This is a genomic window from Pseudanabaena sp. FACHB-1998 (assembly GCF_014696355.1).
GTDB lineage: Bacteria > Cyanobacteriota > Cyanobacteriia > Pseudanabaenales > Pseudanabaenaceae > Pseudanabaena.
In genome coordinates, this window is record NZ_JACJQA010000029.1 from 1 (window position 1) to 54,085 (window position 54,085).

Annotated in this window: 44 protein-coding genes; 28 read left to right on the forward strand and 16 right to left on the reverse strand. The window is 43.6% G+C overall.

Features of this window, described 5'->3' with window-relative positions:
* The first annotated feature begins 326 nt into the window (after positions 1-326).
* From H6F42_RS12985 to H6F42_RS12995, 3 genes are read left to right on the forward strand one after another with little or no spacing between them, the layout of a single operon-like run.
* Positions 327-662, forward strand: coding sequence for a DUF433 domain-containing protein (locus H6F42_RS12985; RefSeq protein WP_190399793.1), 336 nt, complete (start codon positions 327-329; stop codon positions 660-662).
* A complete protein-coding gene (locus H6F42_RS12990) occupies positions 659-1,006 on the forward strand; it encodes a DUF5615 family PIN-like protein (protein ID WP_190399794.1) in 348 nt (115 codons plus the stop codon). The genes H6F42_RS12985 and H6F42_RS12990 overlap by 4 nt, the downstream gene beginning before the upstream one ends.
* Before the next feature lie 46 nt (positions 1,007-1,052).
* Positions 1,053-1,637: a Uma2 family endonuclease gene (locus H6F42_RS12995; protein ID WP_190399795.1), complete on the forward strand. Its 585-nt coding sequence runs from the start codon at positions 1,053-1,055 to the stop codon at positions 1,635-1,637.
* A 254-nt stretch (positions 1,638-1,891) separates the two neighbouring features.
* Here the strand turns inward: H6F42_RS12995 and H6F42_RS13000 are convergent, their stop codons facing one another.
* The gene (locus H6F42_RS13000) at positions 1,892-2,080 is read right to left on the reverse strand and encodes a hypothetical protein (protein WP_190399796.1); all 189 of its coding nucleotides are present in this window, start codon (positions 2,078-2,080) and stop codon (positions 1,892-1,894) included.
* Positions 2,081-2,259: 179 nt separating this feature from the next.
* Positions 2,260-3,609: a cytochrome P450 gene (locus tag H6F42_RS13005; RefSeq protein ID WP_190399797.1), complete on the reverse strand. Its 1,350-nt coding sequence runs from the start codon at positions 3,607-3,609 to the stop codon at positions 2,260-2,262.
* 286 nt (positions 3,610-3,895) lie between these two features.
* Here H6F42_RS13005 and H6F42_RS13010 point away from each other — a divergent pair, with 286 nt between their 5' ends.
* Positions 3,896-4,819: a CbiQ family ECF transporter T component gene (locus H6F42_RS13010; RefSeq protein WP_190399834.1), complete on the forward strand. Its 924-nt coding sequence runs from the start codon at positions 3,896-3,898 to the stop codon at positions 4,817-4,819.
* Between the two features lie 48 nt (positions 4,820-4,867).
* Here H6F42_RS13010 and era read toward each other — a convergent pair whose 3' ends face one another.
* Positions 4,868-5,776 (reverse strand): GTPase Era, encoded by a 909-nt coding sequence (gene era / locus H6F42_RS13015; RefSeq protein ID WP_190399798.1) that lies wholly within the window; start codon positions 5,774-5,776, stop codon positions 4,868-4,870.
* Between the two features lie 360 nt (positions 5,777-6,136).
* Between era and H6F42_RS13020 the strand changes: the two genes are divergently transcribed.
* On the forward strand, positions 6,137-7,849 hold the full coding sequence (locus H6F42_RS13020) for an NAD(P)H-quinone oxidoreductase subunit 4 (RefSeq protein ID WP_190399799.1): 1,713 nt from the start codon (positions 6,137-6,139) through the stop codon (positions 7,847-7,849).
* Between the two features lie 109 nt (positions 7,850-7,958).
* Here H6F42_RS13020 and H6F42_RS13025 read toward each other — a convergent pair whose 3' ends face one another.
* A complete protein-coding gene (locus H6F42_RS13025; protein WP_190399800.1) occupies positions 7,959-8,852 on the reverse strand; it encodes a tetratricopeptide repeat protein in 894 nt (297 codons plus the stop codon).
* 404 nt (positions 8,853-9,256) lie between these two features.
* Between H6F42_RS13025 and H6F42_RS13030 the strand changes: the two genes are divergently transcribed.
* Complete coding sequence (locus H6F42_RS13030) at positions 9,257-9,388, forward strand: photosystem II reaction center protein Ycf12 (RefSeq protein ID WP_190399801.1); 132 nt, start codon at positions 9,257-9,259, stop codon at positions 9,386-9,388.
* 125 nt (positions 9,389-9,513) lie between these two features.
* On the opposite strand, the gene H6F42_RS13035 is transcribed toward H6F42_RS13030, so the two are convergent.
* Positions 9,514-11,103 carry a DUF697 domain-containing protein gene (locus H6F42_RS13035; RefSeq protein ID WP_190399802.1) on the reverse strand — a complete coding sequence of 530 codons (1,590 nt, stop codon included), beginning with the start codon at positions 11,101-11,103 and terminating at the stop codon, positions 9,514-9,516.
* A 314-nt stretch (positions 11,104-11,417) separates the two neighbouring features.
* Here H6F42_RS13035 and H6F42_RS13040 point away from each other — a divergent pair, with 314 nt between their 5' ends.
* From H6F42_RS13040 to H6F42_RS13050, 3 genes are all read left to right on the forward strand, one after another.
* Positions 11,418-11,966 (forward strand): shikimate kinase, encoded by a 549-nt coding sequence (locus tag H6F42_RS13040; RefSeq protein ID WP_190399803.1) that lies wholly within the window; start codon positions 11,418-11,420, stop codon positions 11,964-11,966.
* A gap of 236 nt (positions 11,967-12,202) precedes the next feature.
* Positions 12,203-14,845 (forward strand): adenylate/guanylate cyclase domain-containing protein, encoded by a 2,643-nt coding sequence (locus H6F42_RS13045; RefSeq protein WP_190399804.1) that lies wholly within the window; start codon positions 12,203-12,205, stop codon positions 14,843-14,845.
* A gap of 140 nt (positions 14,846-14,985) precedes the next feature.
* Positions 14,986-16,050, forward strand: coding sequence for a D-alanine--D-alanine ligase family protein (locus H6F42_RS13050; RefSeq protein ID WP_190399805.1), 1,065 nt, complete (start codon positions 14,986-14,988; stop codon positions 16,048-16,050).
* Between the two features lie 36 nt (positions 16,051-16,086).
* Here the strand turns inward: H6F42_RS13050 and H6F42_RS13055 are convergent, their stop codons facing one another.
* The 3 genes from H6F42_RS13055 to H6F42_RS13065 all read right to left on the reverse strand — a co-directional run bounded on the left by H6F42_RS13055 (position 16,087) and on the right by H6F42_RS13065 (position 19,059).
* Positions 16,087-17,178: a RuBisCO accumulation factor 1 gene (locus tag H6F42_RS13055; protein ID WP_190399806.1), complete on the reverse strand. Its 1,092-nt coding sequence runs from the start codon at positions 17,176-17,178 to the stop codon at positions 16,087-16,089.
* A 63-nt stretch (positions 17,179-17,241) separates the two neighbouring features.
* Positions 17,242-18,402 carry a glutamine-hydrolyzing carbamoyl-phosphate synthase small subunit gene (carA, locus tag H6F42_RS13060; protein WP_190399807.1) on the reverse strand — a complete coding sequence of 387 codons (1,161 nt, stop codon included), beginning with the start codon at positions 18,400-18,402 and terminating at the stop codon, positions 17,242-17,244.
* Between the two features lie 138 nt (positions 18,403-18,540).
* Complete coding sequence (locus H6F42_RS13065) at positions 18,541-19,059, reverse strand: glyoxalase-like domain protein (RefSeq protein WP_190399808.1); 519 nt, start codon at positions 19,057-19,059, stop codon at positions 18,541-18,543.
* Positions 19,060-19,392: 333 nt separating this feature from the next.
* On the opposite strand from H6F42_RS13065, the gene rpoB reads away from it, so the two are divergent.
* The 6 genes from rpoB to sixA all read left to right on the forward strand — a co-directional run bounded on the left by rpoB (position 19,393) and on the right by sixA (position 30,524).
* On the forward strand, positions 19,393-22,695 hold the full coding sequence (gene rpoB / locus H6F42_RS13070; protein WP_190399809.1) for a DNA-directed RNA polymerase subunit beta: 3,303 nt from the start codon (positions 19,393-19,395) through the stop codon (positions 22,693-22,695).
* Between the two features lie 108 nt (positions 22,696-22,803).
* A complete protein-coding gene (gene rpoC1 / locus H6F42_RS13075) occupies positions 22,804-24,840 on the forward strand; it encodes a DNA-directed RNA polymerase subunit gamma (protein WP_190399810.1) in 2,037 nt (678 codons plus the stop codon).
* 86 nt (positions 24,841-24,926) lie between these two features.
* Positions 24,927-28,907, forward strand: a complete 3,981-nt coding sequence (locus tag H6F42_RS13080) for a DNA-directed RNA polymerase subunit beta' (RefSeq protein ID WP_190399811.1) — start codon at positions 24,927-24,929, stop codon at positions 28,905-28,907.
* Positions 28,908-29,053: 146 nt separating this feature from the next.
* Complete coding sequence (purS, locus tag H6F42_RS13085) at positions 29,054-29,305, forward strand: phosphoribosylformylglycinamidine synthase subunit PurS (protein ID WP_190399812.1); 252 nt, start codon at positions 29,054-29,056, stop codon at positions 29,303-29,305.
* A 24-nt stretch (positions 29,306-29,329) separates the two neighbouring features.
* Positions 29,330-30,028, forward strand: a complete 699-nt coding sequence (gene purQ / locus H6F42_RS13090; protein WP_190399813.1) for a phosphoribosylformylglycinamidine synthase subunit PurQ — start codon at positions 29,330-29,332, stop codon at positions 30,026-30,028.
* Positions 30,021-30,524, forward strand: a complete 504-nt coding sequence (gene sixA, locus H6F42_RS13095; RefSeq protein ID WP_190399814.1) for a phosphohistidine phosphatase SixA — start codon at positions 30,021-30,023, stop codon at positions 30,522-30,524. The genes purQ and sixA overlap by 8 nt, the downstream gene beginning before the upstream one ends.
* 54 nt (positions 30,525-30,578) lie before the next feature.
* On the opposite strand, the gene H6F42_RS13100 is transcribed toward sixA, so the two are convergent.
* Together H6F42_RS13100 and ruvC are read right to left on the reverse strand one after the other, a co-directional pair.
* Positions 30,579-30,767, reverse strand: coding sequence for a CPXCG motif-containing cysteine-rich protein (locus H6F42_RS13100; RefSeq protein WP_190399835.1), 189 nt, complete (start codon positions 30,765-30,767; stop codon positions 30,579-30,581).
* A gap of 51 nt (positions 30,768-30,818) precedes the next feature.
* Positions 30,819-31,286, reverse strand: a complete 468-nt coding sequence (ruvC, locus tag H6F42_RS13105) for a crossover junction endodeoxyribonuclease RuvC (RefSeq protein ID WP_190399815.1) — start codon at positions 31,284-31,286, stop codon at positions 30,819-30,821.
* Between the two features lie 366 nt (positions 31,287-31,652).
* Here ruvC and H6F42_RS13110 point away from each other — a divergent pair, with 366 nt between their 5' ends.
* From H6F42_RS13110 to H6F42_RS13125, 4 genes are all read left to right on the forward strand, one after another.
* The gene (locus H6F42_RS13110; protein ID WP_190399816.1) at positions 31,653-32,009 is read left to right on the forward strand and encodes a DUF4189 domain-containing protein; all 357 of its coding nucleotides are present in this window, start codon (positions 31,653-31,655) and stop codon (positions 32,007-32,009) included.
* 523 nt (positions 32,010-32,532) lie between these two features.
* A complete protein-coding gene (gyrB, locus tag H6F42_RS13115; protein WP_190399817.1) occupies positions 32,533-34,473 on the forward strand; it encodes a DNA topoisomerase (ATP-hydrolyzing) subunit B in 1,941 nt (646 codons plus the stop codon).
* Between the two features lie 381 nt (positions 34,474-34,854).
* A complete protein-coding gene (locus H6F42_RS13120; RefSeq protein ID WP_190399818.1) occupies positions 34,855-35,376 on the forward strand; it encodes a methyltransferase domain-containing protein in 522 nt (173 codons plus the stop codon).
* Positions 35,376-36,833, forward strand: a complete 1,458-nt coding sequence (locus tag H6F42_RS13125; protein WP_190399819.1) for an O-antigen ligase domain-containing protein — start codon at positions 35,376-35,378, stop codon at positions 36,831-36,833. The genes H6F42_RS13120 and H6F42_RS13125 overlap by 1 nt, the downstream gene beginning before the upstream one ends.
* Here the strand turns inward: H6F42_RS13125 and H6F42_RS13130 are convergent.
* The gene (locus H6F42_RS13130) at positions 36,826-39,396 is read right to left on the reverse strand and encodes an O-antigen ligase family protein (protein ID WP_190399820.1); all 2,571 of its coding nucleotides are present in this window, start codon (positions 39,394-39,396) and stop codon (positions 36,826-36,828) included. The genes H6F42_RS13125 and H6F42_RS13130 overlap by 8 nt on opposite strands.
* Before the next feature lie 191 nt (positions 39,397-39,587).
* On the opposite strand from H6F42_RS13130, the gene H6F42_RS13135 reads away from it, so the two are divergent.
* Complete coding sequence (locus H6F42_RS13135; RefSeq protein ID WP_190399821.1) at positions 39,588-40,751, forward strand: GAF domain-containing protein; 1,164 nt, start codon at positions 39,588-39,590, stop codon at positions 40,749-40,751.
* Positions 40,752-40,789: 38 nt separating this feature from the next.
* On the opposite strand, the gene grxC is transcribed toward H6F42_RS13135, so the two are convergent.
* A complete protein-coding gene (grxC, locus tag H6F42_RS13140) occupies positions 40,790-41,050 on the reverse strand; it encodes a glutaredoxin 3 (protein ID WP_190399822.1) in 261 nt (86 codons plus the stop codon).
* Positions 41,051-41,185: 135 nt separating this feature from the next.
* Positions 41,186-42,403 carry a lipid-A-disaccharide synthase-related protein gene (locus H6F42_RS13145; protein ID WP_190399823.1) on the reverse strand — a complete coding sequence of 406 codons (1,218 nt, stop codon included), beginning with the start codon at positions 42,401-42,403 and terminating at the stop codon, positions 41,186-41,188.
* Positions 42,404-42,626: 223 nt separating this feature from the next.
* On the opposite strand from H6F42_RS13145, the gene H6F42_RS13150 reads away from it, so the two are divergent.
* Positions 42,627-44,384, forward strand: coding sequence for a SulP family inorganic anion transporter (locus H6F42_RS13150; RefSeq protein WP_190399824.1), 1,758 nt, complete (start codon positions 42,627-42,629; stop codon positions 44,382-44,384).
* A 54-nt stretch (positions 44,385-44,438) separates the two neighbouring features.
* On the opposite strand, the gene H6F42_RS13155 is transcribed toward H6F42_RS13150, so the two are convergent.
* Positions 44,439-44,645, reverse strand: a complete 207-nt coding sequence (locus tag H6F42_RS13155; protein ID WP_190399825.1) for a hypothetical protein — start codon at positions 44,643-44,645, stop codon at positions 44,439-44,441.
* 569 nt (positions 44,646-45,214) lie between these two features.
* On the opposite strand from H6F42_RS13155, the gene coaD reads away from it, so the two are divergent.
* Positions 45,215-45,694, forward strand: coding sequence for a pantetheine-phosphate adenylyltransferase (coaD, locus tag H6F42_RS13160; protein WP_190399836.1), 480 nt, complete (start codon positions 45,215-45,217; stop codon positions 45,692-45,694).
* 59 nt (positions 45,695-45,753) lie between these two features.
* Positions 45,754-46,128 carry a hypothetical protein gene (locus H6F42_RS13165; RefSeq protein ID WP_190399826.1) on the forward strand — a complete coding sequence of 125 codons (375 nt, stop codon included), beginning with the start codon at positions 45,754-45,756 and terminating at the stop codon, positions 46,126-46,128.
* Positions 46,129-46,309: 181 nt separating this feature from the next.
* Here the strand turns inward: H6F42_RS13165 and H6F42_RS13170 are convergent, their stop codons facing one another.
* Both H6F42_RS13170 and H6F42_RS13175 read right to left on the reverse strand, forming a co-directional pair.
* A complete protein-coding gene (locus tag H6F42_RS13170; RefSeq protein WP_190399827.1) occupies positions 46,310-47,059 on the reverse strand; it encodes a peptidylprolyl isomerase in 750 nt (249 codons plus the stop codon).
* Positions 47,060-47,062: 3 nt separating this feature from the next.
* Entirely contained in the window at positions 47,063-47,620 is a 558-nt protein-coding gene (locus tag H6F42_RS13175) for a photosystem I assembly protein Ycf4 (protein ID WP_190399828.1), read from the reverse strand.
* Between the two features lie 350 nt (positions 47,621-47,970).
* Here H6F42_RS13175 and H6F42_RS13180 point away from each other — a divergent pair, with 350 nt between their 5' ends.
* The 5 genes from H6F42_RS13180 (at position 47,971) to H6F42_RS13200 (ending at position 53,915) form a co-directional block, all read left to right on the forward strand.
* Entirely contained in the window at positions 47,971-48,543 is a 573-nt protein-coding gene (locus H6F42_RS13180; protein WP_190399829.1) for a hypothetical protein, read from the forward strand.
* A gap of 163 nt (positions 48,544-48,706) precedes the next feature.
* Positions 48,707-49,489 carry a RibD family protein gene (locus H6F42_RS13185; protein ID WP_190399830.1) on the forward strand — a complete coding sequence of 261 codons (783 nt, stop codon included), beginning with the start codon at positions 48,707-48,709 and terminating at the stop codon, positions 49,487-49,489.
* Between the two features lie 104 nt (positions 49,490-49,593).
* Complete coding sequence (locus H6F42_RS13190; RefSeq protein WP_190399831.1) at positions 49,594-51,105, forward strand: glycosyltransferase family 39 protein; 1,512 nt, start codon at positions 49,594-49,596, stop codon at positions 51,103-51,105.
* A 122-nt stretch (positions 51,106-51,227) separates the two neighbouring features.
* Complete coding sequence (locus tag H6F42_RS13195; RefSeq protein ID WP_190399832.1) at positions 51,228-52,499, forward strand: glycosyltransferase; 1,272 nt, start codon at positions 51,228-51,230, stop codon at positions 52,497-52,499.
* Between the two features lie 141 nt (positions 52,500-52,640).
* On the forward strand, positions 52,641-53,915 hold the full coding sequence (locus H6F42_RS13200) for an alpha-1,2-fucosyltransferase (protein ID WP_190399833.1): 1,275 nt from the start codon (positions 52,641-52,643) through the stop codon (positions 53,913-53,915).
* Positions 53,916-54,085: the final 170 nt, after the last annotated feature.

Consider the following 54,085-nt stretch of genomic DNA (forward strand, 5'->3'; position numbering starts at 1 on the left):
GGGGATTACCATTGGCTCAGGCTCGGTTGAATCGACAATTAAGCAGATTGGTCGTCGGGTCAATATTTCAGGCGCTCAGTGGAACCAAAAAAATGTCTCTCAAGTTTTGAAACATCGTTGCGCTTATCTCAATGGCTATTTCTATTCTCCTAAGTATATTTTCTCACTGCCTAATTGAGATGCTCCCTTGAGAGATTCACTATTATAGGCAATACGGATAGTAGCAATCTAGTTTTTTTGTGCAACATAAAACTAAACGCAAACATTAAATTTTGAGATTACAATAAATTTTTGAGATACAAATACTAGTAAGCCCTAAAAGTATTATGACATTAATAATTACTGATGAACCAGTTCCACTCAAAACCGACACCGATGGCGTAGTGCGCGTTGGCAAAACCCGCGTCACCCTTGATATAGTCATCAAAACCTTTCAGAATGGCGCAACGGCTGAAGAAATTGTTTATCGTTATCCATCCCTAAAACTAGCCGATGTCTATACCATAATTAGCTTTTACCTCAATCATCAGCAAGAAGTCGAAACATATTTACAGCAAAGGCAAAATCAAGCGCAAACCATCCGCAAAATGAACGAAACAAGGTTTGATCCTCAAGGATTGCGCGATCGATTAATTGCGCGTCAGGTAGACCAAGCTTCATGAAGTTCCTAGCTGATGAAAACTTCGATAACACAATTATCAGAGGGTTGCTCCGCCGTAAGCCAGATGTTGACGTAGTTAGTGTTCGAGATATTGGCTTAGCAGGAGAGGATGATCCGACCGTACTAGAGTGGGCAGCCCAAGAAAATCGTATACTTTTAAGTCATGATGTTGCGACGATAACCCGCTATGCCTATGAGCGCATTGCCGCAGGTCAACCCATGACGGGAGTTATTGAAGTTACGTTTGATGCTCCTATTGGACGAGTAATTGAAGATCTTTTAGTCATTTTGGATTGTAGTCTCGAAGGGGAATTGGAAGGACAAATCTACTATCTTCCTTTATGATTAGCGAAATTTACGCAAAATACATTTAAGCAATCAGGAGTTTTATATGTCCCCGATCGCACTTTCAACTCCAACAACAACTAAAAAAATCTGGACAGATGCTGAACTAATGGCATTAACAGATGGGAAATGTTATGAGCTTGTTAATGGAGAACTAATTGACATGGGAAATTCAGGAGCCTTACATGGATATACTTGTAGTCTTCTCGTTATGGCTCTGATGAATTACATCTTACCTAGAGAACTGGGAATTATTCTCGACTCTAGCACAGCCTTCACGATGAAAAATGGTAACAAGCGATCGCCTGATATTTCCTTTGTATCTAGAGACAAGTTAAAAGGCTTAACTGAATTGCCTGATGGCTTTCTAGATGGCTCACCTGACTTAGCGATTGAGGTTCTCTCACCCAACAACACGATCGCTGAAATCGATCAAAAAATTGTGGAATATTTCGAGAATGGCTCACGCTTAGTTTGGGTGATCAATCTGAAATTGCGTTATGTTTTAGTCTATCGCTCAGCCCAAGAACCCGATCGCCTACTCAAGCAATCCGATTCTTTAGATGGTGAAGATGTTATTGCTGGTTTTGCAATGCCATTGTCGGAACTATTTCAAAAGCTATCATTTTGAATATGATGCAATCCTAGATCGGTAAGAGTGGAGTGTTGTTTAGAAAGCGATCGCTGGTACGTCATGGGTTGGAGACGACCAATAAGCTATGACAGGCGATCTTCCAACGCTTTACGCTCAATCTCAAGCTAAGAAATCTTTTGAAAAACTTGCAAAGCAAGTTTTTCAAAAGATTTCTTGTAGTTCGTCTGATCGGTAATTGCTGTAAGAAGGCTAAGCTCACAGTATTTCCTAAAAAGAAGCATTCTCTAAACTTAATTACGAGTTACCACTGCTTCTACATGGGCAGTTTTGATAGATCGATCATCACCCTTATTCTCTACCGAGGCGATCGCCCAACGTAATGGTTCTCCCTGTTTAGCTAGTTCTTGTTCGACAGTTTTAGCGATCGCTTCTTGATTCTCGTTAATCTCAATTTCCGCAGTAATAAAGTGGGTGGTCATAGTATTTAGGTTGTAATTTTCTGTAATTGTATAGCAAAAGTTTACCTAGAAGAGAATAGCGGTGCTTCGCACCGCTATTCTCTTCTAGGTAAACTTTTGCTATCGATCCTTGCAATCGCTTTGCCAAACGACGATTACACTTTGGAGTTTGTTTAGAAGTGCCACGGTCACATCCGCCCTTAAGCAAAAGACATTTTGATGCCTCCCGCAGGGGCTAGGGTTACACCTCGACGCTTGGGTTTGACAGGCTTTGTCTCCGATAGTTCCAGATTATAGTGGGAAAGAATGGTAGCGAGAATTATTTTCATTTCAAATTGGGCGAGGGCTTCGCCAACACAGCGCCTCACACCGCCGCCAAAGGGCATAAACTCATAGGGAGAAAATTGTCGTTCTAAAAATCGTTCGGGTCGAAATTGGTGCGGATTAGGATATAAATCTTCCCGTTGATGTAAGAGATAAATACAACCAATTACAATTGTTTTAGGATCGATGGGATATCCCAATATTTCTACAGGCTCCTCAACCATTCGCGGAAAAGTCAACATCGCCACAGGATGAATGCGTAGACTCTCATTACAAACTGCGGTCAGATAAGGTAATCGGAAAATGCTCATCCAATCCGTAGAATCACTTACAGATTTTAATTCTTGTAATAACTTCTCTTTGACTTCAGGGGAGCGATAAATCCAGTATAAAGCCCAAGTAACTGCTGTAGCTGTAGTTTCATGCCCTGCAATCAATAAAGCCATTAATTCATCATGAAGTTCTTGGTCAGACATGCCTTTTCCTTCTTCATCAACCGATGAGAGCAGCATTGACAGAATATCCGTTTGCTCAGGATTGTGATTAGCGCGGCGTTCGGCAATTTCGGTATAGATGATCTCATCAATCTGATTTCTCAACCTCACAAATTTTCCCCAAGGACTCCAAGAGCCGAGATCTTTTTGTAATGCAGGAAAAAATAGAGCAATAGAAGTTAATGGCGAGGTGAACAGCTCGGTCATTTCAGATAAAAGGCTACTCAATTTAGAAAAGCGAGCGCCTTCATGTAAGCCGAATACCGTCTGTAAAATAACCTGCAAAGATACATTCTGCATCACAGAGCGAACGATAAAATCTCCATTGCTACTACTTGCCTTGAGATTATCTAAAGCTTTGATCGTGAGGTCAAATATTAGCTGTCCATAGTTCTGCATTCGCGAGCCATGAAAGGCGGGCATTACCATCTGTCTCCGTTTTTTGTGGCGATCGCCTTCGATGGTAAATATCGATGAATTGCCGACAAATGGTCTTAATATTCCATTTAGTTCCCCGGGGGCGCTAAATTGTTTGCGATCGCTGGTTAAAATCTGTTGAATTGATTGGGAATCATTCACAAATATGAGTGAAGTCCCAAAACCAACAATGCTAGCCGTAAAAATATCTGGATATTGCCGAGCCGCACTTTGCATATAACCTACAGGGTCAAATACCCATCTAACTTGCTGCAAAAGGGAATAGGAATTGATGGGGTTGATTGCTTGATGCATATTGTCTGGCTAACGGCTATACAAATATTGTAATTGCTCAATCTCGGAAAATTGATAAAAAGGGAAAGCAGCACTATAAAAAAGGGCTGCCCTTCGCGGTGCCCTTTTTTATAGTGCAAGATGTGGCGTGGGCTTTGCCCGCGCCACATCTACCCAATTAACTAAACTTACTAAGAATGAAAAATCAACTAATTCTTCATTCTTAGTTGCCCATCGAGTGTGTTTTCTTTGTATATTGGAAACTGCGTTAACCAAATTCTCAAAAACATTAAAATATCAGAATATAGTGGATATACTGCGATCGCTGCCTATCGGACTTTATCTCGAACAGCCAATTACTTGGTTGCATCGCCTTGATCCACGCATCAAATTGTTTGGATTACTCACGTTTTTATTAACGCCAATCCAAGCTAACTATATCTGGCGGATCGCGATCGCTGTTTTTCTGATAGTGTTGACCCTTATTTCTAAAATCCCGATGCGGGTCTGGAAGCAACAAATGGGGATTTTGTTGTTACTCGCTTTTATGACCCTCGCGATCGCTACGATCTCTCCCGACGGATTTAATGCGACTGTGCAGCCACGTCGCCCCATTCCTGAAATAAATGTTGCCCCAGATAAAGTGCAGGTGACCCCACCGCTTACAATCAAGCTGCCCCAGCCAACTACCTATAGCTATGTAATTTGGAAAGCAGGAAGCATTACCGTTACCCGCCGTTCCGTTGATCTAGGAATACGAGTCTGCACCTTAATTTTCACCTATCTCTATGCGCCCACTCTATTTCTATTAGTAACGGCTCCTGAAGAAATTACCGCCGCGATCGCCTCCGTATTTTCGCCTTTAAAACTCCTCAAAGTTCCTGTTGTGGAAATTGTCTTAACTCTGACTTTAGCGTTGCGCTTTGTCCCGCTAGTTCTCGAAGAAGTGCAAAATCTGGTTAGAGCCATGCGTACCCGTTCTATTAATTGGAAGAAATTAGGCTTTAAACGCACTACCCAAATTTGGCTAATTCTAGCAGAGCGATTAATCGACAATCTATTTATTCGTGCCGAACAAACTGCTAGCGCGATGCAAGTACGTGGTTTCACTACTCCCAATACCCATCTTGTGATTTGGAACCCCCTTAAATTATTTCCTCGCGATATTATTTTTTTAATTCTCTTAGTGGGGCTATGGGGTGTAAGAATTTGGCTCGGCAATGAAGTGTAATATCAAAACAGAAAATGGCTACGACATTTTCTGTTTTGATATAAATTCTTATTCCACGCGATAGCCAAGATCGGATAGTTGAAAACGGGACGATCGCCATTTAGGTTGTACTTTTACAAAGATTTCTAAATGGACAGAACCCATAATTAATTTCTGCATTTGCTGCCTTGCTTGAGTGCCAATCTCTTTGAGCATTTGCCCCTTCTTGCCAATCAAAATCCCCTTTTGCGAATCTCTTTCTACATGGACAGTTGCCATGACTCTAGTGATTTTCGGCTGCTCATCCACTTGATCAATACTGACTGCAACCGAGTGGGGGATTTCTTCACGGGTCAGTAAGAGAATCTGCTCACGAATTAATTCGCCCATAATAAATCGCTCAGGCTGATCGGTAACCAGATCGGGAGGGTAATAGTAGGGGCCAAGAGGCAGGCGATCGCACATCATTGCTTGTAAAGCTTCTAAGCCTTCGCTCGTGACAGAGGAAAATTGAGCCGCTTGCCATCCATGTTCTGTGGCAAAGCTTTCGTAGCTGGCGATGATATTTTCGGCATTTTCGCCCAGCATATCAATTTTATTGATACCCAGAATTGTCGGAACCTTGCTCTGTAAAATGGTTTCCGCCACAAAGCGATCGCCTGTCCCCATCGGTACACTACCATCGACTACTAAAACTGTGGCATCGACGGAAGAAATTGCGCCAATCGCATTTCTGACAATGGTTTGCCCCAGTAAATGATGAGGCTTATGAATACCAGGAGTATCTACTAAGACGATTTGGGCTTCGGGTAAAGTCAAAATACCCCGTAATCGGTTGCGGGTAGTCTGCGCGACGGGCGAGGTAATCGCTATTTTTTGACCAATGAGAGCATTGAGCAAAGTTGACTTACCCACATTAGGTCGTCCGACTAGAGCCACAAAGCCCGATTTAAAACCTTCGCCCGATGCTGGAATCATGATTATTGGAGAGCATTTTATTGAGATAGGAAATAATTATACCCTGCAATAAATTGAGACACTCCAACGCTTATTTTGGATGGTTTCGCTTATCTATAGCGGTTGTCATTTTTGTTAGAGCCCAAAACCAGAAGACGAGTTGCGCCGCAACTCGTCTTCTGGTTTTGGGCTCTAATCTCCCTAAGGATTTGTGCGCCGCTTCGCACCGCACAAATCCTTGGAGGGAAGTGAGTAAACGGTATAACGCCTACTTTTGGTCAGAGGCGTTATGCTATGCATAAGAAAGAATCTTGCTTAAAACTTTATAAAGTTTAGTACAATACTTAACATTCTCCTTGGTAAGTATTTAGACTCATTGACATGACATTAGACCAATTTCCTTGGCTTACCGCGATTGTCCTGCTCCCACTCATAGCTTCCTTACTAATCCCCATATTGCCAGACAAAGAAGGCAAAACTGTGCGTTGGTATGCATTAGGTGTAGGCATCGCTGATTTTATTTTGATGTGCTACGCCTTCTGGAAAAACTATGATCCGAGCAGTGCAACCTTCCAACTCGCGGAAAAGTACACATGGATACCCCAGTTAGGTCTCAGTTGGGCGGTCTCGGTCGATGGCATCTCTGCACCCTTAGTACTACTTGCAGGACTTGTTACAACGCTCTCCATCTTCGCTGCGTGGCAGGTTAATATCAAACCCCGCTTGTTCTACTTCCTCATGTTGGTGCTGTACTCTGCACAGATCGGCGTATTTGTTTCCCAAGATCTCCTGATGTTTTTCATCATGTGGGAGGTAGAACTGATTCCTGTATATCTGCTCGTCTCAATTTGGGGTGGACAAAAACGCCAGTACGCAGCCACAAAATTCTTACTTTATACTGCCGCCGCTTCGATTTTTATCTTGGTTGCAGGCTTAGCCATGGCGCTCTATGGCGGCGATAGCCCTACCTTTGATATTGCGGAGCTAGCCCTTAAGGAATTTCCTCTTGCCCTAGAGCTTCCGCTTTATGCAGGTTTGTTAATTGCTTTTGGTGTTAAGTTGGCAATTTTTCCGTTGCATACTTGGCTGCCCGATGCCCACGGTGAAGCATCTTCACCTGTTTCGATGATTTTAGCTGGGGTGCTACTTAAAATGGGCGGATATGGATTAATCCGCTTGAATATGGGATTGCTGGAACATGCTCATGTTTACTTCGCACCCGTATTAGCAATGTTAGGTGTAGTCAATATTGTTTACGGGGCTGTGAATTCCTTTGCCCAAACCAATATGAAACGCCGCCTTGCATTCTCGTCGGTTTCCCATATGGGCTTTGTCCTGATTGGGATTGCATCCTTCACGGACTTGGGAATCAGTGGGGCAATGCTACAAATGATTTCGCACGGCTTGATTGCCTCCGTTTTGTTCTTCCTCGCGGGTGTTACCTACGATCGCACCCATACAATGTTGTTGAACGAGATGGGCTATATCGGTAAGGTCATGCCTAAGGTATTCGCCCTATTTACGGTGGGAGCTTTAGCATCCCTTGCTCTTCCCGGAATGAGTGGTTTTGCTAGTGAAATCGCTGTCTTTGTGGGGCTTACCTCTAGCGATGTCTATAGCTCTACCTTCCGCACGGTAACTGTATTTCTTGCCGCCGTGGGTGTAATTCTTACGCCGATTTATTTGCTCTCGATGTTGCGTCAGATTTTCTACGCCTGTGAGGGCAATCCTACCTGTGATATCAATCCTTCCTGCGATATTTCCGATATCAGCCTCAAGTCTCAAGGCAATCAAGATGTAGTTTGTTTCGGTACAAGTTGCGTTTTGCCTAGTGAAGCTGATTTTAGTGATGCGCGACCTCGCGAAGTATTTATTGCCGTTTGCTTTTTAGTACCAATCATTGCGATCGGTGCTTATCCGAAGATGGCGACCAATATTTATGATGCGACGACTGTGGCGATTAATACGCAGATGCGGCTTGCCCATAATCAATTTGCCGAATCTAAAAATTCGCCACTTCTTGCAAAGAAGGCTCAAAAATCCCCTTTGCTATCTGAAGTAAAGGGAAATATGGTTTTAGCAAATAAGCTCTAAAAATTTAAGCTTTGCTGAGTGCATAAACTCTAAAAAATAAGTGGCGGCGCTTCGCGCCGCCACTTATTTTTTAGAGTTTGGAAGCGCACTAAGGTGCGCTTTTTTTGTCTTAATTGCGGCGAACTCTCGGTACTTGGCGCGTTGATAGATCGCTCTCATCGAGGATTTGTTTGACTTGAGGCAGGGCTAAAACTACCTGCACATCCGCAACTAAGCGATCGCCCCAGAGATTTTCTACTAGGTAGGAAATTTTGCCATAACGAGGATCGATTTTCATGGCTTTAACGGCTAGTTCCAGACCCTTTTCGCGATCGCCTTTACGATAAAAAGCAGTTGCTAAGGCGAGGGTCGGCTCGGCGGCAAGGAACTCAATTTTTTCAGCTTGCTTAAGAGAATTTTGCCACTTAGCGATCGCCTGATCGACATTGCCCCGTTCATACTCCACCAGCCCAATGTTATTTGTAGCTGCCCAAAACTTGTTGTCTAGAGTCAGCACATCATTAAAAATATTCACAGCCTCCTCGTAACGCTTTGTCAAAAAGTAGGCATTGCCTAAATCAAACAGTGCAGTTGCCGCCTTCGGCTCGATGCTTAACCCCTTTTTGAGATTGTTAATCGCTTCAGGATAGTTTTTGTTACGAAGATAAGCCGCCCCGAGGCTAAATAAAATCGTCGGCTCATCTTTTTTTAGATTGAGCGCAAGTTGGAGAGAAGCGATCGCTTCAGGATATTTTTCTTTGCGGAGGTAAATACTGCCGAGAATGCCCTGAGTTTGAAATGCTCTGGGTGCTAGCTGGGCAGCTAGTCGCGCACGCGGCAAGGCTAAATCATACTGCTCAAATTGAGCAAGCTGGGCTGCTTCTCTAGCCAAGTTGAGCGCTTGCTCTTCTAAATTGCCAAAATTAATTCTTGTGGTGTGGGGTAGAAGAGCTTGAGCGCGTAATGGAGAGGCTCCAACGCTGACAGAAGCGAGAATTGCAAGCAACCAAATTCGATGACGCACAGGTCTAACTCTTACCAATTGTGAATGTAGTGTGATTGTATTTCAAATGATAGCGCTTCTTTATCAAATCCGACTTACTCCCAAAACTAAAAATAGCGTAGCTATTTTTAGTTTTAAAAAACCTTACTGGGTTTAATTTTTAATTCACGAAAGTGTGATACTCCTTTCCCAGCCTAAAAATAGACCTTAAAACCCAAGGCTGAGCTGTGCGGCGCAAAGCACCGCACAGCTCAGCCTTGGGAAGGGAGTATCACTTTCGTGAATTGGTATTAGAAGCCCAAAAAGTTGAATGGGGCTTAGTCCCATTCAACTTTTTGGGCTTTTCAGCGTTTTTGAGTAGCGATGATTGCTAGAATAACGCTAGAATTTTGTTTGATTAATTAATCATATTTAAGAAAACAGCTATGGACTTTGTAACTTCTGCTTTTTCGAGCATTAACTTTCAGTTAATTTTTCAATTGACCTGCTTAGCTTTGATCGTTATTTCTGGCCCCGTTATCATCTTTTTACTATCGGCTGGTGGCGGAGATATGTAATCTCTCAAGTCCAAAAAACAAAAAGAGAGCGCATTGCGCTCTCTTTTTGTTTTTTGGACTTGAGAGATTTATTGCTGTGGTCACTTACCCAAGAAGCGCCGCCACTCGCTTCTTGGGTTTTGGGATTAAGCAGTGGCGATGCGGTTGTATATGTTGCTAACGAAATCTAAAAAGAAGCGATCGCCTTGGAGCGCCTTGAAGGTTTTTTGACAAAGATTTTGGATGGCGTTGACTGTGGCAGGATTATTACTGATTGCGCCTTGAGGTTGCTGTTCTAGGTATTCCACAAAGCTAGTGCCGCCAATATGGGTGAGGTAGGCAGCCGTGATGGCTTGCATGGAACCACCGATCGCGTAGGTGAGGGCATTGACCTTAAAGAAAGAGGCGATCGCCGAGGTGGCAATTTCGATGCAACCTAGTTGTAGTAATTGTTGAGCAATGATCAGGGCTAATTGTTGCGCTTGCTTAAAATTGAGGGGGCGATCATAGACCTTGGCAAGATCGATCAACATTTGCGTATTAATGGCGGCTCCCGCTAGCACATCAAGGGCAGGAATCGGATTGGCAAACACCGTAGAAGCGGCTAGTAATTGGTAACGATTAATAATTGTGGCAGCATCTTGGCGGCGTTCTTGATTAATCGTGCCATTAATTTCCTGTAATAGTCTCTCAATCTGAAGCTGGGTATTGCGAATCAGCAGATCCTCCCACTCGTTCGATAGGATATTTTCGATGCGCTCTTTTAAAGCAGAAATATCAGACGGTAGTTCTTCCCACCATTCTTGAACTGCGGCTTTATTGTCAGTGCTATCGGCATTGGCATATTGACGGACTTTGATCGGACTAGGCTGGGCGGCGATCGCCACAATATCGGCTTCAGCGAGAAATGTCTCGGTACGCTCTTTGAGCTTTTGCAATACCTGTGCGTGATCGCTTGGCAAATACAAATCCGTCTTATTAAAGGCTAAAATTACGCGCTTACCCAATCCCGCAAGGCGATCGAGTTCGCGATATTCCGTATTAGTCAAATCTCCTGCCGTTACAAAGATCATCAGGTCAGAGTTTTGGGCTAACGCGATCGCCTCTAGTTCCCGTTGCTGACCGAGCGCTCCCATTTCTTGGGTTCCAGAGCTATCTAATAGCGAGATCTGTCGCTTGATTTTTAGGGCTTGATTTTTATCTAAATTTTCACCTCCCTGAATGGGATTAATTCCCACGGGCGAAAAATCAATACCTTGGAAATCATATTCCTGCTGAGATGTAGTTGTGCCGATGGTCGCCGCAGTTTTCCCCACCCTGCGCCCCAATAAAGCGTTAACTACGGATGTCTTGCCTGCGGAGCCAGTGCCGAAAATGACAATCCGAAAATGATTTTTTTGTAAATTGCTGGTAATTTGTTCGGCTTGAGTGCTTAAGGATTGACGTTTGCTTGGCTCGGCAATTTTGGCGATCGCTTTTTGAGCTTTTTGTAATTCTTTAAAGAGGTAGCTGCGATCAATTACTTCAGGTTGATCGATTACTGTGGCAAAACTCTGACGCACGTTGCTAAATAGCAAAGTCCCCCCAACCATTAGCGTTGTTAAGCTCAGCACATGCCAATCATGTTCTAAGGAAAACAGCGCATTAGCGATCGCCGCAACCCCGACAACCCCTAAGCCTAAAAATAAATTTTTGGGCAAATGTTTGCTAGATAAGACTGAGCGCGAGTTAAGCATTCACAAGGTACTCTTAAAAATTTAATATCGAACATTTTAAACTGTCAGCATTCACTATAGCCATATAGCCATGCTAAATGGTGTGAAGAATCCCCACCTATTTTGGGTGGGGATTCTTCACACCATTTAGAGGAAAGCCTATAAATAGTTCAAATAAATTAAAAAAAGCTGGCTTCGCAAGCTTTTTTTAATTTATTTGGGTTTTAAGAATGTGCAAAGTGCTGGATGCCATGCTGAAAACCTCAAATTCACCTTCATAATGAGATCTGTAGATTCTCAATGCTAGTTTTATATCTAGTTTCATATCAAGGCAAATGCTAAACGGAACGAATATTTTTTTGATAGGGATGATGGGGGCTGGCAAAAGTACTGTCGGCAAAACGATCGCTCAAAAAATTAGCTACAACTTTGTGGATACCGATCCCTTGATTGAGAAATGTGCAGGCAAATCAATTTCTGATATTTTTGCCGACGATGGTGAAGAATCCTTTCGTAATCTTGAACAGCAAGTACTTTCTCAGGTTTCGGCATATACCCGTTTAGTGGTAGCCACTGGCGGCGGGATCGTGTTGCGATCGCTAAATTGGTCGCATTTACACGATGGCATTGTGGTGTGGATCGATGTTCCTGTCGAGATTTTATACGATCGCCTCAAAACTGAATCCGACCATCGCCCCCTTCTCCAAACCGAAAATCCTTTACAGCGCGTCCGCGATCTCTACGACCAAAGGCGCGATCGCTATGCCCAAGCTGACCTGTCGATCGTAGTTAATGCTAACGAAACTCCTACGCAAGTAAGCGATCGGCTGCTAGAGATGCTCCAGACCCGTATTGAGCTTGATCGCCTTAAAAAAGAACCCTAAGAGATTTTTAGAAAATGTTGGTTTGCAACACTTTCTAAAAATCTCTTGTTATAGGTTTAAGTGCAAAGCTTTGTAAGTTTGCGATCGGAAACTTAGGAATGCTAAGATACCACTTTCAGATTGACTGAAAGTGGCTTCGCATAAGCTTATTAAAAACTGTGCAAGTGGAACAAGAGTGCTTTGATCGACATCAAGACTCCTAAAAGTTGGGACTAACCGAAAATCTTAGTGCTGATATGACACAATCACCCCCTTCTCGCATACCATCCATAGACACCCACGCTACGATTGATGTGATTGCAGAGAGTGAATTTCCATCTGCCAAGCACAGCAACCCAGCTCCCGCTTCGTCTTTTTCGGCTAAATCTGAGGTTAGTTCTAGCGCCCTAGCCGTAACTTCAGGCGGAAACTTTGCCTCCGTGCTAGCCCCATTAACACCTGAAAAATTTAGCCAAGTTGTTAATGATGTTGAGCAAAGACTGCGGATCGTCAATCAAACCCTCGGTATGCTCAACACCGATTTTGATGTCATCCTCGATGAAATGCTCCAAGCAATTCGGGGCAAGATTGGCGAACTCCTATCGGCTGATCGCACCACGATTTTTTTATTAGATGCCGATAAAAATCAACTCTGGACAAATGTACCCAGCGAAGACGGCAAAAACATTGAAATTCGGATTTCTACTGAGCCGACCAGCATTGCAGGTGAAGTCGCCACCTACGGGCGCACCGTCAATATTCCCTACGATTTTTTTGATGATCCGCGATCGTCACAGGCAAAAAAGCAATTTGAGCGCACAGGCTATCGCACCTACACCATGCTCGCTATGCCCCTATTGAACGACAACGATCAACTAGTGGCGGTAGTTCAACTGATTAATAAATTACGGATTAACGATAATTCCTTACCTCTCGAAGATCGGGTTGACAATATCGGCTTTACCGAAGAAGACCAAGCCCTATTTGCTCAGTTTGCCCCTTCGATGCGGCTAATTTTAGAAAGCTCACAGGCTTTTTATTCGGCAGCCCAAAAGCAACGCGCTGCCGATGCCTTGATGAAAGCTGCCATGTCCCTCGGACAAAGTTTGGATCTCGAAACTACCTTAAAGAAGGTAATGGAAGAAGCCAAACTATTAATGAATGCCGATCGCAGTACGTTGTGGTTAATTGATCGCGATCGCAATGATCTCTGGACACAAATTGTTAATCACGATGGCACAACTAAAGAATTGCGCGTACCAATGGGCGTGGGCTTTGCGGGGCGTGTAGCCATCACAGGCGAAGTCTTGAATATTCCCTTTGACCTGTACGATCATCCCGATGCCGATAACTCCAAAAAATTCGATCAGGCGAATGGCTATCGCACCTGTAGCCTTCTCTGTATGCCCATTTACAACTCCAACAAAGAACTAATTGGCGTAACCCAACTAGTCAACAAAGTTCAGCGTGGGGAGTTTCCTGAATACGATCCGATGACTTGGCCGACCGCCCCTAATCGCTTCAAAGCAAGCTTTAATAGCAATGATGAAGAATTCATGAAAGTCTTCAACGTGCAAGCAGGGGTGGCTCTAGAAAATGCCAAACTGTTCGCCAAGGTGAAGCAAGAACAGCAGATGCAGAAGGATATCTTGCGAAGCCTATCCGATGGCGTAATCTCCACCGATAAGCATGGCAAGATTATCGCCGCTAATGAACGCGCCTATGACCTGCTAGGAGTTGGTGAATCACTCTTAGAAGGGCAATCGGTCTATGAACTGATTAATATAGAAACTGCAAATTTCTCCAAATGGTTTGACACGAGTTTGGATGGAAATGATGATAAAAGTCGCAAGCAATATTATCCCGACCAAACTTTGCGTTCTACCGATGGAGCGCAACATAGTATCAATATTTCCATTAACACCATGTCCGAAGGCGATGAGGGTGAGGGTGTGCGGGGTGCACTGGTAGTAATGGAAGATATCAGCCAAGAGAAACGCCTCAAGAGTACGATGTATCGCTACATGACCCAAGAGCTTGCAGAGCAGCTTTTAGCGGGCGGTGATGCCAAAATGGGTGGCGATCGCAAAGAAGTTTCGGTTCTCTTTTCCGATATTCGGAGCTACACCACACTGACCGAATCCCTTGCGGCGGAAGATGTGGTAATGATGCTCAACGAATACTTTGAAACGATGGTAGAGGCAGTTTTTAATTATAAAGGTACTCTCGATAAGTATATCGGTGATGCCATTATGGCGGTGTTCGGCTCACCCTTACCCATTCCCGATCATGCATGGATGGCAGTACAAACTGCTCTGGATATGCGTCATCGTCTCAGGGAATTTAATGTCAAGCGACTCGAAAAGCTTAAGCCCGTTACCCAAAAAGAGATTGATATGGCAACAATCAAAATTGGAATTGGGATTAATTCGGATACGGTGATTAGTGGCAATATTGGTTCTACTCGGCGCATGGAATTTACGGCGATCGGTGATGGAGTAAACCTTGGCTCCCGCCTCGAGGGTGCGAGTAAGCAATATGGGACGGACGCGATTATTAGCGAAACGACCTACAAACTTTGTGGCGATCGCCTTTGGGTGAGGGAGCTTGATCGGATTCAAGTTAAGGGCAAAAATCAACCCGTCAGTGTCTATGAGCTGATCGGCTTGCAGTCTGAAAAACTAGATAGCACCCAAGCCAAAATCATTGAGCATTACCATACTGGACGGGAGCATTATCTCACTCGCCGCTTTAGTAAAGCCGTCGCCGAGTTTGCGGAAGTCCTAGAAATCGATAGCCATAACAAGGCTGCCAATATTCATATCACCCGTTGTCAGCACTTCCTTCTCAATCCTCCCGAAGATGATTGGGATGGTGTCTGGAGAATGACCGAAAAATAAAGTAATGGGCGGCGCTTCGCGCCGCCCAGCCTAACCATATAATAAATACTTTCTAGGACTACCTCGCTAACTGAGTGATAACTTTAAGGTAAAGTAGTCAATACTTAAATTTAACGTCAGTTTGACGAGGGTGTCAGGTAATGACAGGTGTGATCGATCTGAAGGCAAAATCTTCCCTTAATGTCGGTTTGTTATTTGGTGGACAGTCGGGCGAGCATGATGTCTCCATTACATCGGCAAAAGCGATCGCCTCAGCGCTCTATCAAAACCCTCGTTATCAAGTCCAACCCTTTTACATTCAGCGAGATGGTACATGGCGGAGTCCCGATGTATCGAAGCAGGTTTTAGACTCTGGCAAAGCTTTGCCAGATGCAGAGTTACTAAATAAGGCTGCCTTTTTCCTGCCAACAGAAGTACAGCAAATAGATTTATGGTTTCCCGTTCTGCACGGCCCCAACGGTGAAGATGGCACTGTGCAAGGACTATTGCAACTCATGCATAAACCCTATGTGGGAAATGGGGTACTTGCCTCATCGGTGGGTATGGATAAGATCGCCATGAAAGCGATTTTTGCTAATGCTGGGCTGCCGCAGGTTAAATATGTGGCGCTCAATCGCTGGCAATGGCAACAGGATGAACTGGAGTGGAGTGAGCATATTGAAGCCACCCTTGGTTACCCTTGCTTTGTCAAGCCGTCTAATCTCGGTTCATCGGTGGGGATTTCTAAGGTTCGCGATCGCCAACAGTTAAAAGAGGCGATCGCTAGCGCTACTAGCTACGATCCACGCATCATCATCGAGCAAGGCGTAACTGCTCGCGAAATTGAATGTGCGGTTCTCGGTAACGAGCAGCCCCAAGCCTCAGCGATCGGTGAAATTACTTTCACTAGCGATTTCTACGATTATGAAACTAAGTACACAGCAGGTAAGGCGGATCTGATTATTCCCAGCCTGTTACCTGATCATGTAACCCAAGCCGTGAAATCAATGGCGGTAAAAGCTTTTCAAACTGTAGCGGGTTCTGGTTTAGCAAGAGTCGATTTCTTCTATGTCGAAGCAACAGGAACAGTATTAATCAATGAGATTAATACTTTCCCCGGATTTACCGCGTTGAGTATGTATCCCAAGCTCTGGGAATATTCAGGAATTCCTTTCACAGAACTCTGCGATCAACTGGTGGAGTTAGCGTTAGAACGATATAGCTGAATATTATAGAGAGACTGCAATTCTATTACGGTTTTTCTATTCCTCAAATTGCCAGCGATCTTTAGATGCATCTTCGTCGAAGAAACGCTTAGGGCGTAGAGTTAACGTCACTTTGCCGAGAATTTGGACATTGGGTTGCGCTTCAAACCACGCAAACTGGAGATTACCATCTTCCCCAGCGATCGCATAGTAGCTATTTTCATCCCAATCACGTTCGGCGCGATCGACTAATACTAAAACATCCTCAGCGCGATCGCGAAGGGAGCTAAGTACCTCTTGATTGATGGTCTGCTGCAAAGTATCGGTAGTGCAAGCCACAATCACGCCATCTTCGGCTTGATGCACAACAAACCACCCCGGCAGAGTTGCCCAAGTAGCCTCACTAGTGGAATGAACTATCCCAAAAGGAGCAAGTTCCGCTAATTGGGGAACTGCTAGAAACTGCTCAACCGATAAGGGCAAATTCCCTGCTACAGGCAAAATGCGCGGAATATTATCTTCACCGTCATAGCGGAAATTAGGAAGACTCGGCGCTTTTTTCTTAGCTGGGGATGCCATATTCATCAGCAGTTGCTCGATCGCTATTCTGGCTTTTTCGCTATGGGCAAAACGCAAACCTCTCGCAATCAATCTCGTGCGTTCTTGGGGTTCCAATTTACCTTGAGAGGCTTTGAGAATTTGCAACACCACTGCGTCTCCCGGATGGCGAGTAAATCCTTCGGGCAAATTTGCTGCCAACGAAGCTTCTTTAAGCGCTTTAACGACATCCTTTGTTTCTAATACATCAAGATTCTTTTCAAGGGCAAAGGTTGCCATAGTCACTCGTTCGGATTGATTAAGTACGCGCAACTCATTGAGAATATCACTACCCTTTTGCTCAAAGTGAGCTAACACAATATCTGTAGCTTTTCCTGCTTGGAGACTGGCATAGACTTGAGAGGCAACCACAATCTGATTTTGTTGAATTGGTTCAAAGCCAGTATTTTCAAAAATTGCAAGGGAATTCTCTCCCATTTTTTGCAGCATTTGACAAGCAATTCCCCATTGAACCCAAGTTCCTTCCTTATGGCGTAAGAGTCTCAATAATCCTTCAGAGTCAGTGGGAAGTGTTTCTACAGGGATTGGCATAGTTGTTATAAATTTAATTAAAATAAAAAGTTAAATAGAGAGTGCTCAGCACTCTCTATTTAACTAAGCAGCGACTTTTTTATGTTCGCGCATGGAGTTTACAAAACGTTCAAATAGATAATCAGCATCGTGAGGTCCAGGGCTAGCTTCGGGGTGATATTGCACCGAGAAGATTGGTAGAGTTTTATGCTCCAAGCCTGCAACAGTACGATCATTAAGATTAATGTGAGTCAACATGGCGGGAGAAGTTTCAAAGGATTCGCCTGTGAGGGCAAAGCCATGATTTTGACTGGTGATTTCCACACGGCGATCGGCATTCTCAGCTTGGTTTTGGGCGGGTTGATTAAGTCCACGATGACCAAACTTAAGTTTGAAGGTATCACCACCCATTGATAAGCCCAGAATCTGATGCCCTAAGCAAATACCAAACATGGGCTTATCAGAAGCTAACAAAGCCTTAGCAGTGTCGATACCTTGAGTAACAGCCGCAGGATCTCCCGGCCCGTTAGAAAGGAAGATGCCATCGGGGTTGTAGGAAAGGATTTTTTCGGCAGGAGTGTCGGCAGGTACAACGATGACGCGGCAGCCATAGCTGGCAAGACGACGTAAAATATTCCGCTTTACGCCAAAGTCGATCGCTACAACGGTCAGTGCTTCACCTGTTAATTGGGCTGGTTCCACAAATTCCCATTCTGAAATGGTTTTTTCCGTCCATTCATAGATGCGATCGGTGGATGCTTCTTGTGCTAGGTTTTGACCTTGCATCGAGGGAGCCGCCTTAACCTTCGCAAGCAGGACTTCAGGATCGAGAATTTCCGTAGAAATGCCACCATTCATGGCTCCAAGCGATCGCAATTTGCGAGTCAAAGCGCGAGTATCAATCCCTGCAATGCCCACGACATTATGTGCCTTGAGATAGTCGGGTAAGGACTGACGCGATCGCCAGTTGCTAGGTAAAGCCGTAATGTTACGGGCAATTACGCCGCGCACCTGTGGGCGATCAGACTCATCATCTTCAGGAGTTACGCCTGTATTACCAAGTTCGGGACAGGTGAAAGTAACAATTTGACCTCGGTAGCTGGGATCGGTCATTACCTCTTGGTAGCCAGTCATACCCGTATTAAATACCACTTCGCCGATCGCGGTTCCAGACGCGCCAAAGGCATAGCCTCGGTAACAAGTACCATCCGCCAAGACCAAAATCGCTGCTTGCTTTGTTGCCATATCTTCAAATATTCGTGCGTTAGATATCCATTGTGGACACTAGCGATCATTCTAAACGTTATCTAGGTAACAAGATCAAAAAGAAGGCTCGCGTTGCGAGCCTTCTTTTTGATCTTGTTACTTGCATGATTGTGGAGATTAACTGACTACTTCAGCAATTTCAATTACTTGACCATCGGGATCTTTAACTAAAAAGTTAAGGGGCTTTTCACTACGAACTTTGTGCTTGATGCCCTTGATCTGAATCTGTAGGAGCAGTTGTTCCACACAATCACGGTTAAAGCAAATATGTCGCCCTCGGTTACTATCGGTGGCGTTTGCCCCGGGAACTATGTGTAGTTGTACATTTTTCTTTAGCTGATACCATGCACCTTCCATGTCTGCGGAATATTTGGATTTAGCAGTTCGTGCCGTAGCAGGAATATAAATCGGATCAGCAGGTGCGCCCATGCCGTATTCATAGCCATAGTAGTAATGTAGCGGCACATCGGCGATCGGCAGTTTTAATTCGCCTTCATAAAAATATCGCGCTTGATCGAGGTTAGAAACCATGATCGTATGTACTTTTGGTGCGCTGGTGAGGAACATCCACATCGCAACAGCATATGCACCAAGCAACATAACCATGATGCCTTGAGTAGAAAACAGTGACTCCATCGTAAAGCAACTACATATTTAAGAGACTTAGCTTTTTAGTTTAACGCAAGTGTCATAGCTTTAAGTGACAAACTACACGATCTCCGAGATTCTCGTTACGCAAATAGTTTTTTAAAAGTTCGCCTACGGCGAACTTTTAAAAAACTATTTGCGTAGTTTCTAGAATAAGGGTGCTGGAAGCACCAAAATTGTTTTCATAGTGAGAATTGTGGATTCAGACAATTATTAACTACCCCTTGACATTTAAAGCTCATATACGTTAGAGTTATGTGCTTATGTCTAGAATTAAAGATAGACATATACTCCGCCCACTAAAACTGCAGTCATTAGTGCATGAATAAGCCTACTCTTGTTACTCCTGCCTTCGTTCTACCAGATCTTGTAGAAATCCAGCGGGAGAGTTTTCGATGGTTCCTAGAAGAAGGACTTATTGAAGAGCTTGAGAGTTTCTCACCGATTACAGATTATACGGGCAAAATGGAACTCCATTTCATTGCCAAAGATTATAAGCTCAAGCGTCCAAAATATAGTGTTGATGAGTCCAAACGTCGGGATGCCACCTATGCCGTACAGATGTACGTTCCCACAAGGCTCATTAATAAAGAAACAGGAGAAATAAAAGAACAAGAAGTTTTCATTGGCGATCTGCCTCTGATGACAGATCGTGGAACCTTTATTATCAACGGCGCTGAGCGAGTCATCGTCAATCAGATTGTCCGTAGTCCTGGGGTTTATTATAAACAAGAAATCGATAAGAATGGTCGTCGTACCTACAACGCCAGCCTCATTCCTAACCGAGGCGCGTGGCTGAAGTTTGAAACTGACAAGAATGATCTTGTATGGGTACGCATTGACAAAACTCGTAAACTTTCCGCACAGGTACTGCTCAAAGCGATCGGCTTAAGTGATGCCGAAATTCTGGATGCGCTCACTCACCGTGAGTACTTCCAAAAAACCATTGATAAAGAAGGTCAATTTGACGAAGATGAAGCACTCAAAGAGCTTTATCGTAAGCTGCGTCCAGGCGAGCCACCCACAGAGTCGGGTGGGCGTGAACTATTGCGATCGCGCTTTTTTGATCCCAAACGTTATGACCTCGGTAAAGTAGGACGTTACAAGCTCAACAAAAAGTTGCGTTTGAACACACCTGATACCACCAGAGTATTAACCGAAAAAGATATTCTCACTGCGATTAACTACTTGATCAACCTCAAGTTTGACATAGGTGAAATCGATGATATTGACCACTTAGGCAACCGTCGCGTGCGTTCCGTCGGCGAATTGCTGCAAAACCAAGTCCGTGTTGGGCTGAACCGTCTGGAAAGAATCATTCGTGAACGGATGACAGTTTCGGATGTAGATGCTCTCACTCCTGCCTCTTTGGTCAACCCTAAGCCGTTAGTTGCCGCAATCAAGGAATTCTTTGGTTCCAGCCAACTGTCGCAGTTTATGGATCAAACCAATCCTCTGGCTGAGTTAACTCACAAACGTCGTCTTAGCGCCCTTGGTCCAGGGGGGCTGACTCGTGAACGCGCAGGCTTCGCAGTGCGTGATATTCACCCTAGTCACTACGGTCGCATCTGCCCCATCGAAACACCTGAAGGACCTAACGCTGGTCTGATTGGTTCTTTGGCAACCCACGCTCGTGTAAATCAATACGGCTTCATCGAAACTCCTTATTACGCCGTCGAAAATGGCAAGGTTCTTAAGAACGAAGAACCTGTCTACATGACCGCCGATGAAGAAGATGAATTCCGCGTAGCTCCTGGTGACGTAGCCACTAACGATGAAGGCTATATTTTTAGCGAAATTGTCCCAATTCGTTATCGTCAAGAATGGGGTACGGCTTCTCCTGAAGAAATCGATTATGTCGCGGTTTCACCCGTACAGATCATCTCCGTAGCAACATCGCTGATTCCTTTCCTTGAGCATGATGATGCTAACCGCGCCCTGATGGGATCGAACATGCAACGTCAAGCCGTTCCTCTCTTGCGTCCTGAGCGGCCTCTCGTTGGTACTGGACTGGAAGCTCAAGCTGCACGGGACTCAGGGATGGTAATCGTCTCGCGAGTTACAGGCGAAGTTTCCTATGTATCCGCCGATGAAATTCGCGTCAAGGCTGATGATACAGGTCTAGAAAGCATCTACCGTCTGCAAAAGTATCAGCGTTCCAACCAAGACACCTGCTTAAATCAGCGTCCTCTGGTATGGGTTGGCGATACTGTCGTAGCGGGACAAGTGCTTGCTGATGGTTCAGCGACTGAAGGTGGTGAAATTGCCCTTGGTCAGAACATTCTGGTCGCTTATATGCCTTGGGAAGGCTACAACTATGAAGACGCAATTCTGATTAATGAGCGTCTGGTAATTGATGATGTTTACACTTCGATTCACGTTGAGAAATACGAAATTGAAGCTAGACAAACCAAACTTGGTCCCGAAGAAATCACTCGCGAAATTCCTAACGTTGGTGAAGATTCTCTGCGGAACCTTGATGAACAAGGCATTATCCGCATTGGTGCTTGGGTAAGTTCTGGAGAAATTCTTGTTGGAAAGGTTACTCCTAAGGGTGAATCCGATCAACCTCCTGAAGAAAAACTCCTCAGAGCAATCTTTGGTGAAAAGGCGCGTGATGTACGAGATAACTCTTTGCGCGTACCTAACGGTGAAAAAGGTCGAGTCGTTGATGTGCGCGTATTTACTCGCGAACAAGGCGATGAGTTACCTCCTGGGGCAAACATGGTCGTCCGTGTCTATGTTGCTCAAAAGCGCAAGATTCAAGTCGGCGACAAGATGGCAGGTCGTCACGGAAATAAGGGCATTATTTCGCGAATTTTGCCGAAGGAAGATATGCCTTTCTTGCCCGACGGCACTCCCCTTGACATCGTCTTGAATCCTCTAGGTGTACCTTCTCGGATGAATGTCGGACAGGTATTTGAATGCTTGCTCGGTTGGGCTGCCGAAAACTTGAATGCTCGCTTTAAGATTGTACCTTTCGATGAAATGTACGGTGAAGAAGCGTCTCGAGAATTGGTACATGGTCAGCTAGAACACGCTCGCAAACATACTGGCAAGGATTGGATCTTCAACGATGGATTCCCCGGTAAATTGACCGTCTATGACGGACGCACTGGTGAACCCTTTGATCAACCTGTAACCGTTGGTAAGGCATACATGCTGAAACTAGTTCACCTTGTTGATGACAAAATCCATGCGCGATCAACGGGTCCTTACTCTCTGGTTACGCAGCAGCCCCTCGGTGGTAAAGCCCAGCAAGGTGGTCAGCGATTCGGAGAAATGGAAGTATGGGCTTTAGAAGCCTTCGGTGCTGCCTATATTCTCCAAGAACTTCTCACAGTCAAGTCTGATGATATGACAGGACGTAATGAGGCTCTGAATGCGATCGTTAAAGGTCATGCCATTCCTCGCCCTGGTACGCCTGAATCCTTTAAGGTATTGGTACGCGAACTACAATCTCTCTGCTTGGATGTGTCAGTACACAAGCTCTCTGAGGATGGTAGCAACCAAGATACCGAAGTTGATCTAATGGTGGATGTTGGCTCTCGCCGCACCCCTAGTCGTCCAACCTACGAGTCTATTTATAGAGGCGACATTAACTTTGATGAGGATGATGACTAATCCCTAAGATGAGCGTCGCTAAGCGACGCTCATCTTCATCTCTGAAATTTTTATCGATTAAGTAAGCAATCAATTAGCACGCATTCAAAATTAAGGACGTTGTAACGTATGGCGAAAGTGGAACAGCGATTTGACTATGTCAAGATTGGCTTGGCATCACCCGATCGCATTCGTAAATGGGGCGAACGTGTTCTACCAAATGGCAGTTTGGTTGGTGAAGTCACAAAACCTGAAACAATTAATTACCGCACACTCAAGCCAGAAATGGATGGCTTATTTTGTGAGCGGATTTTTGGTCCTGCAAAGGATTGGGAATGCCATTGTGGTAAATATAAGCGTGTGCGTCATCGTGGTATTGTTTGCGAACGCTGCGGTGTAGAAGTTACGGAGTCGCGAGTACGCCGTCATCGCATGGGCTTTATTAAGCTCGCCGCTTCAGTTACCCATGTGTGGTATCTCAAGGGTATTCCTAGCTATATGGCGACCCTCCTTGATATGCCTTTACGTGATGTGGAGCAAATTGTCTACTTTAATGCCTACGTTGTCCTCAATCCTGGAATTGAAACTGAGGTAGATGGGGTTGTTGTATCCGTCAATAGCCGTGAAATTCGGATTCGGGGCATTGATGGCGTAGAACGCGCTCACTTGCTGCATCCAAAGCATTTACCATCGGTTCAGGAGAATCAAGTGGTTGAAGCTGGGGAGGCGATCGCTACGGCTTACAATCTCTCTTACAAACAGCTATTGACTGAAGATCAATGGATTGATCTTGAAGATCAAATCTATGCTGAAGATCCTGTCTTAGATGGTATTGAAGTTGGTATTGGCGCTGAAGCGATTAAGCAGTTATTACAAAATATTAATCTTGAGAAAGAAGCTGAGCGTCTTCGTACCGATATTGAGAATTCCAAGGGTCAAAAACGCGCCAAATTAATCAAGCGTTTACGCGTGGTTGATAATTTTGTGGCGACTGGTTCTAAGCCGGACTGGATGGTACTAGATGTCATTCCTGTGATTCCGCCTGACTTGCGCCCAATGGTGCAGTTAGATGGTGGTCGTTTTGCCACCAGCGACTTGAATGATCTTTATCGTCGCGTGATCAATCGTAATAACCGTCTGGCACGTTTACAAGAAATTCTCGCTCCTGAAATTATCGTCCGTAATGAAAAACGGATGTTGCAAGAGGCTGTTGATGCGTTGATCGATAACGGTCGCCGTGGTCGGACAGTGGTGGGCGCAAATAATCGTCCCCTCAAGTCTCTCTCCGATATTATCGAAGGTAAGCAAGGTCGTTTCCGTCAAAACTTGCTCGGTAAACGGGTTGACTATTCGGGACGTTCGGTTATCGTCGTTGGTCCCAATCTCAAGATTCACCAATGTGGTTTGCCTAAGGAAATGGCGATCGAGCTATTCCAGCCCTTTGTAATTCATCGCCTGATCAAAACAGGTTTGGTGAATAACATCAAAGCTGCCAAGAAGCTGATTCAGCGTAATGATCCAGCCGTTTGGGACGTACTAGAGGATGTGATCCGCGAACACCCCGTCATGCTGAACCGCGCTCCGACGCTTCACCGTTTAGGTATTCAAGCCTTTGAACCCTTGCTAGTTAGTGGTCGTGCCATTCAATTACATCCCCTTGTTTGTCCTGCCTTTAACGCCGACTTTGACGGTGACCAAATGGCGGTTCACGTTCCGCTATCCATTGAGGCTCAGGCGGAGGCACGTCTGTTGATGTTGGCTTCTAACAACATCCTTTCCCCTGCCACAGGTCGTCCGATTGTCACACCTAGCCAAGATATGGTTTTAGGCTGTTACTATCTCACTACCGAAAATCCCTATACCCAAAGGGGTGAAGGACGTTACTTCGCCAATTTCAATGATGTGGTGATGGCTTACGAACAGAAGGAAATTGATATCCATTCCAGTGTATGGGTTCGTTTTGAGGGTCTCATTGAAGGTCAGGGCGAAGAGAAGGACAGCGAAGAACCTAAGGTTACGGTTTTAGAGGATGGTACTAAAGTTAAAGAATTTCCATTCCGCCGTATTCGCGAAGATGCTGAAGGTGGCTTGATTTCGCAGTATGTCAAAACTACTCCTGGGCGCGTAATTTTCAATCAGGCAATTTACGCATCACTGGCTAGCTAAATGTTATGAAAAACAGTGCTTGGCACTGTTTTTCATACAGCATAAAAATTTGAACTAATTACAAGATTATTTAATAGCTTAATACCATGGCAGATTTCACGATTAGCAACACGGATTCGCCTGAAGAAAAGAAGCCTCAACGCTTTATTAATCGCACCATTGACAAAGGACAATTAAAAAAGCTGATTGCTTGGGCTTTTACTCATTATGGAACTACTAGCGCTGCCAATGTTGCTGACCAACTGAAGGCGCTAGGTTTTCGCTATGCAACTCAGGCTGGGATATCAATTAGTATTGATGACTTGCAAGTACCTGCTAGTAAGAAAGCATTGCTAGCGGCGGCGGAACAAGAGATTGAAGAAACCGCTAACCGTTATGTCCGAGGCGAGATTACAGAAGTAGAACGGTTCCAAAAGGTAATTGATACATGGAACGTGGCTAACGAAAATCTCAAGGATGAGGTGGTGAAAAACTTTAAGAGTAATAACCCTCTTAACTCCGTCTACATGATGGCGTTCTCGGGAGCGCGGGGTAACATTTCGCAGGTGCGTCAGCTAGTCGGTATGCGTGGTTTGATGGCAGATCCTCAAGGGGAAATCATCGATTTACCTATTAAAACTAACTTCCGTGAAGGTCTGACTGTTACCGAGTACATCATTTCCTCTTACGGTGCGCGGAAAGGACTAGTAGATACGGCGCTCAGAACGGCTGACTCTGGATACCTCACCCGTCGTCTGGTAGACGTATCGCAGGATGTGATCGTTCGGGAAAATGATTGCGGTACTACTCGCGGCATTAGACTCAAGGCGATGCGTGATGGCGAAAAGACTTTAATTAAGCTGTCCGATCGCCTATTTGGTCGTGTCGCTGCTGAAGATATTGTCGATCCGAAAACGGGCGAAGTGATCGTCATGCGTAACCAAGAGATTTCGGAAGATCTTTCCTTGGCGGCGCAAAAAGCTGGCGTTGAAGAAGTCTGTGTTCGTTCCGCCTTTACCTGTGAATCGACGCGATCAGTTTGTCAGATGTGCTATGGCTGGAGCTTGGCTCATGCTGAATTAGTAGACATTGGTGAAGCCGTCGGAATTATTGCCGCGCAGTCCATTGGTGAACCTGGTACACAGCTAACCATGCGTACCTTCCACACGGGTGGTGTATTTACAGGAGAAGTTGCTGAACAACAACGCGCCCCCCATGATGGTGTGGTTAAGTACAGCAAGAAGCTGAAAGTTCGCCCTATGCGTACTCGTCATGGTGAAGATGCGTTCATCGTCGAATCTAATGGTGATTTCACCCTTGAAAGTTCTGAAGGTAAGCGCGTTTATGCCGTTACCCAAGGTTCGACTTTATTGGTAAGTGATGGACAGAAGGTCACTCCAAATCAATTAATGGCTGAGGTGTCGGTCACAGGTAAGACTTCCCGTAAGACTACGGAGAAAGCAACCAAGGCGCTCAATACTGGGTTGGCTGGTGAAGTTCTTTTCTCGGATCTAGCGATCGAAGAGAAGAAAGACCGTCAAGGAAACACTAGTTATGTCGCTCGTGGTGAAAAAGGTCGGGTTTGGGTCTTAGCGGGTGAAGTGTATAACTTGCCCCCTGGTGCTGAGCCAACTGTGAAGAATGAATCTCAAGTCCATGAAGGTGATGTTTTAGCGGAAACCCGTTTGATCACTGAGCATGGTGGTGTGGTGCGTCTGAGTGAAGAAGATAGTCGCCATAACCGTGAAGTGGAAATTATTACCGCTTCTGTGGTTCTTGATCAGGCGATCGTTAAGGAAGAGAGCTATCAAGGACGCGAGCATTATGTTCTCGAAACCCAAGGTGGTCAAAGCTTCTCCCTCAAGGCTTCCCCCGGAACTAAGCTGACGAATAATCAGGTGGTTGCGGAACTAATTGACGATACTTATCACACGAAGAGTGGCGGTATCATCAAGTTTGCGGGTGTGGAAGTTGCTAAGCGCAGTAAAGGCAAACAGGGCTATGAGGTCGTCAAGGGCGGTACTTTGCTCTGGGTTCCTGAAGAAACCCATGAAGTCAACAAGGATGCTTCGTTGTTAATGGTGGAAGAAAACCAGTTCATCGAAGCTGGTACTGAAGTTGTTAAGGATATCTTCAGCCAAACGGCAGGCGTTGTGGAAGTATTCCAAAAGAACGATATTTTGCGCGAAATCGTGATCAAACCAGGGGATTTACACTTGGTGGATGATCCTCAAACGGCGATGCAAAAGAATGGTTCTTTGGCTTACCCTGGCACAGAAATCATGCCCGGTTTGACCTCGCCTGAGTTGCGTTATGTGGAATATCTAGACTCGACTGAAGGTCCCGCGTTGCTGTTGCGTCCTGTGGAAGAGTACCAAGTCCCTGATGTGCCTACGGTTCCTAGCCAAGAGTCGGTTAACCAAGAAGGTCGTTCCATTGGTTTACGCGCTGTGCAACGGATTCCTTATAAGGATGGCGATCGCGTTAAAGCGATTGATAGCGTTGAGCTACTCAAAACCCAATTGTTGTTAGAAGTTGATACCGACGCGCCCCAATTGGCCGCCGATATCGAGTTTATTCCCAACGACAAAGACCCCGGTAGCTTGCGTTTACAACTGGTAATTCTGGAATCCCTTGTGATTCGTCAAGACACCTCTGGCGATCCTGCCCATAGCAACTCGCGGACTCGTCTGCTGGTAAACGATGGCGATCGCATTGACCCTGGTGCAGTTGTGGCTCGTACCGAAATCCTGTGTAAACGTGCAGGACAAATTCGTGGTATTCGCCAAGGCTCGGAAGTAGTCCGCCGCTTACTCGTAGTCACTGAAGCCGATTGCATCACTACCGATTGTCCAAATCCTAGTGTGAAATCTGGCGATCTTTTAAGAGCAGGTGACGAAATTGGGGCAGGCGTAATTACGGAAGAATCAGGTCAAGTCCTCAAAGTGGAAGATGGCAAGGTCGTTTTCCGTATTGGTCGTCCTTACCTCGTCTCTCCTGGAGCCTTGCTGCAAATCCATGATGCTGACCTTGTACAACGGGGTGACAACATCGCGCTACTAGTATTTGAGCGTGCAAAAACAGGAGACATTATCCAAGGGCTACCTCGGATTGAAGAACTTCTTGAAGCCCGTAAGCCCAAGGAAATGTGCGTCCTTGCCCGTACCTCAGGTACTGCCCAAGTTACCTATGACTCTGACGATAATCCTGAAGTTAAGATTCTTGGTGATGATGGCACATTGGATGATGACTATTCCTTCAATGCTGGTCAGAGTGTGATCATCTCCGATGGTCAAAAGGTCTTGGCAGGTGAAGCGATTACCGATGGACCCGCGAATCCCCACGACATTCTCGACATTTACTTCCATGCTTATAAGGAATCCCTTGGCGTTCGTCAAGCGGCGCTCATCGGCTTGCAGAAGGTACAAGAGTTCTTGATGAACGAAGTCCAATCGGTATACCAATCTCAAGGGGTTGATATTTCCGATAAGCACATTGAAGTAATCGTCAAGCAGATGACCTCCAAGGTACGCATTGAGGATGGTGGCGACACCACTCGTTTACCTGGTGAACTGGTGGAACTCCATCAAGTTGAGCAAATCAACGAAGCGATGGATATTACAGGCGGAGCACCTGCGGACTATACGCCTGTGTTGATGGGTATTACCAAGGCTAGTTTGAATACCGATAGCTTTATCTCGGCGGCGAGTTTCCAAGAAACCACTCGTGTTCTTACAGAAGCAGCGATCGAAGGTAAATCTGACTGGTTGCGTGGTCTGAAGGAAAACGTAATTATCGGTCGTCTGATTCCTGCGGGTACTGGCTTCAATGCTTACGATACGCCAATCGTCGATGTGGAGACTGGCTATGAGCCAGACCTTGGCTATGACGAAGAGGCGGATGATGTGATCATTGATGACAATACTGCTCGTAATTATCAAATCATTGAACCTCGAGTTGAGCCAATCCGTGTCATTGATAAGCCTCGCAGTCGTCGCAGCTTTGACGATGAGCTAGTGGATGATGATGTGGAATTTGATGATGATGACGAAGAAGAAGATGACGATGATTTCGAGGATGAGGATTAATTGACTAAAAGAGGGTTCGCCGACGCGAACCCTCTTTTATGAGGAAAAATTTGAAAGTGTTGCAAAGCAACACTTTCAAATTTTTCTTAGTTCGCCTTTGAGCGCAGAGCGCTGTAAAATTAGACCTAATTACGATCGCAGCAAGCATGAAGTACCAAGCCCGTATATTTGTTACCCTCCGTCCATCAGTACTCGATCCCGCAGGCACGGCTGTTCAGTCCGCCCTCAAGCAAATGGACTATCACGTTGACTCAGTTCGTATCGGTAAGTATGTAGAAATCATTCTTGATGCAGATAACGAAACCGAAGCATCTCAGAAACTGGATGAAGCTGCGGATAAGCTATTGGCAAATCCTGTCATCGAAAATTACCGCGTTGAATTAACCCCGATCGCCTAGGAATTAAACATAGGAATTGACAATATGAAATTTGGTATTCTCGTATTCCCCGGTTCCAACTGCGATCGCGATGTTGCCACGGTTACTAGTGGAATTCTGCAACAACCCACTAGATTGATCTGGCATAGTGACACCGATATTAGCGATTGCGATGTAATTGTTGTACCAGGGGGATTTAGCTACGGTGATTATCTACGCTGTGGGGCGATCGCCAGATTTGCACCTGTAATGAAATCTTTGCAAGAACACGCCGCCAAAGGTAAATATGTACTGGGCATTTGTAATGGATTCCAGATTTTAACTGAATCAGGCTTATTACAAGGCGCATTAGTTAGAAATCGCGATTTACACTTTATTTGCGATCGCGCACCGTTGCGAGTTGAGCGCAATGATTTAGCTTTTACCAAGAAATATCAAAAGCAACAGGTAATTTCTCTACCAATCGCTCATGGAGAAGGTTGCTATTTTGCGGATCCGGATACTCTTAAAGAACTTGAAGACAATCATCAAGTTGTATTCCGTTATAGCGATGCGATCGGCAATATCAACGATGCCGCTAATCCTAATGGCTCAATATCCAACATTGCAGGGATTTGCAATAAACAGGGTAACGTTCTGGGAATGATGCCCCATCCTGAACGTGCTGCTGAAGGGATTTTGGGCGGTACTGATGGTAAGGCTTTATTTGAAGGACTGCTGGAAGGGTTGTTAGTCAATGCCTAGCCTTTATTTGATCCGTCATGGCATTGCTGAAGATCGGGAGAATTATGAGGATGATACTCTGCGTCCTTTAACCGATGAGGGGCGAAAAAAAACCAAACAAGTTGCCAAGCGTCTTTATGATTTAGGCTTGCGCTTTGACCTATTGCAAACTAGCCCCTTAGTTCGCGCTCAACAGACCGCCGAGATATTTACGAATGTCTTTAGTAGTCCTGTGCAGCAATCCTCGGAACTTGCGCCCGAAGGTAACTTTGAAACATGGCTCCAGTGGGCTACAGAATGGATTTCTCAGCATCCCCAACCTGCTAGAGCATCTTTAGGGATAATCGGTCATGAACCCGACCTAACTACTTGGGCGGAAATACTGATATGGGGAGAGTCTAAGGGAGCCTTAGTACTAAAGAAAGCTGGCATTATTGGTTTAGTCTTGCCTGAAACTCAACCTTGGAAAAGCAATGGAATTTTGTTTCTATCGATTCCACCCAAGCTACTTATTTGAGGCAAGAAACCCCACAGAGAGAAACAGAGCTTCGCTCTGTTTCTCTCTGTGGGGTTAGCTTTCTGGTTCACTATTAATTTCAATATCTAGAGTATCTTCGTCAATCTGGACATACAGCACGTTAGGCTGACAGCAAACTTGACAATCCTCGACATAGGACTGCTGTGATCCTGCACTTATATCAATAAATGTTGTGTTGGTCTCTCCACAGAAAGCACAGGTATAGTCGGCAGTATCTTGCATATTTTCAGAAATCAGGAGCCTTGATAGTATAGCCATATTTGCTTTTTCTAATCAGGCAATTAACCAACAAGTTAGCGCCGCCGCGATCGCATCTGCCGCATCATCGGGACGAGGAACCGCATCAAGTCCAAGTTCCCGCTTAACGGCTTCCTGCACATCACTTTTATCCGCATTCCCATGCCCCGTTAAAGCTTGCTTAATCTGCGGTGGTGAGAATTCAATTGGTTCGATTTTGTGCTGATTTAAGACTAAGACAATTACCCCCCTTGCCTGCGCCACATTCACCAAATTTCCCATCCGATAAAAAAACAGTTTTTCCATTCCTACCACTTGGGGCTGAAACTGCTCGATTAAGGTATGCATATCTTCGTAAATAGTTTTGAGGCGATCGCCAATGGGTGTTTGTTTTGGGGTGACGATTGTGCCGAATTCCAATAACTTGGGCGAAGCAGGCTTTTCAACTTCGATTAATCCAAATCCGACAATTGCTAAGCCTGGATCTATTCCTAAAATTTTCATGTAAATAATCTTATCAGAATTTGCTGCGTAGTAATTAAGTCTTTGCCGTAAAAAATTTAGATAGTGCGCGGCGATGCCGCGCACTATCTAAATTTTTTACGGCAAAGACTTAATTATTAGGAGGATGCTTTATGACAACGTAACGCATCAATTATTAATTACTTAAAAATGGTGGTTTACGCGCTCACTAACCCATTTATCAACATTAAGTTAAGAGTTTTATTATTAAGTAAAAAAATTTATAAAAAATATTAGGATTTAGACTCAAGGAAGATAAATGAAACATCGCGCACAAACCTCAAGACAGAAAATGTCTAATCTCAATTGACGAAAAATGTATACCGAAAAGCGTAATTAGGAGAACCTATGAAAAAGTATTTAGGATTTGTTGTTGCCACTTTTCTTTTAGTTGAAGGCTTTGGGGTTGGCTCCGCGATCGCGGGAGACAAGTATGGCGCAGTCGCAACTGGTCCAGATGGAGCCTATGGCTATGCTTACAATTACAATAGTCAAGACGAAGCGGAGGCAAGAGCGCTTTATGAGTGCGGTAGTACCTGCTCTGTAAAAGTTTGGTTTGCCAATGCTTGCGGTGCTGTGGCTAAAGGCGGCGGTTATTTGGGATGGGCTTGGAATGCTGATGAAACAGCCGCAAAAGCGAATGCTCTAGCTCAATGTGGTAATTCTAGTTGTGAAATTGCAGTTTGGGCATGTACCGATCGCTAATCCGCCTAATAATCACTAAAACATTACCTGTTTAGTCTTTGGTTGGTACAGAAAAATTTTGAAAAAGCTGGTTTAGCCAGCTTTTTCAAAATTTTTCTGGGTTTGAAAGAAATCGCAAAACTTTACATCTTCTCGAAAAATGACAATTATAGCTGTTGCCATTCTTGTGAGGACACAAACCCAGAAGGGAGTTGCGGCGCGAAGCGCCGCAACTCCCTTCTGGGTTTGTGATTTGTCTTAATACAAGTGACCCCAGCTATAAAACTATAAAAAGGGAGTAGGCAGTTTGTGTCCGCTCCCTTTTTATGGTTTTATACGATTGCATCAGGCATATAAAAACTTAGTCTGAGATGCTTTTGGGATATCTGTAAGGCTTTTAAGCTATAATGGCAAAGTGTTTTTAGATATTTAATCAAAACACATCCTAAAGCATCATCAAGAGCGCTATCAACAAATCAAAATGACTTTCTTTGATTTGTTGCCGCAATCTTAACGCTACATATTTCTGGAGTTGTTTACCTTCATGCCTGAGATCGTTACAGAAACTTACAATGCCAATCAGATCCAAGTATTAGAGGGTCTAGAAGCAGTTCGTAAACGACCTGGGATGTACATCGGGTCAACTGGGCCTAAAGGATTACATCACTTAGTTTTTGAAGTTGTTGACAACAGCGTAGACGAAGCTCTAGCAGGACACTGCGATCGCATCTTAGTCGAACTGCTTCCCGATGGATCGGTTTGTGTTTCCGACAATGGTCGGGGTATCCCCATCGATACTCACCCCAAAACTGGCAAATCTGCCCTTGAAACCGTTCTCACCGTTCTCCATGCAGGCGGTAAATTTGGGGATGGTGGCTACAAAGTTTCAGGGGGATTGCACGGTGTCGGTATTTCCGTGGTGAATGCCCTTTCGGAATGGGTGGAAGTATCAGTTTGGAGGTTGGATAAAGTCCACAACCAAAGATATGAAAGGGGATTTCCCGTCACAGAGCTAATAGCTAGTAAGAGCAAAGAAGTGGAGCCTCGCCGTGGGACACAAGTCCGCTTCAAGCCTGATTCCCAAATCTTTACCACCCAAACAGAATTTGAATATGATATTCTCGCGAGTCGTCTCAAAGAGCTTGCCTATCTGAATGCGGGTGTAAAAATCGAATTTTGCGATCGCCGAGGTGCAGAACTTCGCACAGATATCTACCGTTATGAGGGAGGCATTCGTGAATATGTCGCTTACATGACTCGCGATAAAGAACCCATCCATCCCGACATCATCTATGTCAATGGCGAACGCGATAATGTAGCTGTAGAAGTTGCCCTGCAATGGTGCATTGACTCTTACAATGACAACGTTCTCGGATTTGCCAATAATATTCGTACCATTGATGGCGGAACCCACCTAGAAGGTTTAAAAACGGTTCTTACCCGTACCATTAACTCCACGGCTAGACGACTCAAGAAGATCAAAGAAAATGAATCAAACCTAGCAGGGGAAAACGTTCGCGAAGGTTTAACCGCCGTAATCTCCGTGAAAGTTGCCGATCCTGAGTTTGAGGGACAAACTAAGACAAAATTAGGCAACACCGAAGTACGCGGGATCGTTGATTCCTTCGTTGGTGAAGTTCTCAATGAATACCTAGAATTTCATCCTAATGTTGCCACCTCAATTATTGAGAAAGCACTGCAAGCTTTTAATGCTGCTGAAGCTGCTCGTCGCGCCCGTGAACTGGTACGCCGCAAGTCAGCGCTAGAGTCTTCGACCTTACCAGGAAAACTTGCCGACTGTAGCTCTCGCGATCCTAAAGAATCAGAAATCTTCATTGTTGAGGGTGATTCCGCAGGTGGAAGTGCAAAGCAAGGACGCGATCGCCACTATCAAGCGATTTTGCCTCTACGCGGAAAAGTTCTTAACATTGAACGCGCCGATGACAGCAAAATCTATAAAAACAATGAAATTCAAGCTCTAATTACTGGTTGTGGGCTGGGAATTAAAGGCGAAGATTTTAACGAATCCCAATTGCGCTACCACAAAATCATTCTTCTCGCTGATGCAGACGTAGATGGCGCACATATTCGTACCCTTTTGCTGACATTTTTCTATCGCTATCAAAGAGAGCTACTTGATCGCGGCTATATCTATATCGGCTGTCCTCCGCTCTATAAGCTGGAGCGTGGTAAAACTGCTCAGTATTGCTATAGCGATCGCGAACTCCAAAAAGTGATTGAATCTTTCCCCCCTAATGCTAATTACAACATTCAGCGCTTTAAGGGATTAGGTGAAATGATGCCTCAGCAGCTCTGGGAAACTACCATGAATCCTGCAACGCGATCGCTCAAACGTCTCACCATCGAAGATGCCGCCGAAGCAGATCGGATATTCACAATCCTCATGGGTGATAAAGTCGCCCCCCGTCGAGAATTTATCGAAACCTACGGCTCTAAATTAAACCTCACCGACTTAGATATTTAAAATAAAAAAGAGTTGTGAAGCTTTGCTTCACAACTCTTTTTTGAATATATAGCAATCTTAAATGAGTCATGGGAAACAAAAGCTTAAAACTAGGGGCTTAAGCCCCTTACCTTTCTCTCAAATGAAATAGTATATCCTTGGTGTAATCCCAAATGAAGAAATGGCGTACCATTTTTTCATTTGGGATTACAGTTTATTAAAACTTTTTAAAACTCCAGAAATTTTTCAAAAGGCTTGCAAAGCAAGCCTTTTGAAAAATTTCTGGAGTTTTAAAAAGCCCAAAACGCTCGATCTTCCATAAATCTAAAAATCATAAATGATTTAGGGATGTTATATAAATGTAAGTCTTAATGTAAGTCAATTAACAAGAGCTATAAAACTATGCCAAAACTAGACTTTGGGTGCGGACAAAAGAAAACGGCTGGATTTATTGGACTAGATGTATTTGAAGGAAAAGATATAGATGTAGTCCATAATTTCAATATATTTCCCTACCCATTTTCAGACAACTATTTTGATGAAATTGTTTGCAACTCTTCCCTTGAACATGTCGATGATTTTATGCAAACGGTAGTAGAATTACATCGCATTGCTAAGCCAAATGCCTCGATCAAGATTTTTTGTCCGCATTATTCCAGTGCAGATGCCTATCGAGATCCCACCCATAAAACTTTTTTTGCCTACACAACTTTTAATACATTTGCGGGAGGAGGCTCTTACATTTCTCCCTATAATGGCATGTTTAAAATTGCCCAACGTAGCTTTGGGCTACCAGAAAACACGGGATTCATAAAAACTTTATTTAAAAAATTCTTTAACTCGATTCCCGACTTATATGAACATCGTCTTTGTTGGATTTTTCCCGCCCAGACCATCTATTACGAGTTAGTAGTTTTAAAGTAATGAATCACCATAACGTAACTGTAGTAAGTGATATTGAGCCGAAAGAGCAAGAATTGCCTTTTTTTAAGCCTGCTGAGGCGTGGGGGCTCATTTTATTGTTCTGCGTCATCACAGCAATATTGCTACTAATCGGCGGAGCTGGCTCTAGAGTGCTGAACGTTTCGTTTCCGCTGGGAGCTTTTTTAATTGGATGGCGATTGTATTTTCGCTATCCAATACTTTATACAGGCTTTGTATGGTGGCTATTTTTTCTGACACCCTTAGTTCGTCGGATTGCGGATTGGAAGGCAGGTTCTTTAATCGATCCTAGTCCTATTTTACTAACCCCATATTTACCCACGATCATTTCCGCCCATACACTTTATTTCAATATATCGAAAACCAGAGAACAAGGATCGGCTCCTTTTATCCTAGCGATCGCTGGCGTTATGTATGGATTTTTGATAGGGCTAATTAATAACTCCGATAGAATCCCTTCTGTAACTGTTGCTTTCCTAGAATGGATGAGTCCGATTATATTTGCCTATCACATATACGTTAATTGGAAACGCTACCCCGAATACGCCCGTAATATCCAACGGGTATTTTTATGGGGAGTAATAGTTATGGGGGTATATGGCATATTTCAATTTCTAACTGCTCCCGAATGGGATCGCTTTTGGCTAATCAATTCGCCAATTAAATCTAGTGCAGGTCAGCCAGTTCCTCTAGGAATTAGGGTTTGGAGTACGATGAATGCCCCCGGTCCATTTGCTTACTATATGGCTGCTGGATTGACTATTTTACTCAATACCAAAAATGCTTTAGTGGTTCCTGCTGCGGGTTCGGGAGCCTTAGCTTTTTTACTGAGTATAGTGAGAACTAGCTGGATAGGATGGTTTTTGGGAATAATGACTATGATTGGTAGCATAAAGCCTAAACAAAGAAAAAAACTTTTTCTTTCCTTAATTTGCTTGCTTATATTAATAATTCCGTTAGCAACTATAGAGCCATTCTCTAACACAATTACTGCAAGGATGTCTACGCTATCAAATATCAACGAGGATGGTAGCTTTCAGGCTCGCCAATATCTCTATAATGCCTTAATTGACGAGGCTATTGTGAGCTTTGTGGGTAGTGGTATTGGCACGGCTGAAGGCTATGATAGTGCGGTTTTAGCGATGTTATTTAATCTAGGATGGATAGGCTGTATTCCTTATATTGGTAGCTTAATATTGCTGACGATCGCCCTTTTTAATAGCCCTTCAAATTCTAAAGAAATGTTCCCCTCTATAGTTAAGGCGATCGTCTTTCAATCCATATTCTATCTATTTGCAGGAGCTTCTATGAAAGCAGCAACAGGGATGTTGCTGTGGTCATTTTTATCCTTTGGATTTGCTCAGAGTAAATATCAGTATTACGATCTTCAATTAAAAGCAATGAGTGCGATCGCCAAAAAAACTGCTAATACTATTTAGTAAATCCAGAAAATAGAGAGTTTAGAAAGAGAGAGATTTCCAGGCGATCGCTAACGTTGAAGAAATCAAGAGGAACCACTCCATCGGTATGCCGACTAACTACGCCAAAACCTAGACGGGCGCGGCGATAGTTGAGAACTAAAGGACTATTTGCTGTTAAGGGCTGTCGTAACCAGTTATCAAAATTGCTTGCACTTGCCATACGATCGCTCATGGATTTGACGATAGCCGCAGTGCGCTCGTCGGGTAAACTGCGCGACGCAAAGACATAGGCTCTTTCTAATAACTTATCGCGCAAATTTGGGGTTAGCCAAGCTGCTACTACCATTTCTAAAGGAGTTTGAGGATTTTGTTTAACCGATTGCAAAGCATTGCTGTCATTGCCGATCGCCTTAGCGAGTAGTAGGGCTGTGGGATTGCCTGTTTCCTTAAGTTCTTTTACCGCATTAGGATTACCATTCCACCATCGGAGGGCGGCGAGATTTAGCTTGTTGCGGGGATCTTGAACGTAGGCAGCTTCTAGATTTGCAACGATCTGTGGATAGAGCGATTGAAAAGGAGCTTCTGTCCAGATTGGGCTGGTGATAAAGATGGGATCGTTGATTACTTCTGTAGTCATAGCGGCGATCGCTTCTGAAGTTTTACCCTGTCGCCATAGACTTACGCCTAAGCCAAAGGAGAGCGATCGCTTATTGGGTATAAGTTCTAAACCACGTCGAAAATAGGTTTCGGCTTCTTGGACAGAATCGGGCGTATTTTGTTGGAGACTGAGCCATGCGGCGGCGTTATAACCAGCTTCGTTATGGGGATTAATCGCGATCGCCCGTTTAATGGAGGCTAGTCCTTCTTTTTGCCATGTTTGCGCCTGTGGCAAACTGGCATAATTAGCCGCTAAATCTGCTAAATTCCAACCGAGTTGATAGGGATAGTAAGGTTCCCAAGGCGCGAGTTGTTGAGCTAACTTGAGCCGATCTTGGAACTTATCAAGGTTGGCGATCGCCTCAGACAGATATTCCTGATTGCCTGATTTCAGGGAAACAACTAGGTCAGATTTGCCCCTAGAGAGATAAATAAAACCAACATTAGAGGCTTGCCAAGCGGTATTTACAGGGGCTAGCCAAGCGATCGCCAGTCCTAAATAAACAGTAGCGATTATTGATAGCCATACACGCGGTTGTCTGTGATAGCCAAGGGTAACTAATTGTCCTGTATGAATTTGTCCTAAATATGCTAAGGTTGCCAAGATCACCACCAAACTACCGCTAATGGCAGGCACATCTAATTGATAGTCCGTCAGTGCTAGGGTTCCATAGCCGATCAAACTGCCAAATAGTCCGTAGGCGATCGCCTGTTCCTGTGGATTTTTTTGCCAACTGGCAGAGCGATGTAATTTGATAAACAGACTCGTGATTGCCAAGATCAAAAAGACACTCGTTATAATCGCGCCAATCCCTAATTCTGCCCAAAGTTGCATCGGTGTACTATGCAATTGAAAGAGAAGTTCGGCTTCTCGCTCAGCCCATTGGGGGCGATATTGCTGATAGAGCATAATGGTCGAACCTGCGCCTGCCCCAAATAGCCAATGCTCTAAACCAATGCGTAAACCAACATCGGCGGCGATCGTTCTAAACAGCAATTCCCCAGAGCCTTGAGTAGGATTGCTCGAATTTGCAATTAATCCCCCAATTAGCGATCGCAAACGATTATTTGCCACAATTAAGCCACTTAATAGGGCAAGTGCGCCCCCACTAAGGAGCAAGGCTCCGCCTTTGTGACGACTACGCAATAGAGCCACAACAATTCCATAGAGTGCGATCGCGCCTAATCCTAAAAATCCTCCCCGTGAACTGGTGGTATATAAATCTAAAATTCCTAAGCCAATCCCCGTTAGCCATAGCGATCGCCAAATCCCCTTCTGGGCGATCGCCAAACTCATCAATATGGGTAAAACCAGCATGAGATAACCAGCCACATAATTTTGATGCCCCATCGGAGCCCAATTACGAGATTCCAAATCTGTAAAATCGTAAGTGAGGTTCAGCCCCCATTGATTTAGCTTGGCTAATTTGCCTAGCTGTGGCAGCCAAGTCTGGGTTGTCCAGAGGAATAGACTTTCTATAATTACTGCTATTCCTAAGAGTCCTTGAAATTTCAAAATGGGCAAGACCTGAGAATTTTCCTCTTTGTCCTCTTTACGAATCTCTAAGCGTGACTTTGGCGGCGCTACATGCAAAAAATTATTAGTGGTATATAAGGCGATGAAATAGCCAAATGCTGTCAAGCTATACCACATAGCCTGATTGGGAAATTGCGAAAACATTGTCGATAGACACAAGGTCACTAAGCCAGCGCCGATCGCCCAGTCCAAGCCATTACCTAATAGATAAAAGGGTTTACCGATGCGCCATAAATTTAGCAAAGCGGCGATCGCCAAGCAGAGCAGACCTACTTGCCAAAGCAGCACCCAAGGAAAGGCAACCATTTGGGTACTACTGTCAGGTAGCAAGGTAAACAAAATATAGGCGGCTATACCCAACTGGATGATTAATCGACCTGTACTCATAGAAAATTCAATTAGGGGTTAATTACGGGTTAATTATGTGTTTGTTGTATGTTGATTGTGCGAATACAGCTATTACCTGTCCTTTACAGAATGGCGTAGGCATTTTGTGTTTTGGTATTAGTTGCTAAAAATGGGAAAATATTCTCATCGCTAAAGAAAAAATATTAGGCGATCGCTAATATTTGTTAACTATGAATGAGGCTTTACCATCTGTCCAGCATTCGGCTCAGCCCAGCAATCAGTCACTAGTTGATTTAATTGCTAAGGCGATGCTCTCAAGCAATAGCCTTGAAGATGTATTAAAAGTGTTTTTAAGCAGTCTAGGTGAACATCTAGAAGCTAATCGTGTAGCTATTTATCATCTCACAGAGCCACAGCAGGGAGAGATTTTAGTAGAAGCTATTTCAGCAAATATTCAGAGCATTAAAAATCAGCAATATCCTTTGGCATATTTTGGAATCGATCAAATCCACGATTTTCCAAGCGATCGCGTGACCATTTTGACCGATCTTGCTCAAATCACGGAAAGAATGGTTGTGCATCAAGCTTGGCAAGATACCCACACAAAATCGATGATGTCTGCGCCAATTGTGTTAAGCACCTTAACGAGCAGAACCAAGATTTGGGGATTAGCATTTGTCCAACAATGCGATCGCATTAGGCAGTGGCAACCACAGGAAGCTAAGTTTTTATTAGAAATATCTCAAGTTTTAGGGCAATGTCTAGAAATATGGGATTGCCGTTTGCGATCGTCTCCAGACTCGCCCATAGATCCCTATATGCCTAAACAGGTCGTCAGGAAAAGTGAACAAGAAGAATTTATCGCGAAAAGAATAGACTTATCCGAGCAGTCCCCAGAACTATCTTCCGATCTGTGCCTTGAAGAAATTTCGGTGTCCAGCGAGTTTACGCTTTCAGATGATGATGAAAATGACTTGTTTAGCAATCTTGGCGATCGCCATGAAGAAGAAGCGATTAATTTAGCAATTAATCAAGCGATGCAACGTTTAGATCAGAAATTCATGAATAAAGCGGATAGTTATTCTCTATCCTTTGTACCTAATGATAGATATCAAGATAATGATGATGTAGATGTAGATTCAATTACCTTGGAAGATGTATTAGAAGACTTCAACAAAGAAAAGGTACAGTTTTTACAGGAAAAAGTTAATGAGCTAATTGAATCTTTGCAGTACAAGTATGATGAAATTGCTCTGTTACAAAATCAGGTTCAAGAGTTAATAAAATCACAACAGGAATTTAAAAAAATATTACTGGAACTCCAATCTGAAGATTTAACCCAAACTATCAAAGATGCATTTCAGAAAATGCATCAATTTCTATATCCCAATTGATATATCGCCCGCTACGCGGGCGATATATTTTAAGTTTTTTAAATAGCTAACACTGAATCTAGCTGACCTTGGCGTTCTAATGCATGAATGGCATCACAACCGCCAATATGTGTATCATCTATAAAAATTTGAGGTACAGAACGTTTCCCATCCGATCCTCTGGCAGCCATTTTTGTACGAGCTTCTTCATCCCCATCAATCACATATTCAATATATTTAACTCCCTTAGTATCAAGCAAATGCTTGGCTCTGATACAAAAAGGACACATACGCCATGTATAAATTTCTACTTTCGCCATAATCAATCTTTGAATGTGTTAAATGAATGAACTAAACCCACTATAGCGGTTTTCATTTGGACTTTACAGCGCTTTGCGCTTAAACAAACCCCAGAGTAAGGTTGCGCCGCACCTTTACTCTGGGGTTTTAAGGCGTTAGAGACTGAATAACTCCTTCGCGATCGCATCAGCTAATCCTTCAGAACCACCCTTAGCACCAACTCGCTCTAATCCATTAAGTCGGCATTGGTCTAGATACGGGCGATCGCCTAAAGTTCTCTTGACGCATTTTGCGGCCTCTCTCAAGGTTTCGGGCGTAGCCGCTTCTTTGCCTATGGTTTGGACTGATAAGCCCAGTAACCGCTCTTGTGCTTCCGCAAAACGATAGGAAAATTGGGGACCATTTCCCATAATCTGCACTACAGGTTTACCCAAGCCAACCGCTTGTTCCACAGCAGTTCCCGCCATGCCGATCGCCAAATTACATTGATGTAAAATATCAGAAAAAGCATCACTAAAACAGAGAATACTGATCCCTAAATTCTCTTGATAGAGCTTGCCATCGGCATATTGCCAACCCGCTTGGGGCGCGAGTTCAGATAATTGGGGCATGAGGCTAGGCACAAGCGCCGCCCGAAATTGGATCGGTTCAGGGGCAAATTCTTGGGCGATCGCCTCACACAAACGCATCTGCAAGACGAGATTTTCGGCAGCTTCGGGTAACCGACTGCCAGCTAAGAGCGCAATCATGGCGACTTCAGGACTCAAGCACAAATTTTTCTCCGTTGGTTCTAATACATCCATAATCGGATAACCAACAAAACTTGTATTTCTATAACCCCTTTGCCTAATGAGTTCCGCACTATAGGCATCACGGGTTAAAATTTGCTTACAGCGAGGCGATCGCATCATCAGAGCTTGTTCCCACCGTGGCACATAGCGATTTTCGTAAAATCCCGAAGATGACACCAAAAACATGGCATAGGGTAAGCCCGTCACATAGGCAAAAATAGCTGGTAATACATCTCCTGTCGCAAAGACAAAATCACAAGTTTTGCCACAGGCCCTCGCCGCCTTGATTTGTTGCCAAGTTAAAGCAATCAATCCCGATTGAAAATCTTCAATTTGCTTCCATAAACTCATATAGGCAAAACCGCCTGATGGCAGAGACTTAGTAGGGGTGGCGATTTCTACACCTGCCCGACGATAGGCACTACCATCACCCACTAGGGGCAAGGCGATCGCTTCTACCTGAGGATATTTACGCAGTAAAGCTTTAAGAACTTCAGAACCATTGAGATCTTCTCCATGTCCATTACTAATAAAGAGAACTCGCTTCTTTTGATTTGATTTGGAAATGGAGATCCTGTGCATAAAGTTTAGGTTAGGTCGATGCTGGGGGCATATCACGAAGAAGCTATACATAAAATATAATAAAACAGTACTTAATAGAGCAATCCTAAAAATTTGAGAGAGTGCGCCCCGTGGGGCGCACTCTCTCAAATTTTTAGATGCGTTAAGTTTAGATTTAGCTTCGTATTCGCTGCTATTTGATTTTGAGCGAAAATAACTTTAAATAAATTCTTGAGGTGTATTTTTGACAAAATTCTCGCCAGATTGCCCATATCCGCTTACTTCTTGCCCGCAGGGATTAGCAAAGTGGATTCCTCTTTATTCAGTATTAACTACCTATAAACTTACCTACCTTATCCAAGATATAAGTGCAGGAATTGCCTTAACAGCCATTTTAATTCCCGCAGGAATGGGATATGCCTCCGCCGCAGGATTACCGCCAATTTATGGACTTTATGCAACGATCGCCCCTTTAATTGCCTATGCCATTTTTGGTCCCAGCCGCATTTTGATATTAGGACCCGATTCTGCTTTAATTCCGCTTATTTCCGCAACCATCTTGCCCCTATCTCAAGGCGATCCCTTAAAAGCGATCGCGATCGCGGGAATACTTGCTATCATCTCAGGATTTTTATGCATTGTTGCAGGGCTTGCTAAATTTGGTTTTATTACCGAACTCATCTCTAAACCAATTCGCTATGGCTATCTCAATGGAATTGCAATTACGGTGTTAATTGCCCAATTGCCCAAAATTTTTGGCTTTTCTGTCAAAGGACAAACTATTTGGGAAGAGTTGTGGGAATTTTTTCTGGGGGTAAAGAATGGAAGAACAAACTTCACCGCTTTAACAATCGGTATAGCTTGTCTGGCCATAATTCTCGTTTTAAAAAAGTTCGCTCCAAAAGTCTCTGGGGTTTTAATTGCCATGGTTGGAGCGACGGTGATTAGTTCCATTTTCGGTCTCTCCGATAGCGCAGGGATTGATGTAATTGGAGTGCTACCACAGGGATTGCCAAGTTTACAAATACCTAGTTTTAATCCTTCAGAATTTAAAATCTTATTTTCTAGCGCTCTGGCGATCGCCCTAGTTTCCTTCACTGACATGAGCCTATTATCCAGAACTTTTGCTATTCGTGGCGGCTATCGCGTTGACCGCAATCAAGAACTCATCGCCCTTGGCATAGCCAATATTGCAGCTGGTCTATTTCAAGGCTTTTCTGTGAGCAGTAGCGCTTCACGTACTCCCGTTGCTGAAGCCGCAGGAGCGAAAACCCAAATCACGGGTCTAGTAGGAACCTTATGTATCGCGTTCGTCTTGCTATTTACCCCAATGCTATTGCAGAGCTTACCTCTATCCGCTTTAAGTGCAGTCGTAATTTCTGCGGGTATCGCTATTTTTGAAATCTCAGGGACTTTACGCCTCTATCAATTACGCCCCTTTGAATTTCTGCTATCCATCGTCTGTTTCGCTGGGGTTGCCTTTCTAGGCGTTATTCAAGGAATTTTTATTGCCATAGGATTAGCATTATTTGCCTTTATCTGGAGTGCTTGGCGACCGCATTATGCAGTTCTGGGGAGAGTGGATGGCATTAAAGGCTATCACGATGTATTTCGCCACCCCGAAGCTAGACGCATCCCCGGCTTAGTAATTTTTCGTTGGGATGCACCTTTGTTTTTTGCGAATGCGGAAATTTTCTGCGAAAGGGTGATGCAAGCGATCGCCACGGCTCCCACAATCACTAAATGGGTATTAGTTGCCGCCGAACCTGTCACTGACATTGACTTGACTGCCGCCGATGCGATCGCTGAGTTAGATAGAACGCTCTGTCAGTTAGGCATAGAAATTTGTTTTGCCGAAATGAAGGGACCCACTAAAGATCGTCTCAAAAGATATGGTCTATTTAGCAAATTTGGCATTGAAAGCTTCTTTCCGACTATCGGACAAGCGGTTGATGTATATCTTGAGAGCAATCAAGTGGAATGGCATGATTGGGACGAATAAAAAAGGCCCAGTAAGCAATAAGAGTCGCACAGGGCGCGACTCTTATTGCTGGGATTAGGACTTAATAGCCGTCCAATCCTTTTTTAATAAATTAACGAATGTAGTGATGCCCTTAGAAAATCCGACAGGGTCTTCCATCGCATATTCAGGAAATTCTTCATAGTGTCGCCATTGCTCGGTGACATTGTGGCGTAAATGCAAGACACGCTCGCCATCTTCTAGCTTCCAAAGCATCTGTCCGCCTGTAGGGATATGAGACATAGACTCCTCCTGTTACTCAAACGTAAACATTTAGCAGTGGTCTGAGCAACCATTTGCTGCTTTAAATTGTGACGATCCCAATATTAAATTCTGTAAATATTGCTACTTTAGATCTAGCTAAAAATACCAATTTGATATACAGAAAATAGTTTTCAACTCCTCTATCTATCTTAATGAATATTTTTTAGATAAGTACCTTGGCATAATTAAAATCCAGACCCGAAAACCTGCGACGCAGGTTTTCGGGTTTTATATTTAATTTCGCCTAGCTACTTATCTATTTCCTGTGAATGATTATACCAAAGCACTAAATGGCAAAGCCATTTAGTGCTTTTAAAATCTTTAGGTGGGTTGTTTTGGGCTTTGATGTACAGCAAAGCCATAGTTAGCCAGTACAAACCAAAACCCAAAAAGCGAGTTGCGGCGCTTCGCGCCGCAACTCGCTTTTTGGGTTTTATGTCCTAAGCAAAACTTACATTGCTATAGGGGGAAAGCCAAGCGCTCATGGGTGACAGCGATATTCACAACGTCACTGTATAATCGCTTTCTGTAGCAAGTTGGTGACTGTATTGATTGCCATTTATCCTGGGAGTTTTGATCCAATTACCTTTGGGCATCTCGATATTATTAAGCGCGGTAGTCATCTATTTGATCAAGTTATTGTCGCAGTCTTACGCAATCCCAATAAAAACCCTCTATTTACGATGGAGGAGCGCATTGTCCAAATTCGTGAAGCGACTTCACACCTAAATAATGTGGATGTAGATGCTTTTACGGGATTAACGGTGACTTATGCTCATCTTAAGCAAGCTAAAGTCTTAATTCGAGGTTTAAGAGCCGTTTCGGACTTTGAATTAGAATTACAGATGGCGCATACCAATAAAACTTTGGCGAATGATATTGAGACAGTTTTTCTTTCTACTTCTAACGAATATAGCTTTTTGAGTAGTAGCGTAGTTCGGGAAATTGCTAGATTTGGGGGTGCGATTGATCATCTCGTCACACCACAGGTAGCGATCGCTTTGAGACAAAAGTTTCAGAACATTTAAGCTAAAGTAAGGATAAACGGCTCTATGTTGTGTTTATCCGTTCTCCAGAGTATAAACCTATGAAAACACTCCTAGCATCGATCGCCGCGATTGGCACGATGAGCGCCTTTGCTGGTTCTGCGATCGCCGAAGTCTCGTTCAATATTAGATTTGGTTCTAGTCCTGAAGTTAAGACCTATCGAACCTATCGTTCCTACCGCTCTAATGTTTTTAACTCACCTGCAATTCCCTATTACCAACAGCGTAGTTATCGTAATTATGACAATAACTATGGCAACTCTAGGGTAATTGTGCGTGAAGTATATCCACAAGTTAACTACGGAAATTCTTGGAATTATTCCACAATTCCTGGCCCTAACTATTACTATCGCTCGCCCCGAAATAACGGTGGCGAACGCTATATAGTGGAAAAAAGGATCATTCGCGTCAGATAAACAAAAAAGCTTGCATTAGCAAGCTTTTTTGTTTATCTGTAGTCAATTTCATTAGGACGACCCAAAACCCAAAAAGCGAGTTGCGGCGCTTCGCGCCGCAACTCGCTTTTTGGGTTTTGGGTTCTAACAAGACTGCTTAATTTATCTAGACAAAATGACATAGTCATTTTGTCTAGATAAATTAAGCAGGTTGCTTAATATTTTCTGCGCCTTTAGTGATGGTAATCGACTCAATGCGATCGCCTACTTGGATTTTCTCAATTAATTCCATGCCCTCGGTTACATAACCGAAAACAGCATAGGAACCATCAAGGAAATAAATATCATCGAGGGCGAAGTAAAACTGACAGGAAGCCGAATTGGGAAATTGAGATCTTGCCATCGCGATCGCGCCTTTGTTATGGCGCAACTTTGGCTTTTGCGTAGGAGGTAAAATCTCGCCGTAGGTCGCTTGCTTAGCACCATCGGACAGAATTTCAAGGGGAATATATCTTGTCTGAGAGGTTGCGGGATCGACAAAGTTTCCAGTGCCATTACCTAAGGGATCACCACCTTGAACGACGAAAGGTGTAGGTTCTTTAACGACACGATGAAATGTCAACCCGTTATAAAAACCTTTTTTAACGAGATCAGCAAAATTACCTGCGGTGACAGGAGCATTATTGCCATCAAGTTCTATCTTGACGACTCCAGATTTAAGCTTTAACTCCACTGTAGCTGACCCTTTTAACTGCACAAATTTAGCTAAAGCAGCTTCGAGGGGATTATCGCTAGGTTTTGCCTCAGGAGCTTTAGTAGAGTTCGGGGAAGGCTTCGCACTGGCAGTGGCGGATGAACTAGGTGAAGCGCTAGCCGAAACACTACTACTATTACTGCAACTAGTAAGCAATAGACTAATTGCTAAAAAACAACTAAAAATCCAACGAAACATTATTTATAAACCTTCTAGTGGCACGGATAAAAACTTAGCAATTGCGGCGGCTCGATCTTCAAGCACAGTTAAAGAAATTGGCTGACCAACTTCGGATAGGGGCAGATCTCCTTTACCTTTGACGCGCAAGTATAGCGCCCGTTTAGGACTTAGTCCATTCCGAATCTCTACGCGCACGGCTTGCACATCCGCAATCTTGTAAGTAAATTCCAGATTTTTGCTTTGATTGCGCCCACGACGGAAGATTGTCACTTTGCCTGTATTGCGATCGAACTCGTTGTAGCCACTGCCATAATCGATCGCAATCACGTATAGCAAATATGCTTCGAGCAAAGAACCTGCGATCCCATAAAAAGAGAGCGCTAAACCCTGTGGGACAAACTCTAGTTGTAGAGGGTCAGAAAATGGAAGCAAGTTGGTATGTAAATAGCTGGACAAACCTGCTAGCAAGAATCCCGACGCACCTATGGCAACAATAACCGCAAAGCAATAGTTACTAAAGCGTCGTGACCCGACAATGTCATATCGCAGAACATTGGATTGAGATTTTATGGCTACCATCGGTTGAAGTTAATGTAGAAACTATTATCTAGAAAACAATAGTATATAGCTGCTTGCAAACTCTAGCCAAAGTATTGCTACAACAATTCTCATAACAGATTTGTTGTAAGTGGCTAGGCGCAATTAAATATAAAATCCCCAAAGCTGTGGCGCACACTGCCCGTGCGCTATAGCTTTGGCTTAGCTACTTACCAATACTTTAGAGCTTAATATATCTATACTAACTGGTTCTAAGTTATGATCCAGAGGATTTGCGAAGAGATAATTCGTAGGATATCTTGCATAGACCAAGTATCTCAAGGCTTACATCAGACCTGTCACTTACTGTCACCTATATTTCCAAATTAATCGTGAAAAAATCACTCCATTACTCCTTAAAGCAAAGTATCCTTTCCGCGATCGCCCTTGGTTTGGTCTCCGTTGTTGCGGCATGTCAGCCACCTGCTACTCCTACTGAGACTGCATCCACGCCCGCTTCCACTGCAAAACCTACAACTTCAGCATCCCCCACTGCATCGGCATCCCCTTCTGCTTCTGCTAGCCCCTCCACAAAGACTACTGAAGCTGCTGGTACTACTACTGCTAGCCTTGATAAAATTGCTGGCGAATACAAGGTTGTTTTAGATCCTAAAGTTTTAGCTGATGCTGAAAAAGAAGGCGTTAAGTCTGTAACTGGTAAATGGACTATTAAGCCCGAAGGTACTTTTGAAGCTACGCTCAAAGCTGTATCCACCAAGGGAGAAGAACAAGAAATTAAAACTGCTGGCAAAATTACGATTAAAGATGGCAAGGTCGTATCTCAAGTGGAAACTGTGAACGGAGAAAAGCCACCTCAAGCTCCTCCTGAACAGCCCTACACATTATCTGCTGATGGCAAAGAGTTACAAGCTGATGGTCAACCTGTGAAGTTGGTCAAACAATAATTTTGAGAGCAAAGTGGCTTAGCCACTTTGTTTTAGGGAACAGTCCTAATAAATGATAAAACCCGAAAGATAGTTGCAGCATGAATTGCTGCAACTATCTTTCGGGTTTTATCGCAAAAATTATTTCACAAAAACTATTTCATAAAAATTATGCAAGGGCGTTATGTATAACGGCTACACATCCCACGATCGCATTTATAGTTTTGAAGAGTTGGATTTTCCCCTTGATGGGGTGGAATTTCAGCACGAAGGACAGAACTGTAAACGCCCTTATATTATTTTTAATATGGTTTCTAGCCTTGATGGTAAAGCCACAACCTATGCAGGAAAACTTACGGGTTTAGGCTCACGCCCCGATCGCAATTTAATGAAAAGGCTGCGATCGCAAGTGGATGCTGTCCTCGCAGGTAGTGGGACATTGCGCCATGATGCCTTTATCCCGACCATTCCTCCCGAACTATTTGGGGAACGCCAAAAAAACTTTTCGCAACCACAACCCCTTGGCATGGTGATCAGTAATTCAGGAAATTTGCCTAGTGATCATCGTTTTTGGAATGCGGGTAAGGATTTGCGAATTGTGTTATTGGCGGAAAACTCTAATCCTGGGGCATGGTTATATGAAAAGGCACAAGTTTTTAAATTTCCTGTGCAAGCCCAAAACCAGCAAATCAGCTTGCAGCAAGTTCTGAAATTTCTGTTTGAGCAGCTTGGGGTTAAGCGCCTTTTAGTGGAAGGTGGGACAATTTTGAATTATGAGTTGATATCTCAAGGTTTGGCGGATGAAATCTTTCTTACCCTATCGCCGCGTTTGGTGGGCGGAGTTCAAAATATGTCAATTCTCGGTGGCGAGGGCTACGGCATGGGTGGTGGCGATTTGCCTAAGCTGAAGTTGCGATCGCTGTACCATCATGATTCAGAATTATTTTTGCGATATCAATTTGTCTAGCAATTAAAGTAATCCACGCTTCGCGTGGATTACTTTAATTGCTACTTTCTTCCAATCCAAGGATAGTGTTAACACTATCCTTAGGTTGGAAGAAAGTATGAAATATGCCTATTACATTAGTTTTGTTTATGCTGTTGCGAGTTGGGTTTTGGCTATTTGCGCCGCCGAATCCCGATGAGGCATACTATTGGCTCTGGGGACAACATTTAGACTTTTCCTATTACGATCATCCGCCTTTACAGTCGTGGCTACAGGGATTAATGACCGCTTTATTCGGTCAATCTCTTTTCACTTTGCGATCGCTAAATGTCCTTACCAATGGCATCTTTTTCTATACCTATTACTGCATTCTGCAATATCTCTATGGCGATCGCGCCAAGCACTATATCTGGTGGGTAGTTCTGGCAATTTTTGGATCACCTTTGTACAGCATTATGCTGTCTTTAGCTTGGCATGACCATTTGGCGATCGCCCTGAGTCTGGTCGGCGCATATCTTTGCATCAGGTTCCTTGATGAATATTTAGCGAATGGCAAAGGTGAAAATGGCAAAAGTTCGAGCTGGCGATTATATGGCAGTGCGATCGCCTTATCTTTAGCGCACATTACCAAATACAACTCTTTATTTATGACCTTGGGCTTATTAGTAGCGATCGCCACCCATGAGCAATTACGGAAGTTATTTAGAGATATCCGATTGTGGTTATGTGCAGTAATTGGAATAATCACTTTTACGCCTGTTTTCTATTGGAACTATATCAATAATTTCCAATCCTTCCGCTTCTATGCTAGCCGTAGCGTTGACAGTGGCTTACCAATCATGCGCTTGCTAGAACCCTTAGGATTTATCGGGATTTCGCTCTTAATGCTCTCTCCCTTTGTAGCATGGTTACTATGGCAGGGATTTAGATATCCAGAATTCAAAGCGAATTTGTCTCTTCAGAATATAGTTTATAAGCACGTTGCATTTTGGACATTTTTAGTTCCCACAGTGCTATTAATGGCAATTTCGCTGATTTCTACAGCCCTCTATTACTGGAATATTCATGCTTATTTATTATTGTTCCCATTGCTGCCATCAGCGACCTGCCCTCACCTTCCAGCCTCTTCTCTCATTGGGAGAAAGAAAGGGATTAGGTTTTCTGTCTATGGATTACAAATCTTTGGTTTATTATTTACGGCTCTATTTGTTTGGAATTCGGCAATATTTCCTGTGAGTGCTTTGTTTGGCAAGGATGGCGATCCAGATGGACGGATGTTGTTTGGATGGAGTGAAGTTAGTGGCGAAATCCAAAAAATTGCGAATAGCTTACCAGAAAAGCCTTTAATCATCACTTCTGACTATCGCTCAGCCGCTATGCTTGCCTATGCAATGCCTGATCCGAATGTTACAGCTCTATCTAAGAGAATTAGTCAATTTACCCTTTGGAATTTGCAGAATGTGGCTCAACAAAAGGGTAAAACTGCAATCTTAATTTCCGATCAATGGTATCCCTTAACTACCGAAGCGATCGCTAAGTTTGAACAAGTAAATCCCCTTAACCAAGTCCCAATTTCTCGATTTGGTGTGTATTTAAAGACCTATGAAATTGCGATCGCAAAAAATTATCAGCCATAGATATAGAACCTAATAGGGGATTACCATCGCTAATTTTCTATGCAGTTTTATAAATTTCAATTATTGCAATAAATTCAAGAAATCGTTTAAACTGAGTATGCTCATTTAAAGCTAATAAACTCATGGCTCACGTTGGTATTATTTGCGTACCTGCTACAGGGCATCTCAACACAATATTACCCCTTGGTTGTGAACTCAAACAGAGAGGACATCAAGTAACTCTCATAGGCGTATTAGATGCCAAGGAAAAAACCGAAGTTGCGGGCTTAAATTTCAAGTCTTTTGCTGAACTTGAACGTCCTTTGGGTTTTACTCCCGCAAGTCTTGTGAAGATGGGTTCGTTAAGTGGAGTAGAGGCTTTTCGCTATTCGATTGAGCTATTTGAAAAAAGTGCAAAGATCATGATGGAGGACGGACTTGCAGCAGTTCGCGAAGCTCAAGTCGATTTGTTGTTAATTGATCAGGCTTCTTTTGGCGCTTCTAGTGTTGCTGAGTATCTGGGTATTCCTTTTATCAGTTTTACCAGTGCGATCGTTCTGAATCGTGATAATTCTGTTCCTCCTTTTAACTTTAGTTGGAACTACTCCCCCAGTTATATTGCGAGATTGAGAAACAAATTGGGCTATAAACTGCTTGATCGACTAGTGAAACCTATTGCAACCACAATTTCTCAATATAGGCGATCGTGGAATCTAGCACCCTTTAAACATCCTAACGATGCCTATTCTCCCATCGCCCAGATTTGTCGCCAGCCTAAAGAATTTGAATTTCCGCGTCAGACATTACCACCCCATTTCTATTTTACGGGACCATTACATAGTTCTGAGAGTCGCGTTAAGATCGATTTCCCCTACGAGAAATTAAATGGGAAACCCTTGATCTATGCATCAATGGGAACTATTCAAAATCGGTTGCTAGAGGTATTCAATCAAATCGCCGAAGCCTGTCAAGATTTGGATGCTCAATTAGTAATTTCTTTGGGAGGATCAGCCGATCCTGCATCGCTACCACCCTTTGCTGGCAATCCGATTGTGGTTAAGTACGCTCCGCAGCTAGAGCTTTTGCAGAAAGCTCAACTCACGATTACCCATGCAGGATTAAACACGACTTTAGAATCCCTCAGTTCAGGAGTACCAATGGTTGCTATTCCGATCGCGAATGATCAACCGGGCGTAGCGGCTCGCATTGCTTGGACGGAGACAGGTTTAGTAGTTCCGATCAAGAAGTTAACCGTTCCCAAATTGCAAAAGGCAATCCAAACGGTTTTATCTGATGCCAAGTACAGAAACAATGCGAAAAAGATGCAAGTAGCAATCCAAAATTCAGGTGGATTAAAACAAGCTGCCGATATTGTCGAACAGGCGATCGCTAAATTTGTTCAACAAACAAATTAATTGTTACAGTCTATTTAGGGTTTGTGTAATACAGATAAATGTTGAAAAAGCTTGCCTCACAAGCTTTTTCAACATTTATCTAAGTTTTGACAAAGCGCCAAGCGCTGTAATTTTACAAAGAATCAAAAAACAAGCAAAACTATGCAAGAAAATAATAATTTGAGAGAAGATAATTCTAATTCAACTAAATACACTACAGAAAGTGAAATTGATAGAGTATTTAGTGTTTTTCAATCATTTAATAAAAATCCTGAAATACAAAAACATCCTTCAGATAATCAAGATGAAAAAGTTTTAACAATGTCCTCACTTGGACAATTAGGACGATTTGGTAATCAATTATTTCAGTATGCATTTTTGAAGATTTCTGCGGAAAATCGCAAGGCAAAAGTTGAATGTCCTAGTTGGATTGGTCAAAGTCTTTTTGGTCATGATGATCAGCCTATAACCAGACGTTTACCTCCTGCGATCGAATGTGCAGAGAATGAGAACACTCTATTCGACATCATTCCTGAATTTATTCCTTATCTGGAAAAATCAGCAAAAGCTAAAAGTTGTCGAATTGATTATGATTTTTTGACCTCTGAATCTATTGGTGTGGATTTATGGGGCTTTTTTCAATTTCATAGTCACATATTTAAACCTTATCAAGAATATTTTCGATCACTATTTAAACCTGTTGACGAGTTACAAATACCATTAAGACACAGTTTAAATATTTTGCAATCTAAAGGTAAGACTGTCGTTGGAATCCATATTCGGCGAGGTGATTACATTACTGAGCCAAGAGCTGGATTCACCTTAGTATTTCCTACCAGATGGTATTGTCAATGGCTAGAAAGTATATGGAAGGAATTAGAAGAACCTGTTTTATTTATTTGTAGTGACGATCTAGATAATGTTTTACCTGAGTTTGCAAAGTTTTCACCTGTAACTACAAAAGATTTACAAGTCCAATTGCCAAGTTCTTTTAAAGAATTAAATATAGAATTCTATAGTGACTTTTTTTTACTGAGTCATTGTGATGTTGTTTGCATAAGCAATAGTATTTTTAGTTTTGCTGCTAGTATGCTAAATGAAAAATGTAAAAGCTTTGTTCGACCCACTTGGGACTTTGACAAAAAATTTACCAGCTTCGATCCTTGGGACAGTAAACCTATTTTATGGTTAGGAGATGAAAATCCAAAATTCTTTAAAAATTTTATTGATATTTTGACTATTACCTATACTACCCAAGGACTTTTGACGATGATTAAATCTTTAATTGTGTATATACCTTTAAGTATTATTAAAGGATGGGTAATCAGATTCTATCTTGGATATAAAGTGCATGGCTATCTAGGATTATGCAGAAGTCTGTTATACACATTGGGATTTAAATTTGCTTGGAGAAATTTTGGGGAGCATCTCAATTAGGCAGTGAGAAAATATACTTAGAAGAATAGAAGTAGCCATTGAGATAAGCGCAACGATGTCTCAAAACTTGAGCAACATTGTCTTTATTCCATTGAGCGCCAGAAATCTTGACCCGACGACCAATCTGCTTAATTGTCGATTCAACCGAACCTGAGCCAATGGTAATCCCT

Bases quoted from the DNA above. Each gene is read 5' to 3' on its own strand.
- H6F42_RS13135 (WP_190399821.1), top strand. From the start codon at position 39,588: ATGAATGAGGCTTTACCATCTGTCCAGCATTCGGCTCAGCCCAGCAAT.
- H6F42_RS13110 (WP_190399816.1), top strand. From the start codon at position 31,653: ATGAAAAAGTATTTAGGATTTGTTGTTGCCACTTTTCTTTTAGTTGAA.
- H6F42_RS13020 (WP_190399799.1), top strand. From the start codon at position 6,137: ATGACATTAGACCAATTTCCTTGGCTTACCGCGATTGTCCTGCTCCCA.
- H6F42_RS13100 (WP_190399835.1), bottom strand. From the start codon at position 30,767: ATGCAAGATACTGCCGACTATACCTGTGCTTTCTGTGGAGAGACCAAC.
- H6F42_RS13190 (WP_190399831.1), top strand. From the start codon at position 49,594: ATGCCTATTACATTAGTTTTGTTTATGCTGTTGCGAGTTGGGTTTTGG.
- grxC (WP_190399822.1), bottom strand. From the start codon at position 41,050: ATGGCGAAAGTAGAAATTTATACATGGCGTATGTGTCCTTTTTGTATC.
- H6F42_RS13155 (WP_190399825.1), bottom strand. From the start codon at position 44,645: ATGTCTCATATCCCTACAGGCGGACAGATGCTTTGGAAGCTAGAAGAT.
- H6F42_RS13200 (WP_190399833.1), top strand. From the start codon at position 52,641: ATGCAAGAAAATAATAATTTGAGAGAAGATAATTCTAATTCAACTAAA.
- era (WP_190399798.1), bottom strand. From the start codon at position 5,776: ATGATTCCAGCATCGGGCGAAGGTTTTAAATCGGGCTTTGTGGCTCTA.
- H6F42_RS13035 (WP_190399802.1), bottom strand. From the start codon at position 11,103: ATGCTTAACTCGCGCTCAGTCTTATCTAGCAAACATTTGCCCAAAAAT.
- H6F42_RS13055 (WP_190399806.1), bottom strand. From the start codon at position 17,178: ATGCCAATCCCTGTAGAAACACTTCCCACTGACTCTGAAGGATTATTG.
- sixA (WP_190399814.1), top strand. From the start codon at position 30,021: ATGCCTAGCCTTTATTTGATCCGTCATGGCATTGCTGAAGATCGGGAG.
- H6F42_RS13130 (WP_190399820.1), bottom strand. From the start codon at position 39,396: ATGAGTACAGGTCGATTAATCATCCAGTTGGGTATAGCCGCCTATATT.
- H6F42_RS13125 (WP_190399819.1), top strand. From the start codon at position 35,376: ATGAATCACCATAACGTAACTGTAGTAAGTGATATTGAGCCGAAAGAG.
- purQ (WP_190399813.1), top strand. From the start codon at position 29,330: ATGAAATTTGGTATTCTCGTATTCCCCGGTTCCAACTGCGATCGCGAT.
- H6F42_RS13195 (WP_190399832.1), top strand. From the start codon at position 51,228: ATGGCTCACGTTGGTATTATTTGCGTACCTGCTACAGGGCATCTCAAC.
- H6F42_RS13175 (WP_190399828.1), bottom strand. From the start codon at position 47,620: ATGGTAGCCATAAAATCTCAATCCAATGTTCTGCGATATGACATTGTC.
- H6F42_RS13040 (WP_190399803.1), top strand. From the start codon at position 11,418: ATGCTAAACGGAACGAATATTTTTTTGATAGGGATGATGGGGGCTGGC.
- H6F42_RS13000 (WP_190399796.1), bottom strand. From the start codon at position 2,080: ATGACCACCCACTTTATTACTGCGGAAATTGAGATTAACGAGAATCAA.
- H6F42_RS13080 (WP_190399811.1), top strand. From the start codon at position 24,927: ATGGCAGATTTCACGATTAGCAACACGGATTCGCCTGAAGAAAAGAAG.
- ruvC (WP_190399815.1), bottom strand. From the start codon at position 31,286: ATGAAAATTTTAGGAATAGATCCAGGCTTAGCAATTGTCGGATTTGGA.
- H6F42_RS13170 (WP_190399827.1), bottom strand. From the start codon at position 47,059: ATGTTTCGTTGGATTTTTAGTTGTTTTTTAGCAATTAGTCTATTGCTT.
- H6F42_RS12985 (WP_190399793.1), top strand. From the start codon at position 327: ATGACATTAATAATTACTGATGAACCAGTTCCACTCAAAACCGACACC.
- H6F42_RS13145 (WP_190399823.1), bottom strand. From the start codon at position 42,403: ATGCACAGGATCTCCATTTCCAAATCAAATCAAAAGAAGCGAGTTCTC.
- H6F42_RS13185 (WP_190399830.1), top strand. From the start codon at position 48,707: ATGTATAACGGCTACACATCCCACGATCGCATTTATAGTTTTGAAGAG.
- rpoC1 (WP_190399810.1), top strand. From the start codon at position 22,804: ATGGCGAAAGTGGAACAGCGATTTGACTATGTCAAGATTGGCTTGGCA.
- H6F42_RS13050 (WP_190399805.1), top strand. From the start codon at position 14,986: ATGACAGGTGTGATCGATCTGAAGGCAAAATCTTCCCTTAATGTCGGT.
- H6F42_RS13165 (WP_190399826.1), top strand. From the start codon at position 45,754: ATGAAAACACTCCTAGCATCGATCGCCGCGATTGGCACGATGAGCGCC.
- carA (WP_190399807.1), bottom strand. From the start codon at position 18,402: ATGGCAACAAAGCAAGCAGCGATTTTGGTCTTGGCGGATGGTACTTGT.
- H6F42_RS13065 (WP_190399808.1), bottom strand. From the start codon at position 19,059: ATGGAGTCACTGTTTTCTACTCAAGGCATCATGGTTATGTTGCTTGGT.
- H6F42_RS13005 (WP_190399797.1), bottom strand. From the start codon at position 3,609: ATGCATCAAGCAATCAACCCCATCAATTCCTATTCCCTTTTGCAGCAA.
- H6F42_RS13120 (WP_190399818.1), top strand. From the start codon at position 34,855: ATGCCAAAACTAGACTTTGGGTGCGGACAAAAGAAAACGGCTGGATTT.
- H6F42_RS13045 (WP_190399804.1), top strand. From the start codon at position 12,203: ATGACACAATCACCCCCTTCTCGCATACCATCCATAGACACCCACGCT.
- H6F42_RS12990 (WP_190399794.1), top strand. From the start codon at position 659: ATGAAGTTCCTAGCTGATGAAAACTTCGATAACACAATTATCAGAGGG.
- H6F42_RS13030 (WP_190399801.1), top strand. From the start codon at position 9,257: ATGGACTTTGTAACTTCTGCTTTTTCGAGCATTAACTTTCAGTTAATT.
- rpoB (WP_190399809.1), top strand. From the start codon at position 19,393: ATGAATAAGCCTACTCTTGTTACTCCTGCCTTCGTTCTACCAGATCTT.
- H6F42_RS12995 (WP_190399795.1), top strand. From the start codon at position 1,053: ATGTCCCCGATCGCACTTTCAACTCCAACAACAACTAAAAAAATCTGG.
- purS (WP_190399812.1), top strand. From the start codon at position 29,054: ATGAAGTACCAAGCCCGTATATTTGTTACCCTCCGTCCATCAGTACTC.
- gyrB (WP_190399817.1), top strand. From the start codon at position 32,533: ATGCCTGAGATCGTTACAGAAACTTACAATGCCAATCAGATCCAAGTA.